The sequence below is a fragment of the Paraburkholderia lebeckiae genome, from assembly GCF_050436325.1.
Classification (GTDB): domain Bacteria; phylum Pseudomonadota; class Gammaproteobacteria; order Burkholderiales; family Burkholderiaceae; genus Paraburkholderia; species Paraburkholderia tuberum.
Genome location: NZ_JBNDLZ010000001.1, coordinates 344,342 through 401,679 on the forward strand (window position 1 = coordinate 344,342; position 57,338 = coordinate 401,679).

51 protein-coding genes, 1 tRNA gene and 10 pseudogenes (1 of these 62 cut by a window edge) are annotated in these 57,338 nt (G+C 60.3%); 24 read left to right on the forward strand and 38 right to left on the reverse strand.

The features are described from left to right. Positions 1-1,796, reverse strand: partial view of an ATP-binding sensor histidine kinase gene (locus OKW44_RS01690; RefSeq protein WP_429409345.1) — the 5' portion only. It extends 4,087 nt beyond the left edge of the window; the window shows 1,796 of its 5,883 coding nt (coding positions 1-1,796); its start codon is at positions 1,794-1,796; its stop codon lies beyond the left edge, outside the window. A gap of 650 nt (positions 1,797-2,446) precedes the next feature. On the opposite strand from OKW44_RS01690, the pseudogene OKW44_RS01695 reads away from it, so the two are divergent. Beyond that, a pseudogene (locus OKW44_RS01695) lies at positions 2,447-2,756 on the forward strand (site-specific integrase); the annotation flags it as partial. Between the two features lie 49 nt (positions 2,757-2,805). Here the strand turns inward: OKW44_RS01695 and OKW44_RS01700 are convergent. Further along, entirely contained in the window at positions 2,806-3,513 is a 708-nt protein-coding gene (locus OKW44_RS01700) for an IS6 family transposase (protein ID WP_429409432.1), read from the reverse strand. A 391-nt stretch (positions 3,514-3,904) separates the two neighbouring features. Beyond that, positions 3,905-5,041: an IS110 family RNA-guided transposase gene (locus OKW44_RS01705; RefSeq protein ID WP_018420699.1), complete on the reverse strand. Its 1,137-nt coding sequence runs from the start codon at positions 5,039-5,041 to the stop codon at positions 3,905-3,907. Positions 5,042-5,179: 138 nt separating this feature from the next. On the opposite strand from OKW44_RS01705, the pseudogene OKW44_RS01710 reads away from it, so the two are divergent. After that, a pseudogene (locus OKW44_RS01710) lies at positions 5,180-5,281 on the forward strand (IS6 family transposase); the annotation flags it as partial. 2,250 nt (positions 5,282-7,531) lie between these two features. Further along, the gene (locus OKW44_RS01715; RefSeq protein ID WP_018420696.1) at positions 7,532-7,897 is read left to right on the forward strand and encodes a response regulator; all 366 of its coding nucleotides are present in this window, start codon (positions 7,532-7,534) and stop codon (positions 7,895-7,897) included. A 132-nt stretch (positions 7,898-8,029) separates the two neighbouring features. Here OKW44_RS01715 and OKW44_RS01720 read toward each other — a convergent pair. Next, positions 8,030-8,855, reverse strand: a pseudogene (locus tag OKW44_RS01720) (IS30 family transposase); the annotation flags it as partial. A 294-nt stretch (positions 8,856-9,149) separates the two neighbouring features. Between OKW44_RS01720 and OKW44_RS01725 the strand changes: the two are divergent. Next, positions 9,150-9,494, forward strand: coding sequence for a DUF3331 domain-containing protein (locus tag OKW44_RS01725; RefSeq protein WP_084754081.1), 345 nt, complete (start codon positions 9,150-9,152; stop codon positions 9,492-9,494). A 570-nt stretch (positions 9,495-10,064) separates the two neighbouring features. Here the strand turns inward: OKW44_RS01725 and OKW44_RS01730 are convergent. Both OKW44_RS01730 and OKW44_RS01735 read right to left on the reverse strand, forming a co-directional pair. Next, entirely contained in the window at positions 10,065-11,393 is a 1,329-nt protein-coding gene (locus tag OKW44_RS01730) for a polyhydroxyalkanoate depolymerase (RefSeq protein WP_018420694.1), read from the reverse strand. Positions 11,394-11,581: 188 nt separating this feature from the next. Further along, positions 11,582-11,731, reverse strand: coding sequence for a hypothetical protein (locus OKW44_RS01735; RefSeq protein WP_162633939.1), 150 nt, complete (start codon positions 11,729-11,731; stop codon positions 11,582-11,584). 648 nt (positions 11,732-12,379) lie between these two features. On the opposite strand from OKW44_RS01735, the gene OKW44_RS01740 reads away from it, so the two are divergent. Then, a complete protein-coding gene (locus OKW44_RS01740) occupies positions 12,380-12,658 on the forward strand; it encodes a hypothetical protein (protein ID WP_429409447.1) in 279 nt (92 codons plus the stop codon). A gap of 4 nt (positions 12,659-12,662) precedes the next feature. On the opposite strand, the pseudogene OKW44_RS01745 reads toward OKW44_RS01740, so the two are convergent. Beyond that, positions 12,663-12,864 (reverse strand): annotated as a pseudogene (locus tag OKW44_RS01745) (IS256 family transposase); the annotation flags it as partial. Positions 12,865-12,947: 83 nt separating this feature from the next. On the opposite strand from OKW44_RS01745, the gene OKW44_RS01750 reads away from it, so the two are divergent. From OKW44_RS01750 to OKW44_RS01760, 3 genes are all read left to right on the forward strand, one after another. After that, the gene (locus tag OKW44_RS01750) at positions 12,948-13,271 is read left to right on the forward strand and encodes a DDE-type integrase/transposase/recombinase (RefSeq protein ID WP_429409347.1); all 324 of its coding nucleotides are present in this window, start codon (positions 12,948-12,950) and stop codon (positions 13,269-13,271) included. Between the two features lie 149 nt (positions 13,272-13,420). Further along, positions 13,421-14,434 carry an IS110 family RNA-guided transposase gene (locus OKW44_RS01755; protein WP_018420430.1) on the forward strand — a complete coding sequence of 338 codons (1,014 nt, stop codon included), beginning with the start codon at positions 13,421-13,423 and terminating at the stop codon, positions 14,432-14,434. Between the two features lie 289 nt (positions 14,435-14,723). After that, positions 14,724-15,065 (forward strand): hypothetical protein, encoded by a 342-nt coding sequence (locus OKW44_RS01760; RefSeq protein WP_162633966.1) that lies wholly within the window; start codon positions 14,724-14,726, stop codon positions 15,063-15,065. Positions 15,066-15,228: 163 nt separating this feature from the next. On the opposite strand, the gene OKW44_RS01765 is transcribed toward OKW44_RS01760, so the two are convergent. Then, the gene (locus OKW44_RS01765) at positions 15,229-15,474 is read right to left on the reverse strand and encodes a hypothetical protein (RefSeq protein WP_162633965.1); all 246 of its coding nucleotides are present in this window, start codon (positions 15,472-15,474) and stop codon (positions 15,229-15,231) included. Between the two features lie 273 nt (positions 15,475-15,747). Between OKW44_RS01765 and OKW44_RS01770 the strand changes: the two genes are divergently transcribed. The 3 genes from OKW44_RS01770 (at position 15,748) to OKW44_RS01780 (ending at position 17,545) form a co-directional block, all read left to right on the forward strand. Then, positions 15,748-16,167 carry a hypothetical protein gene (locus OKW44_RS01770; protein ID WP_239499108.1) on the forward strand — a complete coding sequence of 140 codons (420 nt, stop codon included), beginning with the start codon at positions 15,748-15,750 and terminating at the stop codon, positions 16,165-16,167. Positions 16,168-16,212: 45 nt separating this feature from the next. After that, positions 16,213-16,578, forward strand: coding sequence for an ATP-binding protein (locus OKW44_RS01775; RefSeq protein WP_343219822.1), 366 nt, complete (start codon positions 16,213-16,215; stop codon positions 16,576-16,578). A 316-nt stretch (positions 16,579-16,894) separates the two neighbouring features. Beyond that, entirely contained in the window at positions 16,895-17,545 is a 651-nt protein-coding gene (locus tag OKW44_RS01780; RefSeq protein ID WP_018420691.1) for a response regulator transcription factor, read from the forward strand. An 82-nt stretch (positions 17,546-17,627) separates the two neighbouring features. On the opposite strand, the gene OKW44_RS01785 is transcribed toward OKW44_RS01780, so the two are convergent. The 5 genes and pseudogenes from OKW44_RS01785 to OKW44_RS01805 all read right to left on the reverse strand — a co-directional run bounded on the left by OKW44_RS01785 (position 17,628) and on the right by OKW44_RS01805 (position 19,832). Further along, positions 17,628-18,038, reverse strand: coding sequence for a response regulator transcription factor (locus tag OKW44_RS01785; RefSeq protein WP_051103787.1), 411 nt, complete (start codon positions 18,036-18,038; stop codon positions 17,628-17,630). 215 nt (positions 18,039-18,253) lie between these two features. Continuing rightward, positions 18,254-18,499, reverse strand: a pseudogene (locus OKW44_RS01790) (ATP-binding protein); the annotation flags it as partial. A gap of 98 nt (positions 18,500-18,597) precedes the next feature. Continuing rightward, a pseudogene (locus OKW44_RS01795) lies at positions 18,598-19,038 on the reverse strand (SET domain-containing protein). 183 nt (positions 19,039-19,221) lie between these two features. Continuing rightward, positions 19,222-19,392 (reverse strand): hypothetical protein, encoded by a 171-nt coding sequence (locus OKW44_RS01800; protein WP_018420686.1) that lies wholly within the window; start codon positions 19,390-19,392, stop codon positions 19,222-19,224. 161 nt (positions 19,393-19,553) lie between these two features. Beyond that, positions 19,554-19,832: an HU family DNA-binding protein gene (locus OKW44_RS01805; protein ID WP_018420685.1), complete on the reverse strand. Its 279-nt coding sequence runs from the start codon at positions 19,830-19,832 to the stop codon at positions 19,554-19,556. A 295-nt stretch (positions 19,833-20,127) separates the two neighbouring features. Between OKW44_RS01805 and OKW44_RS01810 the strand changes: the two genes are divergently transcribed. Next, a complete protein-coding gene (locus OKW44_RS01810; RefSeq protein WP_018420684.1) occupies positions 20,128-20,397 on the forward strand; it encodes a DUF1488 family protein in 270 nt (89 codons plus the stop codon). A 218-nt stretch (positions 20,398-20,615) separates the two neighbouring features. Here the strand turns inward: OKW44_RS01810 and OKW44_RS01815 are convergent. The 13 genes and pseudogenes from OKW44_RS01815 to OKW44_RS01875 form a co-directional block, all read right to left on the reverse strand. After that, a pseudogene (locus tag OKW44_RS01815) lies at positions 20,616-20,714 on the reverse strand (IS6 family transposase); the annotation flags it as partial. A gap of 212 nt (positions 20,715-20,926) precedes the next feature. Next, positions 20,927-21,370, reverse strand: a complete 444-nt coding sequence (gene cynS, locus OKW44_RS01820; protein ID WP_018420682.1) for a cyanase — start codon at positions 21,368-21,370, stop codon at positions 20,927-20,929. A 187-nt stretch (positions 21,371-21,557) separates the two neighbouring features. Next, positions 21,558-21,791, reverse strand: a pseudogene (locus OKW44_RS01825) (IS110 family transposase); the annotation flags it as partial. 287 nt (positions 21,792-22,078) lie between these two features. After that, on the reverse strand, positions 22,079-24,253 hold the full coding sequence (gene scpA / locus OKW44_RS01830) for a methylmalonyl-CoA mutase (protein WP_084754079.1): 2,175 nt from the start codon (positions 24,251-24,253) through the stop codon (positions 22,079-22,081). Beyond that, complete coding sequence (locus tag OKW44_RS01835) at positions 24,250-25,050, reverse strand: Pnap_2097 family protein (protein WP_239499106.1); 801 nt, start codon at positions 25,048-25,050, stop codon at positions 24,250-24,252. The genes scpA and OKW44_RS01835 overlap by 4 nt, the downstream gene beginning before the upstream one ends. Positions 25,051-25,087: 37 nt before the next feature. Next, positions 25,088-26,392, reverse strand: a complete 1,305-nt coding sequence (locus OKW44_RS01840) for an MSMEG_0569 family flavin-dependent oxidoreductase (protein ID WP_018420678.1) — start codon at positions 26,390-26,392, stop codon at positions 25,088-25,090. A gap of 62 nt (positions 26,393-26,454) precedes the next feature. Beyond that, a complete protein-coding gene (locus OKW44_RS01845) occupies positions 26,455-26,739 on the reverse strand; it encodes an MSMEG_0570 family nitrogen starvation response protein (RefSeq protein WP_018420677.1) in 285 nt (94 codons plus the stop codon). Then, the gene (locus OKW44_RS01850) at positions 26,739-27,944 is read right to left on the reverse strand and encodes an MSMEG_0565 family glycosyltransferase (RefSeq protein WP_018420676.1); all 1,206 of its coding nucleotides are present in this window, start codon (positions 27,942-27,944) and stop codon (positions 26,739-26,741) included. Before OKW44_RS01850 ends, OKW44_RS01845 begins: the two co-directional genes overlap by 1 nt. Next, on the reverse strand, positions 27,941-28,960 hold the full coding sequence (locus tag OKW44_RS01855) for a sll0787 family AIR synthase-like protein (RefSeq protein WP_018420675.1): 1,020 nt from the start codon (positions 28,958-28,960) through the stop codon (positions 27,941-27,943). Before OKW44_RS01855 ends, OKW44_RS01850 begins: the two co-directional genes overlap by 4 nt. Next, entirely contained in the window at positions 28,957-29,517 is a 561-nt protein-coding gene (locus OKW44_RS01860; protein WP_018420674.1) for an MSMEG_0567/Sll0786 family nitrogen starvation N-acetyltransferase, read from the reverse strand. The genes OKW44_RS01855 and OKW44_RS01860 overlap by 4 nt, the downstream gene beginning before the upstream one ends. A 3-nt stretch (positions 29,518-29,520) precedes the next feature. Then, positions 29,521-30,591: an MSMEG_0568 family radical SAM protein gene (locus OKW44_RS01865; RefSeq protein ID WP_035470894.1), complete on the reverse strand. Its 1,071-nt coding sequence runs from the start codon at positions 30,589-30,591 to the stop codon at positions 29,521-29,523. Further along, positions 30,584-31,606, reverse strand: coding sequence for a Nit6803 family nitrilase (locus OKW44_RS01870; protein WP_018420672.1), 1,023 nt, complete (start codon positions 31,604-31,606; stop codon positions 30,584-30,586). The genes OKW44_RS01865 and OKW44_RS01870 overlap by 8 nt, the downstream gene beginning before the upstream one ends. Positions 31,607-31,629: 23 nt before the next feature. Next, positions 31,630-32,112: an MSMEG_0572/Sll0783 family nitrogen starvation response protein gene (locus tag OKW44_RS01875; RefSeq protein WP_018420671.1), complete on the reverse strand. Its 483-nt coding sequence runs from the start codon at positions 32,110-32,112 to the stop codon at positions 31,630-31,632. A 385-nt stretch (positions 32,113-32,497) separates the two neighbouring features. On the opposite strand from OKW44_RS01875, the gene OKW44_RS01880 reads away from it, so the two are divergent. Further along, positions 32,498-33,889 (forward strand): aminotransferase-like domain-containing protein, encoded by a 1,392-nt coding sequence (locus tag OKW44_RS01880; protein WP_018420670.1) that lies wholly within the window; start codon positions 32,498-32,500, stop codon positions 33,887-33,889. 1,416 nt (positions 33,890-35,305) lie between these two features. On the opposite strand, the gene tnpC is transcribed toward OKW44_RS01880, so the two are convergent. From tnpC to OKW44_RS01925, 9 genes and pseudogenes are all read right to left on the reverse strand, one after another. After that, positions 35,306-36,862 carry an IS66 family transposase gene (gene tnpC / locus OKW44_RS01885; protein ID WP_280783431.1) on the reverse strand — a complete coding sequence of 519 codons (1,557 nt, stop codon included), beginning with the start codon at positions 36,860-36,862 and terminating at the stop codon, positions 35,306-35,308. A 30-nt stretch (positions 36,863-36,892) separates the two neighbouring features. Continuing rightward, the gene (gene tnpB / locus OKW44_RS01890) at positions 36,893-37,237 is read right to left on the reverse strand and encodes an IS66 family insertion sequence element accessory protein TnpB (protein ID WP_026225368.1); all 345 of its coding nucleotides are present in this window, start codon (positions 37,235-37,237) and stop codon (positions 36,893-36,895) included. Further along, complete coding sequence (gene tnpA, locus OKW44_RS01895) at positions 37,234-37,626, reverse strand: IS66-like element accessory protein TnpA (RefSeq protein WP_280783427.1); 393 nt, start codon at positions 37,624-37,626, stop codon at positions 37,234-37,236. The genes tnpB and tnpA overlap by 4 nt, the downstream gene beginning before the upstream one ends. Positions 37,627-39,345: 1,719 nt before the next feature. Continuing rightward, complete coding sequence (locus OKW44_RS01900) at positions 39,346-40,275, reverse strand: cyanobactin maturation protease PatG family protein (RefSeq protein WP_162633963.1); 930 nt, start codon at positions 40,273-40,275, stop codon at positions 39,346-39,348. Between the two features lie 249 nt (positions 40,276-40,524). Further along, a complete protein-coding gene (locus OKW44_RS01905) occupies positions 40,525-41,406 on the reverse strand; it encodes a S8 family serine peptidase (protein WP_084754077.1) in 882 nt (293 codons plus the stop codon). A gap of 418 nt (positions 41,407-41,824) precedes the next feature. Next, positions 41,825-42,601 (reverse strand): hypothetical protein, encoded by a 777-nt coding sequence (locus OKW44_RS01910; protein ID WP_018420665.1) that lies wholly within the window; start codon positions 42,599-42,601, stop codon positions 41,825-41,827. Between the two features lie 1,126 nt (positions 42,602-43,727). Further along, positions 43,728-43,858, reverse strand: a pseudogene (locus OKW44_RS01915) (tyrosine-type recombinase/integrase); the annotation flags it as partial. Positions 43,859-44,226: 368 nt separating this feature from the next. Further along, positions 44,227-44,601: a hypothetical protein gene (locus OKW44_RS01920; RefSeq protein ID WP_018420664.1), complete on the reverse strand. Its 375-nt coding sequence runs from the start codon at positions 44,599-44,601 to the stop codon at positions 44,227-44,229. After that, positions 44,598-44,981, reverse strand: a complete 384-nt coding sequence (locus tag OKW44_RS01925; protein ID WP_018420663.1) for a hypothetical protein — start codon at positions 44,979-44,981, stop codon at positions 44,598-44,600. The genes OKW44_RS01920 and OKW44_RS01925 overlap by 4 nt, the downstream gene beginning before the upstream one ends. Positions 44,982-45,226: 245 nt before the next feature. Between OKW44_RS01925 and OKW44_RS01930 the strand changes: the two genes are divergently transcribed. From OKW44_RS01930 to OKW44_RS01950, 5 genes are all read left to right on the forward strand, one after another. Then, positions 45,227-45,670 (forward strand): Hsp20/alpha crystallin family protein, encoded by a 444-nt coding sequence (locus OKW44_RS01930; protein WP_018420662.1) that lies wholly within the window; start codon positions 45,227-45,229, stop codon positions 45,668-45,670. A gap of 28 nt (positions 45,671-45,698) precedes the next feature. Further along, positions 45,699-46,106 carry an Hsp20/alpha crystallin family protein gene (locus OKW44_RS01935; RefSeq protein WP_018420661.1) on the forward strand — a complete coding sequence of 136 codons (408 nt, stop codon included), beginning with the start codon at positions 45,699-45,701 and terminating at the stop codon, positions 46,104-46,106. Positions 46,107-46,115: 9 nt separating this feature from the next. Beyond that, complete coding sequence (locus OKW44_RS01940) at positions 46,116-46,550, forward strand: DUF6566 family protein (RefSeq protein ID WP_204357122.1); 435 nt, start codon at positions 46,116-46,118, stop codon at positions 46,548-46,550. Between the two features lie 11 nt (positions 46,551-46,561). Further along, positions 46,562-47,125, forward strand: a complete 564-nt coding sequence (locus tag OKW44_RS01945) for an Hsp20/alpha crystallin family protein (RefSeq protein WP_018420659.1) — start codon at positions 46,562-46,564, stop codon at positions 47,123-47,125. A 45-nt stretch (positions 47,126-47,170) separates the two neighbouring features. After that, positions 47,171-47,246 (forward strand) — tRNA-Lys (locus OKW44_RS01950). A 120-nt stretch (positions 47,247-47,366) separates the two neighbouring features. On the opposite strand, the gene OKW44_RS01955 is transcribed toward OKW44_RS01950, so the two are convergent. After that, positions 47,367-48,398, reverse strand: coding sequence for a glycosyltransferase family 4 protein (locus tag OKW44_RS01955; protein ID WP_018420658.1), 1,032 nt, complete (start codon positions 48,396-48,398; stop codon positions 47,367-47,369). A gap of 107 nt (positions 48,399-48,505) precedes the next feature. After that, positions 48,506-48,695, reverse strand: a pseudogene (locus OKW44_RS01960) (CsbD family protein). A 625-nt stretch (positions 48,696-49,320) separates the two neighbouring features. Between OKW44_RS01960 and OKW44_RS01965 the strand changes: the two are divergent. The 3 genes from OKW44_RS01965 (at position 49,321) to OKW44_RS01975 (ending at position 52,900) form a co-directional block, all read left to right on the forward strand. Continuing rightward, a complete protein-coding gene (locus tag OKW44_RS01965) occupies positions 49,321-49,614 on the forward strand; it encodes a hypothetical protein (RefSeq protein ID WP_018420656.1) in 294 nt (97 codons plus the stop codon). A gap of 642 nt (positions 49,615-50,256) precedes the next feature. Beyond that, a protein-coding gene (locus OKW44_RS01970) for an IS3 family transposase (RefSeq protein WP_085952338.1) occupies positions 50,257-51,437 on the forward strand; the annotation gives its coding sequence in 2 pieces (ribosomal slippage) (positions 50,257-50,509 and positions 50,509-51,437; 1,182 coding nt in all). A gap of 581 nt (positions 51,438-52,018) precedes the next feature. After that, positions 52,019-52,900 (forward strand): DUF2971 domain-containing protein, encoded by an 882-nt coding sequence (locus OKW44_RS01975; protein ID WP_018420652.1) that lies wholly within the window; start codon positions 52,019-52,021, stop codon positions 52,898-52,900. 457 nt (positions 52,901-53,357) lie between these two features. On the opposite strand, the gene OKW44_RS01980 is transcribed toward OKW44_RS01975, so the two are convergent. After that, positions 53,358-55,742: a filamentous hemagglutinin N-terminal domain-containing protein gene (locus OKW44_RS01980; RefSeq protein ID WP_018420651.1), complete on the reverse strand. Its 2,385-nt coding sequence runs from the start codon at positions 55,740-55,742 to the stop codon at positions 53,358-53,360. Between the two features lie 321 nt (positions 55,743-56,063). Here OKW44_RS01980 and OKW44_RS01985 point away from each other — a divergent pair, with 321 nt between their 5' ends. The 3 genes from OKW44_RS01985 to OKW44_RS01995 all read left to right on the forward strand — a co-directional run bounded on the left by OKW44_RS01985 (position 56,064) and on the right by OKW44_RS01995 (position 57,034). Beyond that, a complete protein-coding gene (locus tag OKW44_RS01985) occupies positions 56,064-56,282 on the forward strand; it encodes a hypothetical protein (protein WP_018420650.1) in 219 nt (72 codons plus the stop codon). A gap of 237 nt (positions 56,283-56,519) precedes the next feature. Continuing rightward, positions 56,520-56,792: a hypothetical protein gene (locus tag OKW44_RS01990; protein ID WP_018420649.1), complete on the forward strand. Its 273-nt coding sequence runs from the start codon at positions 56,520-56,522 to the stop codon at positions 56,790-56,792. Between the two features lie 23 nt (positions 56,793-56,815). Further along, positions 56,816-57,034: a tRNA wybutosine-synthesizing protein 4 beta-propeller domain-containing protein gene (locus tag OKW44_RS01995; protein ID WP_275426080.1), complete on the forward strand. Its 219-nt coding sequence runs from the start codon at positions 56,816-56,818 to the stop codon at positions 57,032-57,034. Positions 57,035-57,338 lie beyond the last annotated feature (304 nt).

Below are 57,338 nucleotides of genomic sequence, written 5' to 3' on the forward strand. Positions count from 1 at the left end.
TCGGTGTAGCCCTTGTCGTCAATGCGATCGAGATCCCACAACCAGCGCGCCGCCTTATGATCGAAGCGGAGCAAGCCCTCTTCGGCGAGCGCTTGCAAAAACTGAATCACGAAGAATGGATTGCCGGCGGCCTTTTCGTGCACCAGCTGCGCCAGCGGCGCCGGACCCGAGGCTTCGCAGCGGAGCGCATCGGCGATCAACTGCCCGACGTCGTCACGACCGAGCGGCGCGAGGTGAATCTCCTGCATGTGCGCTCCGGCTTGGCGGATCGCACCGAGCTTGCGCATCAGCGGATGAGCGGCATCGATCTCGTTGTCGCGATAGGCGCCGATCAACATGAGGTGTTGCAGATCCGAGCGGGTCAGCAGGTCCGCGAGTAGGTCAAGCGTCGCCGCATCAAGCCATTGCAGATCGTCGAGGAAGAGCGCCAGGGGATGGTCCTGCCGGGCAAAGACGCGGATGAAGTGGCGGAACACGAGCTGGAAACGGCTTTGCGCTTGCCGCGGCTCGAGTTCCTGGACCGGTGGCGGGTCCCCGATGATGAGCTTCAGTTCGGGGACGAGGTCGGTGATGAGCCGTGCATTGGGCTCCAGCGCCCCCAGCAACGCGTCGCGCCAGCTCGCCAGCTCGGTATCGCTCTTGCCCAGAAGCGGCCGCACCAGGCTTTGAAACGCCTGCACCAGCGTCGCATAGGGAATGTCGCGCTTATACTGGTCGAACTTGCCGGAGGCGAAGAGCCCGCGCGGCGGCACCAGCACCTTTTGCAGCTCATTGACGACCGAGGACTTGCCGATCCCGGAATAGCCGGAGACCAGCACCAGTTCGGGCGCACCGTAGGTGACGACCCGATCGAACGCGGCAACGAGGGTATCGACCTCGCGCGCTCGCCCATACAACTTCTCGGGGATCAGCAGCCGGTCGGGCGTGTCGTGTTCGCCCAGCGGGAAATCATCGATGCGGTGCCGATGCTCCCATTCGGTCAGGCAGCGCCGCAGGTCGCGCTCGACGCCGTCGGCGGTCTGGTAGCGCTCCTCGGCGGTCTTGGCGAGCAGCTTCAGGGCGATCCGAGAGAGCGGAGCAGGGAGGGTCTCCAACCGCTCGCTGGGCGGCACCGGCTTTCTGGCGATATGGCAGTGCACCCATTCCATCGGGTCAGACGCGGAAAACGGCAGCGCGCCGGTGAGCATCTGATAGAGCGTGACGCCAAACGCATAGAGATCACTGCGGGTATCGATCGAGCGGTTCATCCGGCCGGTCTGCTCGGGCGCCATGTAGGCGAGCGTGCCGGCGATGGTCTCGGGCGGCTCGGGCGCCTGTCGCTCGCGCGGCAGGCGCGATGCTATGCCGAAGCCGGTGAGCCGAGCCTGTCCGTCCGCGCAGTTCACGAGGATATGGGCGGGCTTGAGGTCCTTATGGACGAGGCCGCGCTGGTGGAGCTTGCCCAGCGCCGCGGCGATGCCGACGGCGATGCGTAAAAAACGTCCCACCTCCATGGGCGCGCCGAGCAGCCGCGCGAGCGGCTCGCCGCCCGGATCCTCGAGCACCAGCAGGGTCCGGCCGCCTTCGTGCACCAGCTCCAGTGGCCGCACCGCCCACCCGCCATCGAGTTCGTCCTTCAATCCGAATTCGTGCGCGAGGCGTTCGAGGATGCCGAGTGGGGGATGTTCGGCGGCGGGCCGCGCAATCAGGACGTTGTCGTCGCCGCCGCCATCGCCCGGGCGCCGCCCTCGACAGAAGACGCGCTCGCCATCGTTCCATAAGATTTGAAAGCTGTTACCCATCGCGCCCGAACCCATACGTACACGTTTATCTGTCGCACTCTGCCGTCAGACTGCCGCCTGTTATTGAGTTAAGAGGACGTTAACATCCGTCCGCCTAAATGGGCCGGGTGCGCGCGCGACGGCATCGCTATGGGCTGCAACGTTCTACAGCCGCAAGCGTCTCGTCAGGATACACTTCGGCGACCGCGGCGCCATCGGGATTGGGTCGAGGGCCGCGGTGAGGACCTGCACGTTACTCGGGCTGTGCCATCGAACGGGTCGGGCCTGGCGCACCACCGACGCGGCTTCGGCGCCGTGGCCAAGGCTGGCCCGAACCGTGCCGCGGAGGTTCGCTGCAGAGGCGCTCCTGGTTCGTGACCCTCCGCCCCTCCATCAGACTTCATGCGGGTGCCGTCAGCGTGGCCCATCTCTCGACAATTTTCCGGCTCGCAAACGCCACCGGACAAAGCCGTGAGGCACGATCTTTGCGATCCGCGACCGTAGGCAAAGGCAGTGAGCGTACCGGCGGCCGTGGAGGCACGGATGACCGTTGCGCCTCGCAGGACGAAACCGCTCGCGCGGTAATGGGGCTCCGATTGAGCTCGGGTGGCAGGTGAGAGGAAACCGGCTCTGTTTCCATGTTGGGTACGAGGCAATCCGCCTCGTTCCTCAACAGGAGCAGAGCCATGACTCACACCAGCCAGGATATCAGTCCGCTGCGCCAGCGCCTGATCGACGACATGCGCATGCGCAAGCTCGCACCGAAGACGCAAGCCGGTTATGTCCGCGTGGTCCGTCAGTTCGCCGCTTTTCTCGGGCGCCGGCCCGACACCGCCACGGTCGAGGACCTGCGGCGCTACCAGCTGCATCTGGTCGACCACGGCATCTCGCCCGTGTCGCTGAATGCCGCCATCACCGGACTGAAGTTCTTCTTCGAGATCACGCTCAACCAGCCCCAACTGATGGCGAGGATGCAGCCGGTGCGCGTGCCGGCTCTGGTGCAAATAGACGGTCTAGACGAGATTTCTGTAGAACGGAGACCTCATCAAGCAGACAGCACGGCCTTCCAAACTGCGGGCGCAGCGGTATCTTTGAGGTCGAGCTTCGCGAGGCTGAATTGGCCTTTGCGAATACGATGTACCAATTCGATACCTGAGAGAGTGATCGCTGCGTTCCTGAAACGTTTGAAACCGAGCATGACTTTCGTCCGGGACTTGATATTGCGGTGGTCCTGCTCGACCAGATTATTGAGATATTTCGAGGATCGGACCTTCGTGTCCTCAGGCAGCAAGCCATCGACCTGCATTTCGCGCGCAGCGCGATGCGAGGCCGCATAACCATCGAGCGTGATGGTCTTCGGTGGCAGCCCCTGATGCTTGATTGCCTTTTTGAAAAAGGCTTTTGCCGCCTTCACGTCGCGCCTGGCGCTGAGCATGAAGTCTACCGTCTGGCCTGCCCGATCCACCGCCCGATAAAGATAGACCCACTTGCCGCGCAGCTTGAGGTAAGTCTCGTCGACGCGCCACGACTGGCCAGTGGGCCTGCCAAAGCGGTTCCACCGTTTAACGAACTCCGGCGCATAGCGCCGCACCCAGCGCAGGATCGTCGTGTGCGCCAGCGAGAGACCTCGTTCCGCCATCATTTCGACCAGATCGCGCAGGCTAAGCTTGTAGCGCAAATACCAGCGAACACACAGAATGATCACTTCACGGTCAAAGTGACGGCCTGCGAACAGTTCGTCCAGGCTCTTCAGTTTGCTCATCGTCGGCTTCTATGGGGACTTGTTTGTCAAGCCGTTTTGATTAGGTGAAGGGCTTGGATCTCATGGCGGCGCCTGTAGGTTGCTGAGCGCGGGAAGCCTTGGCGTGACATGGCTATGCCATCCTGGTCCGAGGTCGGGGGTGTGATGAGCGTTCGAGCCAGTGCCCGAACGAACTTCTATCCGTGCAGGGCGCCAACACCCTGCACCTCATGCAGCATGCGCGCAAGGCGCGCTGGCGAACCCCGGTTATGGACGCGCCCCATCTCTGCGGGACGGTCACGGGGTGCCGTGACCCGCCGACGTTCCGGGCGCGTCGACCTTGGATCATGATGACGTGTTGCATGCCAAGGCGTTGCATGCGTAACCCGTGCTGCCCGGAATTTCAGGCAGCCGCAGGCTTGAGCGAGGCTCCGGCCGGGATCTCACCGTGCTCGAGGTAGCGCCACAGTGCGATGGCCAGGCGCCGTGCTAGCGCCACAATACCCACGCGCCGCATCCGCTTGCCGCCGCCGGCAAAGCGTCGGTTGAACCACTGGGTCATGAGGCTGTCGGGCTGCAGTTGCAGCCAGCGCCAGGCGAGTTCGACCAGCATCGTGCGCGCTCGCTTGTTGCCCGCCTTGCTGATGCCTTGCTCGATCTGACTGCCGCCACTGTCGTAGGGTGTCGGCGTGAGCCCCAGGCTGCCGGCCAGCTCGCGCCGGTTGGCGAAACGTCGCCAGCCAAACACTTCCTTGACCAGTACCCAGGCGCCCTTGTGTCCGATCGCGCGCAGCCGTGCCAGTTGCGCCACCAGTGGATGCTTGCCCTCAGCCAGTTCCTTGCGCCGCGCCGCTTCCAGCACCTTGAACTGCTGCCTGACCAGCGCCAGCCGGGCGCTCTCGCGCTCGATCTCGCCGCGCAACACCGGCGGCACCTGCTCGCGATGGCGCTCCCACCACGCCGCCCAGTCGCGCCCGCCGACGATGACCGGCACACGCAGGTTGTGCAGCACCAGCAGGGAGCGGATGCGATTCGTGTGGGCGGTACGCTCCTGGGTCAGCCGGGCCAGTTCACGATGCGTGCGGCGCGCGTCTTCCTGTTCGGGCGTGGGCTCGTGCACCGCCGACCAGACGCGCTCACCGGCGTGGTGGCGCCTGAGCATCACCAGCAGCTTGTCGCCGTCGAGCCGGTCGGTCTTGGCCCGCCTGGCGCGTCGGTTCACTTCGATGCTCGCCGGGTCGACCACGAGGTTGCCAATGCCTTGCCCGCTCAACCAGCGATGCAGCCACCAGCCATCGCGGCCGGCCTCATAGCACGAATGCACCGGGGCCTGCGGTTCGAGCTGGTAGCGCTCCTTGGCGCGGCGCACGCAGTCGAGTACCGCAGCCGTGTCGCCGGCGTGCACGCTGAAACGGCTCGGGCCGCGCCGGCCATCGCTGGCCGTCAACTTCCACGACTTGTCGCCGAGTTCGAAGCTCATGTAGAGCTGGCCTTGGATCGTCGTATTCTTGCCTTGTGGGACTATTTGGGTCGTCGACATTTCCGTCTCCTTTGCGCAGGGTTGGAAATTCCGTTTTAGCTAAACGGGTCTGGCTCGGGTAGTCCCACATAGCATCTCTCAATTTGTTCAGTCCGACACCTTAACCGATTCGCACGCGCGCTATTTGCACCGGAGCCCGAATTGGTACATCGTATTCGCAAAGGCCAATTCAGCCTCGCGAAGCTCGACCTCAAAGATACCGCTGCGCCCGCAGTTTGGAAGGCCGTGCTGTCTGCTTGATGAGGTCTCCGTTCTACAGAAATCTCGTCCAGACCGTCTATTTGCACCAGAGCCGTCATACCTAGGTATGGGACAGCCATTCCTAAGCAGGAGCAATGCGTGCCATTCGTAGAATGGTCTTTTTTGTCTTGCACGTTTACGTTGGTTCCATGGTCGGTGCGTTCGCGGTACACCTCCGCAACGGCAGCGTCTTCTTTGGTCATCAGTTTCTTCGGTCGGAGAACGTTATGCACGTTCGTATCGTGGCTAGGCGGGATCGTGTATCGGGGGACAGTGAATCTGAGCCGTGTCCGCATTCAATTGCCCGGAGGACGACAGGAACCGGTGACGAGCATCGCATCGATCGGGTTGTTTTTCTTGCACGCCAAGATTCGCACTGTACAGCTTGATACAGGGAGGTCGCTTGTGCTTCATTGTGTTCTGAGTCGCGCGGCCCGCCTGTGCGCGCGGACAACAATCCGGGCTGCCCAGACAGCTACGAGCCGAACGGCGCCGATGCGTGCGCGCAGGACGCGCTGGCGATCGAGTCGTTGGCTGAGGTGGCGCCGCCACGGCTGACGATGGTCATCCCGGCACCACGACTGCCTCTGGCTTCGCAGGCATGTAGTTCCGACAGCTCGGCGCGAGGAAGTTCGAGCGTGCGCTGCAATGCAATCGACCAATGACAGTTCGGGCACCGCTCCATTCATCAACCTTGGTGTCTAGGCGATGACCGAAGGTATAGGGGCAAATCCACCCACAATCACATCAGCGGGGCGTATGGTGGATGTCGCGCGCAGTTGTGAATTGATACAGCAACGCAGTTAGGAATTGATACGCCTCGTTGTAGGGTTGCTCCTTTTGGGCGGCCCGTGATCAGCTACGAGGAGTACATGGAAATCGAGATTCTGCGTCGCCAGTGCAACAGCCTCCGGGATATCGCGGTCGAGACCGGCATGGCAGTCAACACTGCTTCCTTGTAGACGCAACCCGCGCGGAGCGCTTACATGCCGCCTGGGTATTCACCTCCTGTGTCAGGGCTGCCGAGAGGCTGAATGAGAATGTTGCGCCGCCGTAGGAACAACTGGTGGCCCAGATTTGCCCACCATGGGCTGCATGAATAGAACTGGAAATCGCAGACTCATCACCCTGCCGGAAATGCATGTCGTACAGAACGGTTCGAAGGTCGCGGAAGCTTTTCCTCACGAATACCAGACCCCGAGTCGTTAACCGCGGCGATAACATCGCCTTCAGGGTCAAGGCGGGACTGGACTATGCACGGTTCGGCACCGCCCGTTAATCTCCTAAGCGAAGTTATACGCCCGTATAACCACGTAACGCTAACGCGGTATCGACATATCCGACCGCATAGTAGATTTGCCATTCGGCAAAACCTACTCTTCTCTCATCGAGACAGCGTTTCCGTTACGACAGCGCAAAGCTCACGGTTCGGCCCAACCACAACATCCCCTTTGGGGTGGCCCGACCCGTTCGCTTTTTTAACGTCTTCAAGGATTCGTCGTGTCGGCTGTTCTGCATAACTGGATATATATCGGCAGTAACGCGTATGCGGAGTACACGTTCGTGCCGTGGCGTGGCGTGGCAGGAACATCTATCGCCGTACCGTCGACCTCTCCGCAATATGCATCCAGTAGCCGCAGGTCAGGGATTATTCGACCTCTAGCCACGGGCTGCGAAGCTCTGTTGTGCAGGTCGTTGCATTTCAACGGCTCCCCGCACTGACGCATTGCACGGATGCACGCTACCGAAAGACCTTGGGGAGTCACCAATGGCCGCAAAGCGCAAGTCTGCATTGAGGAGCATTACCCCATCGGGAATTCCGACTCTACGCGAAGACCTCAAAACACAGCTCGCGCCCATTGCCACCGCACTGACGGAAGAACTCGCGGCGCTGTGGGCAGCCGCTCTCGACGACGGAAGAGAACAGACGCTCGACCGTCTGTCGCAGGCGCTAAGCGACGCGGTCCCAGAGTTTCTGCGAGGGGCGTTTGAACCGAAAATGCTCGCAGGCGGAAAGTCAGCGTCGGAATGTCGGCCATCGCTTGTCGCGGTAATACGCGCGAGTCAGGCTGCACCCACCGGGCAAACATGCGCACCGGATGAAGACGGAAGCACAGACTTTGCTGTTGGCGGCGTCAGCTGCCGCGAGAACGCTCCCGTCCAATGGACTGCTTTCAACGCGTGGGAGCAGCGGAATAGCTGTTGCCGGCAAACAGACGAAGTGAAAGACCACCGCTTCGGGGGCGGGTCATGGTGACGGTGTTACTGGTCGATGACGACATGAGCCTGCTTCAGGCGCTTGAAACGTTGATTTGCGGAGAAGGTTACGAGGTAATGACTGCGTTGAACGGAGATGAGGCACTGCAGGCAGCACGCCGAAGGCGCCCTGACATCGTGGTTTCCGATTTCATGATGCCGGTCATGGACGGACCCGCGCTCATAGGCGCGCTCGCGGCCGAGCCGGACTTCGCAACCATTCCTGTCCTTCTGAACTCAGCGGTGGCGACACCACCGGCCCACCTGCAGGTGTCGGCGTTTCTGAGAAAGCCAGTCGCACCCTCGCGCCTGCTCGAACTGCTTCGACTGCACAGTCACAGTAACGCCCAATCGCCTTGACTGGTCACTTCGATATGCCGCCAATAAAAAAGCCATTCCTGCCTCCATCAAGGAGTACCGCATTTTCGAAGAAAGGGCAGCCGCTGGAAACAGTGGGCGGTTTCAAGAGTGAAGCGCAACAGCGGGAGTCGCGCGAGGTCGGCTGTTCAGACTGTCGGCGATAGCGTCAAGTTCGTCCTGACTGTAGACCGAAAAGGTCTGTGCTTTTGGGCAGATACTGGCGCAGTAGCCCATTGGTGTTTTCGCAAGTGCCGCGTTGCCAGGGACTGTGGGGGTCGCAGAAGTACACCTTCACGCCGGTTGCGGCGGTGAGCCCTTTATGGCGCGACATTTCTTTGCCCTGGTCGTAGGTGAAGCTCTGCCGTAATGGCGCGACAATCGAATTGAGTTTGGCGGAGAAGCCCGCCAGCGCTGAAGCGGCGGTGGCGTCTTCCATCTTGGCAAGCAGCACCAGCCGGCTGGTCCGTTCGACCAGCACGCCTACCGAGGACTGGTTGCCGGCACCCTTGATGAAGTCGCCTTCCCAGTGCCCAGGCAGCAGTCGGTCTTCGATTTCGGGCGGCCGCACATGAATACTGACCATGTCAGGAATCTGTCCGCGCCGGTCTGTGCCCCGTGTACGCGGCATGCGCGTGCTGTGGCCATGGCGCAAGCACGCAATGAGCTGGGGTGACCATTTCCACTCGAGCAGGGTGAGAACGATACGCCAGCAGACGCTTTGCAGGCAAAGCTTTGTGGGATGGCGACCCGCGCTGCGGCGTGCGGCACTGAGTGCTTCAGCCGACACGGACGCGTAGCCAGCGGGAGAGCTGTTTCGCGTCAGTTCCCGGCTAACGGTGGCCGGCGAGCGCCCGAGTATCCGGGCCATGGCCCGGATACTCGAACCCTGCAGATGCAGGCTTGCAATGGTCAGACGCTCTTCAGGTTGAAGTTGCTGGTACTGAGTTCTTTCGTGCATCGCAACACCTTATACGAGATAGGTGTTGCACTTCAGATTTGAGGCCGCTGTGCTAAAGGGAGGAACACGATGTTGAACGCTGAACCGAGTACGGACTCTGACATCCTGTCAGAGAGTGGCTCCAATCGTACGTCTATTGTCCCCGCGCTGCCTTCAGCCCATTATCCGTCGCCGCACCGGCCGGGCCGGCTCGCCCAGTCAACGTCCGCTTGCGGCACTTCTTCGCCGAATGGCATGGACCCCTAGGCATCGACGCTCGCAGCCATCCATCGATTTTCTTCCCCGCCAGACCCGATGCGAACTACTCCGGCCCTGTCCGTCCGTCCCCGCTCCACGGGCGAGCCGTTCCGTCCCCGGCAGACGGGCGGCGACGTGCGACCCTTCACTGTGACCGTCGTTGAGGAACTGTCCAATTCTCTCTTCGTGCTGCGCTGGCGTGACGCGACGCTTTGCAACTACGAAGAGCAGGTCTGGTCGGCCTGTCTCGCTCGCGCGTCAGGGTGTTGCGCCCTATCCGGCAAGCATATCAATCTGGGCGACTCGGTCTACCGTCCACGAGTCCGCGGACGAGTCATACCACTTAACAGAGACGCAATGATTCTCGCCAGCGAGCTGGTCCAAGCCCGCACAGGCGCCTGACACGCGCTGGAGTTGATGTATGTTGGACTCGGGCTCACTCAGCTAAAGCATCCCCAGAACACAGGCGGTCTCAGGGTGCTCTCCACCGCCTGGCCACAGGAGGTTCAATATGAAACTTGAGGCCGCCACGTTCGTGCGACTACGCCGTCTCGCCCCGGTTCTCGACGACATACTCAGCGCAGGCGAGGTCGACCACGCAGACCAGGCCGTAGACCTTGATTCGCTCGCCCAGCTATGCTCACAGCTCTTCGATGCATACCGCGGCCAACATCCGGGCGAGATTGCGCAAGTGCGACACGACGCCCTTGAGTCGCGGTAACGCACCGCTTATGGACTGGCTGGCTGGTTCAGGTGGCGGCCATTCAATTCACGATGTTGAACGTTGCTTCACGGCCATACCGGCCGGTCGCGTCATGCTTCGGATCCCCACTGAATGACTGTTTCGCGGAACCATGGACCAACTGGCGCTTTCGGGCAGGTTCTGCTCTTCAACATTGGACAATAAAGGGCAGCCCCTTTCCGGACGGCCACCGACCACAGCCGAACGCCGCCTGGCAACTGGCGCGACCGTCAGACGGTCGCGCAGGAATAGCTCGTATTACTTTCGTTACCGTCGATTTCTTCGCGCCGATCTTCTTTGCAGACACTTCTTGGCGCCGGATCGTGTTCTACGATGAACTCGCGCAGTTGCGGATAGATGATGGTGCGCCAGCGGCGGCCGGAGAAGATCCCGTAGTGGCCGCACTTTTCGGCGGTGAAATGCCGCCGGTTTTTCTCGGGGATGCCGGTGCACAGCTCATGAGCGGCGCGTGTCTGGCCGCTGCCGGAAACGTCGTCGAGTTCGCCTTCGATCGTGAAGAGCGCCGTCTTCTCGATATCCTGTGGCCGCACGCGCTCGCCGGCGACGTCCCACGTGCCTTCTGCAAGACGAAACTCCTGGAACACCACGCGGATCGTGTCGAGGTAATAGTTCGCGTCCATGTCGAGCACCGCGTTGTACTCGTCGTAGAAACGGCGATGCGCTTGCGCGTCGTCTTCGTCGCCGCGCAGCAGGCTCTGGTAGAAGTCCCAGTGCGAAGCCGCGTGACGTTCCGGATTCATCGCGACAAAACCGGTGTGCTGCAGGAAGCCCGGATAGACCTTCCGGCCCACGCCCGGATAGTTCGGGGGCACCGTGAAGATCACGTTGTTATCGAACCACTCGTACGAGTGCTGGGTGGCGAGCGAGTTCACCGAAGTAGGGCTCTTGCGCGCGTCGATCGGACCGCCCATCATCGTCATCGTGCGCGGCGTGTCTTCGCCGCGGCTCGCCATCAGCGAAATCGCGGCGAGCACCGGCACCGTCGGCTGGCAGACCGAGATCACGTGCAGGTTCTGCGAGCCGATGTGGCGGATGAACTCCTGGATGTACGCGACGTAGTCGTCGAGATGGAACGGACCGTCTTCGAGCGGCACCATGCGCGCGTCGAGCCAGTCGGTGATGTAGACCTTGTGGTCTTGCAGCAACGTGCGCACGGTATCGCGCAGCAGCGTGGCGTGGTGTCCCGACAACGGTGCGCATACCAGCACGACCGGTTCATCTTTCAATTGAGTAACGGCGTCGCTGTCGTCGGCGAAACGCTTGAAGCGCATCAGACGGCAAAACGGTTTTTCGATGATCGTCTGTTCGACGATCGGGATATTGTGCCCGTCCTTGACGATCTGATGCAGGTTGAACTCCGGTTTTTCGTAGTCCTTGCCGAGCCGGTACAGCAGCTCGTAACCGGCCGACAGACGCGTGGCGCCCGGCACGTAAGCCAATGGACTGGCGGGATTCGCGAACGATTTCGATGCCGCCTGGGCCCAGGCGGTGAGTGGGCTCAGAAGTGCCCGCTGGAATTCGTGCAATTGATAGAGCATGTTTCCCTAAGGATAAGCTGGGTAAGACGCGAGGAATTCCTTGTTGTGTGTATTGGAACGGATGAGGTAGCCGCATGCGACGCCGAGCCCGGGGGCTCGCGAGCAGCCATTCGCTGCGTACGCGACGCGATGGGCTAAACTTGCTGCTCCGGTCCAATTTGGCCGTTCGGGCTACCAGGCTACGTTGTTCAAGGAACCAATCGCGCATGGCTGACGGAATGGAACGCGCCATAACGGCAGGTTGCAATCGCTTCAGCGTCGGACTGTGAAGCAGCCTGTGCGAAGGCAACCGACCACCGGCCGCAGACATCGCGATAACGGATCGAATAGATGAACATGACAATCTCCTGTGGCATCCCCGATCAACGGGGCCTTGGCGCCCTTCGTCCAGTCGGCCAGACGATAGGCGGTCGAGCGTTTTGATCAGCGTTCGTTTTATGTACCGCCTAGAAGACGCTGGCCGCTACCGTCGACATCGGATCGTCTCGACGCCAGCTGGACCAGATCTCTTGCGTTCCTGCTCATCGTGACCCTCACTGGATACAGATGCGGCCAAGCTAAGGTCAACAGTCCGGCGATACAGTTCTTATCCAGACAGGGGACGAACGTGTACTCGTCGTACGCGCTGCTACGGATATAAGCCCAGCCACGCGGAACGTCTAACATGGCTGCCACTCAAATGAAAATCGCGAATTCCATGGAATCAAGGTAGACGGACAACCAAAAGAAAACCATTGTACGAACGGTCGCCGCAGCCCTCCATGGGCATAACGCGCTCATACCTTTGGATGCAGCGAGGCGTCCAGGTAGCGAGGGTTCGAGTCTTGCCGGCAATGTAGCGGGAGCCGTCACAGTAAGCCAGTCATACGCAGGTATGAGACAGCCATTCGTAAGGTCGATGAATGGAGCGGCGGCGAAGTACTTCAGCGCTATGAGCGCCAAGGGTATTGTCAAGTTGAGGCCGGGGTCGACAAATATAATGGGGCATGAAGAAAGCTTCCGTCTCCGTTTTGCCGTCGGCCGAGGCGCCGATTTCGTTCAAGGGCTATCGATTTCCGCCGGAAATCATCAGTTACGCGGTGTGGCTGTACTACCGGTTCCCGCTCAGCCTGCGCATGGTCGAGGAGCTGCTGGCGGCACGGGGAATCGAGCTTACGTACGAAGCGGTGCGGTGCTGGCCGACGAAGTTCGGTCTTGCGATCGCGATGCGTATCCGTTCGACAGCGCCGGGTCGCGGCGACAAGTGGCACCTAGCACTTGGATGAGGTGACCCGGCGGGTAGCCCAGATGCATGTTCATCTCCGCGCCCATGGCGCGCTCGATGACGGCCTTGTTGAAAGCCAGCATCAGGTCCTGAACCTCGGTGGGTGTCATCGGTCCCTTGACCAGCTCGTCAAGCAAACCTTCCGGCAGGGCAGGCAGCGGCCCTCGGGCCGCTGCCTGAGAAAGCCACGGTGCGTTTCTTCTTCATCGGCATATCCATGATCTTTTACCTCATGATATGCCTCGCCCACGAAATGACGGATAGGTCCCAGGCGCCACGGCTGCCCACGCGTGATCGTCACGGACAAGCTGCGCAGCTACGCGGCGGCGAACAACGAACTGGGCCTGAACGTGGGGCATCGGCAGCACAAAGGACTGAACAACCGGGCGGAGAATTCGCACCAGCCCACACGCGTGCGCGAGAAGGTGATGCGCCGCTTCAAGTCGGCGCGCCATCTACAACGATTCACGTCGGTCCATGCTCAGGTGAGCAACCTGTTCATGCACTGCCGCTACAACGCGAACGCGCAACAGAAACGGCAGGCCCGCAAGCAGGCGTTCAAGGCGTGGGAAACCGTAACGGAAAATCTGATGCTGGATCGCATTGCCGCATAAATTAGTGATCCGTATGTTAAGCGCTGTCACAAGCGCGCCCTTCAACAAGTTGATAATCATTGAAAGGCCTCCTGGCCGCCCAAGAAAAGGGGGCGGCCAGGGTCTAGAGTTGAGATGCAGCCCTCAACCGACCCTTTCAGGAGGCTGAAATGAAGTATAGCGGCATCGATCTGCACTCGAACAACGCCGTAGTCGCCGTGATTGACGACCGGGACCGGGTGCTGTACTGCAAGCGGCTTGCCAATGATCTACAACTCATAGTGGCCGCGCTGGAGCCCTATCGGGATGAACTGCAGGGAGTGATCGTGGAATCAACGTTCAACTGGTACTGGCTTGTCGACGGACTGATGGCCGACGGTTTTGCCGTACATCTGGCCAATACTGCAGCGATCAAGCAGTACGAGGGCCTGAAGTACTCAGGTGACGAACACGACGCCGTATTCCTTGCCCACATTTTTCGGCTTGGATTGCTGCCCGAAGGCTACATTTATCCGTCTCACGAACGCGCGTTACGCGACCTGGCGCGCAAGCGCATGCAGCTTGTCCAGCAACGCACCCTGAACATCCTGAGTATCGAAAGCCTGCTCGCCAGGCAGCTCAATCTACGCATCAATGGAGAACACGTGCAACGTCTCGACGACGCAGCGGTGCGAGCACTCGCGTTGCCGCCGCACGTCGAGCGCGCGCTGATGGCTAACCTTGCCGTGCTCCATACGCTGTGCACAGAGATTCAGGCGCTTGAGACCATTCTCCACAAGGAAGTCAAGCTGCGCCCACAGTTCGACATCCTCAAGAGTGCACCGGGAATCGGCAACATCCTTGCGGCCACCATCATGCTCGAAACCGGCACCATCGCACGCTTCGCCAGCGTTGGCCATTTCAGCTCCTATTGCCGCTGCGTGGACAGCAAGCGCATCTCCAACGGCAAGAAAAAGGGCGAAGGCAATGCACGCAATGGCAACCGTTACCTTGCCTGGGCATTCGTCGAGGCCGCCGCTGGAGCGTTGCGCTGCTGTCCACAGGCCAGACGTTTCTATGACCGCAAAAAGTCAAAGCGCCTGCCCGTCGTGGCTATGAAGGCACTCGCACACAAGCTCGCGCGTGCCGCTTATTACATGATGAGGGAGGGCAAACCCTTTGACCTCAACCGATGTTTCGGCTGACCTTGGCGGGGGGTGACGAGCCCGGCGGCATTGTTGGCATCAAACCAGCAAGTTGATTGGGACACACCCCCGGCCATTCCCGATGCAGCGTAACGACTGAGACGCCCAGACCATGAGCCCGAGCAAGCCTGGTACCCACACGGGTAACCACATTGTTGTCTCACCCCTTGGACATTGGCCTGGTACCGACGGTTTTCTGGGGCTCCACGTGAGCCAGGGGCGAAGGCCAGAACACCGGCACTCGCCTTGAACCCGATGGGTGACTGGTGCGGATCAGTTCCGCAACCAGATGAACGAAATACCGGGTGCGCCGCGACGTTTCGCTTCGCACGGGGCCAGCGACCGCTTTGCAACAACGCAAGGCCGCGCCTTGCGGGTAGTGCTGTACCGCTTTCCAACGGCCTTTCAATGGGTGACTATACCACCGCACTATCCCAGATCCCGCGTCACTGCTCTGAAGGAAGCGCTGCTCCATTCGCGAATCGCTATCGACGATAGTCGCACCGTATCGCTGCTTACCCCTCTGCAAACTTTGCATGACGTGTTTGGCGTATGGGATTGGGAGCGTCGCCTTAAATCAATCGCAATTGAATTTGATTTGTCCGATCGGGTCTTGACGATTGCCGCATGACATCGCTCGTAGTTAGCTATCCTGAGAGGCTCGCTGTGGTGAACCACTGCATGCCCGGCCACACCGAGTCTCTTTCGGCAGCCCCAAAAAATAGCCCCTAAATAGCGTTCCGCCGTGCGGCAGGCGCTCGCGTAGACGGTTGTTCAACTTGCGCCCAAGTGGTTCAGCCCCACCGCAGAGTTGGACCAGCGCGTGGCCGAGCGCACAGCGCAACTTCATCGGGGCTGAGCATGACGGGCAGCGTGCGGGCAGGCGCACCGGGTGCATCCTTACTGACCATCCGTTCGGGGCGGTCGAGCGCGACTTCGAAAAGGAATTTCGGTCGCGCGATTGCGGCATTCAGTGATAGAGGCGAGGTGCCGTGATCGACCAGATGCTGGTAGCGACGCAGGTCCTCGGCGGTGGACAAACATGCGCTGGAGCTTCGGGGGGACGTTTGCGTGTGAGGAGGTCATGATTGGCTCCTCTGGGAAAACGAGGCGGATTACCTCATGCGCCGACATACGGAATTGCGTTGCCGGCCTTTCACTGATCTGCAACGCCTGACCGTAGTTTCTACCGGGCGAGCGGTTCCAGTTCTGGACACGCATCGCCCGTTCGGTTGGCGCGATGGGTTCTTCCGGCTTCAGACGTTATTCAGCGCTGGCGAATAGAAGAAGCGTTCAAGCGCCTCAAGCACCGCTTGAACCTCGAGCATGTTTCGGGGCTGTCGCAACACGCGGTGGTACAAGATCTCGCCGCCAAGGTGCTGTGCGACAACTTGCAGGCCTTGACCACCCTGACGGCCCACGCCTGCCATGAATTGCCGCCCGACCGATGCATTAACCGCGCTTACGTGCATTCCGTGCTCAAGCCTCTACTGCCATACCTGTTGCTCGGCATCGCCGCGGCGACCTCGCTGGCGGACGCCCTGGCCCTCATCGCACGCCATACCTTCCGTCATCGACCAGGGAATCTCAAAGCAACGGAAACCCCGCTCGAAACCCCACAAATCCATGACGCAAAAGCCTTGCTGAAAGATCTCCATTTCTTAACTTGGACGGATTGGGGCTCAGGTGGACGGTGGAGTTTTGCGACTGTTGTCTGTCTGGAAACGGCGTAGGAAGGTCATGACATATCCGACCATGTTCCCTGCCAATATACGGGCGTGGGGCTGCGCGACGGAGAGCTGGAACACCTTTTTGAATCGTTTTATACGACGAAAGCGGGAGGCATAGGCACGAGCCCTGCCATCTGCAGGTCCATTGCCGAGACTCATGGCGGGCGCATCGACACAGGCGCCGAAAGCCTGCCAGTGCGGTGTTTCGCTTCGTCATCCCTGTCGAACGGCATGATTGTCCGCGTGCAGCAGCTCAGCGCGCCTAAGACCGCAGGTTTAAAGCCCGCGGCAGCAGGGGCGATTTGCGGCGGCGTTTGTGCTGCCGGCATGCAGCGGCCAACAGCAGTTGTTTTCCGGTATCTCCTGCTTTGTGCTGCCCCCCGCGGCGAGCGGGGCCGGGGTGACTGCGTTTGAAGGCGCGTAGAGGTAAATCTGCAGCACGCCTCTGGCATCGACGGCATAGTAAGCGCCGAAAAGAGGGTGTATCGCTCGCCCCATGCCGCGGTTCATGTTCTAGCCGCTTTGTGCGACGCATTGCAGACGTAGATGCAAAGGGTAGCGGGCCGCTTGGGCGGCGGCAAACCTACATTCGGAGATCTACCCTACTCTCGTCTTACCGTGTCATACTCGGAACGCGTCTTATCGGCGCAAAACGGCGGGGACGCGTCTCTGTCAAGCGGCGAAAATGTCTCATCAGTCCGCCGCATTGTGGCGTGTTGAGGACTCGTTTATGGCTACCGATCGGCATGTACCGTCGTCCACGGGTGGAATCCGCGGCTCGACAGTCTTTGTCGTCGACGACGAAGAGTCCATCCGCCTCGCGCTGTGCGACCTACTGGAGTCGGTCGGGTATTCCGTCGAGACGTTCTGTTCGGTGCAGGAATTCGTGACGTTTCGCAAACCCGCCGGCCCAAGCTGTCTCATCCTCGATGTCAGGCTCAAAGGCGAAAGCGGGCTGGCGTTCCAGCAGGCGATGGCACGCGAGGGACTGCAAATGCCGGTTCTCTTCATGACGGGGCACGGCGACATGGAAATGTCGGTGCGAGCGATGAGAGCTGGTGCATTCCATTTTTTCCCGAAGCCGTTTCGTGACCAGGATATGCTCGACGCGATTTCCGAGGCAATTTCGAAAGACTCGCAACGCATCGAAAAGGAACACAGCCTCGCGGCTGTACGCGCCGCGTACGCCTCGCTGACGCCGCGCGAACGCGAGATCCTGGCGCTGGTGGTCAGCGGAATGCTCAACAAGCAGATCGCCGCGCAACTCAACCTGAGCGAAGTCACGGTGAAAATCCATCGCGGCCAGTTGATGAAGAAAATGGACGCGCGCTCACTCCCGGATCTCGTTTTCAAGGCCGCCGCACTCGAAATTGGGCGGTAACAAAGAAAGCCGCGCCCTTAGGCACGCGCCAGCCGCCATTGACGGAAAGAGGTCCGCAAAACGCTGTTTTGAGCGCCCCTGCCTAAATCCCGACGTTGCCGAGTGCTCGCTTCAGGAGCGCCGCATCCACGGGCTTGTCGAGCAGAGTGATGGCTGTGCTGGACTGCACCTGCACTCGCAGCGCGTCGCTGGGAAACGCGCTCACGAAGATCGTCGGCGGCGCGGCGCCCAGTGCGACAAGACGGTCAAGCAATTCCAGTCCTGACATGCCGGGCATGCGGACGTCGGAAAGCAGGACTCCGTTTTCGGTGCGAAGGTGCGACGCCCGCGCCGCCAGATAGTCCGAAGGCAGCGAATAAGTTTCGGTCGAATAGCCGAGCGATTGCACCAGGCTTTCGAGCGCCAGGCGGGATGATTCGTCGTCGTCGACAATCCAGACGATCCCGGAAACGGAAGCCCGCGGCTGTCGTTGCGAGGGGCTTCGGGAGGACATAAGGTCGCTTGCCAATGATTGCTTATTCAATCTAGACCCTGGAGCGTCGACTTGTCCATCATACCGACGTATGTCTGACTATCCCTCCGGAACGATGAGACGCAGTGCGTCGTGCCCGCATCGAGACCTGCCGGGCGCGCCATCGCCCAAGATTTCATCGAACGAACGCCGTCCAAGGAACCTTGAGTACGCCTCTCGTGGCAAATCTGCCGCCATGCAAGGAAGCGCACGCGCTGTGCGAGGTTACCTTCGCGCTCGGCCTTCATCATCGACGCGACGATCTCGGCAAGCGTACCGAAGTAGACACTCTTACCGGCACGAACGGCCTCAACGCCAAGCGCTATGCACAGGTGTGATTTGCCGGTTCCGGGCGGACCGAGGAAATGCACGGCCTGACGTCGTTCGATGAAGTCGAGTTCTGCCAGCGCCATGATGCGATCCCGATCGAGACCCGGCTGGAATCGCAATTTCGGGTTGACAGAATTATTGCGTTCTACGGCTTCGTTGCGTGGCCGCTTTCCAGAACCTCGCTGTTTACTGACTACCTTCGACACCCTGTTCACCCCGCGTCCGCCAGCATCGACTGACGACAATCCAATGCGGCGCACCGGCACGCGTACTGTGCGCGAACCTCTTCATCGAGCGGATCGTCAGTCGCCAGCAGATATTAAATAAACAGTACTTCGCCGACGTCGATCGGCCGCAGCGTCTGGATGAAGATGCGACTGCCGTCTTCGATGGTCTCGCAGTTGGGGGCACACGCATGGTTCAGCCATCGCGCGCTAGTGCCGCCACGGCTGCCGTCAATCACGCGTCCATCGGACAGCCCAAAGAGGAACGTATGTCCAGAGACGCCTTCCCGCCGGTGACGACGCACGGCCTCGCGCCAGCGTGTAATTTCGCCCTTGTACTCGAGCACGCGCTCGCCTGCCGCGAGGGCGCGCATCGCGAAAACACCCCTGCCATGAACTGAAGACTGCCGGACAATCACGCGCCGCATACCGTTTCCCTATTGATATCCGCGCAAGTATAAAGCGGTAAATTTCCGCATCCACTGCGATGTGATGTGTGAATCATCGTCAGGCCCGCGACCTTGGTCTTCGCGTAGAAACTGGAGCGTTCAGGTTCAACCGAGCAGGAAGTTGAAAGACGAGGTCAGACTTTGCAGCAGAGACGTCTGAAATCAGAATAGCTGCACGCCAAGCTCGCGCAGGCTGTCCCATTTGACGGTGCTGACGAAGGTCCAGCCTGTGGTGTCGAGCGATTCGATCATGGCGCGCTGAATCCGCGCTTCGGCGACAACCCGCACGATGCGCGCCTGGTAGCGCAGCAGCGCCCCGGTGCGCCACGGCATTTTCGCCGCTCATGCTACCAGGTCGACGGCGACCGATCCAGGCGGCTGGCCGCGCGTTGCGCGTCTCAACGATAGTCGCCGGTAGCAACAACAGCCTTTGTGCAGACGGCAAGCCCTCTGGCATTGCCGCCTCCGGCGACACAGGCAACGTGATCCTGCTGTCAGGCGCCGTTCACCGCATCCTTGAACGCCTTGCCGGCCGTGAACTTCACGGTTTTCGCGGCGGCGATCTGGATTTCGGCGCCGGTTGCCGGATTGCGGCCCACGCGCGCGGCGCGCGCGCCTGTCGAAAACGAACCGAAACCGATCAATTGCACGGTCTCACCTTCCGTGATCGCCGCCGTCACGGTGCCGATGAAGGCGTCGATCATTTCCGCCGTTGCCGTCTTGCTGTCACCCGTCGCTGCAGCGACGGCGTCGACCAGTTCCTGCTTGTTCATGAGTCATTCCTCGTTGTGGTTGTTGATCGCGCCACCCTACCGCATCGGCGCGCGTTTGCGCAATCGCCGCTGGTAACTGGATCCGGTCCGCCGCGCCACGCCCATCGCCGCGTGACGTCGAAGCGCGATGCTTCCCGCGCCGGCGGCAGGCGCCGCAGCCGCGCCTGAAAGTTCTTGCTTATTATCAGGGCCGCATCATTCCAATGGCGATAACTGACAGCCGTCCCATATTCAGATTGCATCGCCTGTGCAAAAATGCTCTTAACGCTCCCTGAAGCGTCACCCCTGACCGCCTATGGAACTCCTCGACCTTGAACCGCAAGTGCTCGCGAATCGCCGCGGAGTGGCCTTCGGCCTCCCCCATCAGAACAGCACGGTTGGATGCGTCATCACCATCCGGGCGCTGGAAGCCTGCTTCTGGCTTGAACCGCAGGCCAGCGACGCGCGGATCCTGAAGACATTTCGTGACGGTTACAGCCGCATCCGGGCCATCGCCGAACGGAAGCTGCTCGCCCATCCGACCACAACGCTTGAACTGACACCGACCGACTTCGTGCGTCGCTGATCACCAGACGGCAGGCGAATGCGCACGCGACGCGGTGCTCAGGTGGCGCCCAGATTCGCGCTTCGTGCGCGGGCGGGAGAAGAAGGAGCGGCGCAGCCTCGCTGCGGCGCCCGACGCCCCGCCATGTTGCTGGCTGAACAGCGAAGTCGCGCAAATCGGCGAGACCGCATCGCTGCGCACTTCCTCTCTAATGGTGCACGGTGCACGGTGCACGGGGCCCTGGCCGGTAACTGAAAGCGGAAATACCAACGCACGGCGCAACTGATAACGCCAGCGGGAAAACGATGACCGTGATAAAGCGATTTTGATTTCTTCATCGCACCATCTTACGAACGTGACAATGCCCAACAATGAGCAGTTCCTGAAACGCGCATACGCCAGTCGCCCGGTCGAACAGGAGGGACGGTTATCCGCGCCAGTGCGGCAGGTTCTGCCGGCGCCGCAGCGTTGGGCGGCGCGGATCGACGAGCTGCTTCGCGATCGCAAGCGGCGCGCCGGGCGTGTCGCTTGCCCTGGCCGGATGACGCTATCAGTACGACTTGTAGGGCAGGAATTTGCCGCTGAGCACCACCTGGACCCGGTCGCCATTCGCATTCGGCTCGCGCTGGATATCCATCGAAAAGTCGATCGCGCTCATGATGCCGTCGCCGAACTCCTCGTGGATCAACTCCTTGATCGTGGTGCCGTACACATTGACGATCTCGTACCAGCGATAGATCAGCGGGTCGGTCGGCACCGCGTTCGGCAGCGAACCTTTGTACGGGACGATTTGCAGCCACGCGGTTTCTTCGTCGGTGAGGTCGAACAGTTCGCGGGCGACCCCCGCCTGTTTCGCATCGAGCGTCATCTGACCGAGCAGCGCGGCGGTCGTCCACTCCTTGCTCTTGCCGATCTTCGCGGCGATCTCGGCCCACGTCAGCTTGCCGGCAACCTTCGCGGCGACGATTTTCTTCGTGACTTCATTTCGATCCATGATTGAGTTCCTTTTGAAGAGCCCGGCAATACCGGTTGAGAGAGGTGCAGTGATAGTAATAGTAATCTTGGTTGAGATAACATCCACCCGGAGCCCCGAGCCACGAAGTCGCCAGCAAGCTGCTGTATCTGGCCTTGCGCAACATTGAAAAGGATTGGAAGATGCCGCCTATCACCTGGCGGCAAGTTTCCGGTGCCATCAGCTTTACCGTGTGGCCGTACTGCTGGAACATTTGCGCCCAGTGATGTGCACCCGAGCAGGCTTCCATGCCAATGAGACAAGCCGGTAACTGGGCAATCAGCGTGACCAGTTGATCGCGTGAGACACGTGGCCTGATCAATACCGCCTTGCCAGCTTCATCCACTCCGTGAACCGCAAAGACGTTCTTGGCAAGATCGATTCGGATGGTGACAATGGACATGGACTTCCCCTCCTGTCGTGTTGATGAAGGTCGACACTTCATCATGGCACGTTGATGCCGATTCGCGGCTTGCGCCGCAGCCTCGGGACGGGGAAGTCCCTTTCATTCGACACAACCTTTCCGCAGCGTGCTAGACCGTCCATGCCGCAGCCGAGAAATTGTTCCGTGAAGAAAACTGCTACTGGGCGACAGGTTATCTAGGTCCCTCAACCTGACAGAGGCCGATGAGTTCCCTCGCGGTGGACTGCAGCCGGGGCATCCGCCGACGCGATCGTAAGTCGCGCATTTCATTCACGGCCCATCCGCTCGGCCGCGTCAGCGCATAAAGAGAAAGCACACTCGCCGTCATGGCACACATCGGCCTCCATCGCGCTTGCCTCTCGGACCGTTCTCTCAGCAACGCAACGCTTTGCGCTCAAGTCACACAAGAAGCGAACGATCGTATCGATAGGTGTTCCTGGACCAAAAATCGCCGCTACCCCGTGGTCGAATAGCTGCTGATGATGGGCGTGCGCCACGATGCCACCGACTACGACGGGAATGCTGAGTCCCCTTGAGGCAAGTTCGGTGAGTAGTTGCGGCACGACCGTCAGGTGCGCCCCCGCCATCGTCGATATGCCCAGAACTTCGCATTCGCATTGCACCGTCCGCTCGACGATCTCCGAGACTGATTCAAACAATTGCCCTTCCCTCACGTCGAAACCGGCATCCGACAACGCGCCCGCTACGATCTTCATGCCGCGATCATGACCGTCCTGCCCGATTTTCGCGATCAGAATGCGTGGGCGTCTACCCAACTCCCCGCTCAGCGCCTGCACATCGTTACACGCGCGAACCCACTCAGGATCGTTGCCTCTCTCGTTGCCATAGTGTCCTGTGCTATTCGTGCGCGGTGGCATGTAACGCGGCCATACCGCTTCGAGCGCGCGTGTGCATTCGCCGACGGTCGCCCGCAAGCGAATACATTCGACCGTCGCCGCCAGTAGATTCCCTTGCCCGTCGCGTGCCGTCTGGGCGAACCTCGCAAGACTTGCAGCCACGTCCCGATCATTCCTCTGGGCGCGCACCGCCTGGATCCGAAGTGCTTGCAGCTGACGCACGTGCCGGTTATCGACCTCGAAACACTCGGGGGCGACGTCCGACGATTCATCGCGAAAGCAATTTTCTCCGACAATCCGCGTGCCGCCCGAATCGATCCGCGCCTGCGTTTTCGCCGCACATGCGCGGATCCGCTGCTGTACCCAGCCGGAATGAATCGCCGCGAGCACACCGCCGTGCGCGTCCATTTCGGCCATCGCGGCCTCGGTTTTCGCAACGATATCCGCAGTCAGCGACTCCATCATGTATGAGCCGGCCCACGGATCCACGACATCGCACAAGCCCATCTCGTGTTGCAGGATCAATTGGGTGTCGCGCGCCAGCCGCGACGACGCCGCCGACGGCAGTGCGAGCGACTCGTCATACGCGTTGGTGTGCAAGGATTGCGTACCGCCGAATACCGCCGCCATCGCCTCGACCGCTGTACGGACGATGTTGTTTTGCGGGCGATGCGCGCTGAGCGACCATCCCGAAGTCTGACAATGCATCCGCAGCGCTAGCGCTTTTGTCGAGCGCGCGCCCAACCCGGCTGCAATGCGTGACCAGACGATGCGCGCCGCCCGCAGCTTCGCAACCTCTACGAAGAAGTCCGTGCCTACACCGAAAAAGAAACTGAGTTGAGCACACACGTCGTCGGGTGTGCGACCGCGCCGGGATAGCGTCGACACATATTCGCGCGCATTGGCGAATGTCAGCGCCAATTCGAGAACGGCATCTGCACCGGCCTCCTGGAAGTGATAGCCGGACACCGATAACGCATTGAAACGCGGCATCCGTGCAGCGAGATAATCGGCGACATCGGCAACGATCCGCATCGAAAGTTCGGGCGCATAAATCCACGTGTTGCGGACCATGTACTCCTTCAGGATGTCGTTCTGGATCGTACCGCTAAGTGCGTCGGCACTGACGCCGCTCTCCTGCGCCGCGACGATGAACGCGGCAAGCACCGGAAGCACGGCGCCATTCATGGTCATCGACACCGACACGCGATCGAGCGGAATGCCTGCGAACAGCCGCGCCATGTCTTCGACGGTGTCGATTGCAACGCCCGCCATACCGACATCGGCAAGCGCCTCTGCATCGGTCGAATCGTAGCCGCGTTGAGTCGGCAGATCGAACGCAACCGACAGGCCTTGCGCGCCGTCCTGCAACGCTGCACGAAACGCCCGATTCGAATCCGCGGCGTCCGCGTAGCCCGTGTATTGACGAATCGTCCACGGCTTGTGCGTGTACATCGACGGGTAAGGTCCGCGCACAAACGGCACATTGCCGGGCAAGCTGTCGAGGTGGTCTATACCTGAGAGATCAGCGGAGGTGTAAAGCTGCCGGAGCGGCACGGTACGTGGCTTCTCCCGTGGGCTCATCCTCTCCTCCAGCGCTTCTTCGTCAAGACATCCGCAATCTTCTGACCGTCGCTCAGACGCTTCACTTCGCACCAGTGAGCCAAGTCATCGGAATCGACCGAACGTGCAACGAAAGTCACTTCAAGCGCATCGCCGACATTGATATTGCCGTGATAGAACACATCGCGACTGACCGTAACGGGCGGTTTGGGAAAGCGATACGTTTGCCACTCGGCGCGGTCGACAAACGAAGCGAAACTAGCGAAATAGAGAAAGTCGGCACCATTGAAATCGTTATTGGGGCAAGGCAAAAACTCGACCGCCTCGGGAAGCTCCAAAGTACTCATCCTCGCACTCGTCTCATAACGGCCTCCGCCTTTACGAAAGCGCTTGCCCGCCTCGGTCATCTCAACCGCTTCGTCTGGCACAGACTTGATGTCACCTGCCAGTTCCTTGAATGCCGCGCGTACCACGGAGCGGTTGTTGCCCGCTTCGGTGCGATTGACGAAGGTCGACATCATCGACAGCGTCGCCACGGTTTGCTGAGCATCAACGATCCGGTGCCGGCTGAAGTGACGCACCGGACCGACGCGACATAGTTCTGTGTCAATGCTGAAGTCATCGTTTTCGTCGATACCGTCAAGCGATTGCGCACGCAAGCTGAGCGCGGTAAACGCGGCATAGGATCGCACTCCATCGTCGGCGATGAACTCAGGCACCGCGCGGCCCGTGTCCACTGCTAACGCTTCCCAATGACGGTGTCCGCACTCCTTTAGCAGCCAGCTTTCGGACAAGCCGGGCAGGCTCAATTGCGGCATACCGGCGCGGTATCGTGCTGAAGACCGCTGCATCGGCTTATGCAGCGAGCGCTGCCGCGCTCGCTGAGCCGACTGCCACCCCGCGCGCAGCACAAATCGCATCAACAATATGTTGCGCATCGCGAGCGATGCCCGAAAAGCGCCCGGAACCCCACGTATGCAGCCACGGCAGGCCAACGAAATAAAGCCCAGGCAGGGCAGTGATGCCACGCGAATGCGCCGGATAGCCGCGTCCGTTGAACACGGGCGCGTCGAGCCACGCAAAGTCCGGCGTAAAGCCAATACACCAGATCACCGACGTGATGCCGCTCGCCGCGAGATCGAGCGTCGTGCGCTCGCTGTGCGGTCGCCATACAGGTTCGTAACGCGTGCCGGCGGGCGCGTCGATGCCATTCCTTTCGATGTAGCCGTCGATGCTCGCGTTGATGCGGTTATACGTATCGTCCGCGTCGTCGAGATTCGCGCCAAGGTTCGGTGTAAAGCGCAACTGCCCGTCGCGCAGATCTTCGAGACGGCCGTACAGTTCCATGCCCTCGGCGGCGAACTTCCGCAGATCGATATCACGCCCGCCGTCACGACCGGTTACGTAGTGATTGGTGTTGTCACGAACGCCTTCGCGTAATGGATGCTGCTCGACCGGCATATCGTAGTAGCGCATGTCGGCCAGCCAGTCCACCACATCGCGTCCGCGATAGAATCGCGCGCAACGGGGCGCCTCACCCACCGCGAGCACCACTTTCTTTCCGGCGAGATGCAGGTCTTCCGCGATCTGCGCACCCGACTGTCCCGAGCCGACGACCAGCACCGCTCCATCCGGCAACGCCTGCGGATTGCGGTATTCGGACGACTGAAGCTGCACGATGCCAGCGGGCAGACGCTCTGCCATGCGCGGCACGATCGGTGTGTGATAGCCGCCCGACGCGACCACCACATGATCCGCCGTAAACGCGCCCGCCGACGCATTCACTGCATAGCGGCCATCGATTCCACGCGTCACGCGTTGCACGGCCGTGTGTTGGAGCACGGGGGCATCGAGCTTCGCAACGAACCTGTCAAGGTACGCGATGATCTCGTCCTTCTTCATGAAGCCGTGCGGATCGTCGCCTTCATACGGATGCCCCGGCAACGCGCATTGCCAGTTCGGCGTGACGAGACAGAATGCATCCCAGCGCTGGTTGCGCCAGGTATGCGTGACGGTGTTCTTTTCGAACACCAGATGATCGATACCGGCTTGCTTCAGGTAATAGCTGATCGACAATCCTGCCTGACCGCCGCCGATGACCAGCACGCTGTAATGGCCGCTTTCGGAGATTAGTTGCTGCGGGATTGCTGTGCTTGACATGACGTGCTCCTCCAGGAAAATGTCGATGATTGATTGAGCGGTTGAGCGAACGGGACGCAACGTCAGCCGAGCGCGAGCACGGTCACCGTGGCATCCGGCTGCGCAGCGAAGCGCGCGGCGTGCGCTTCGATTTGCGCGAGCTGATCCATTGCGGAAGAACAGGCGAAGCCGAATTTCTCGCGTACCCGTTCTGAGCCGATATGGAGCGCTTCGCGCGAGCGCCGCACAAAATCGTCGACGGGATAGCGCGTGCCCGGCGTGAAAAAGTCGCTGACGACGGTCGACGGCGAATAGCAGTTCGCTTCGGTGCCGTCGGGCCATTGAATGCGGAAGTGCATGACTGGCATCACAGGTCCTCGGTGGTGTTGCACGGCTGCTTCGCAAGCCAGTGCTGGTAGATGTCGAGATGACGGCGCGCGCTCGTCAGCCAGCTGAACCGGCCGAGCAATGCCGGCACCGCATAAACGAAGTCGGTTGCGTCGGGTCGATCCAGCACATCGCACAATGCGCATGCAATCGATGCGGCGTCGTACGGATCGGCCCAATGGCACAGAGAGTCGTTGAGGTATTCGGTGAACGGCGCGATGCGTGAGACGACTACCGGCTTGCCCGATGCCAACGCTTCCAGCACGACGAGGCCAAAGCCTTCGCGCAGCGACACCATCGCGACCGCATCAGAGCAACGGAATAGCGCGGGAATGAGCGCATCGTCGATCGGCCCTGTCACGAGAACCGGTTCCCCCTCACCGACCGCGAGACCCAGCTTCGCCGCACGCGCGAAAAATTCACGCGTGTACGCGTGGTGATCGAGCAGACTCGCGCCGCCTGCGATCACGAGCTGCGCATTGGGGTGCGTCGCCCGCAGTTGTGCAAACGCGTCGAGCAGCATCATCGTATTCTTGCGCGCCTCGATACCGCCGACCGCCAGCACGACCGGCGCACCGACGATGCCGAGCTTCCCGCGCAACGCCGCTGATTCACCAGGCGTCGCGGCGCTCGCGCTAAAGCGCTGTACATCCACGCCGTTTGGCACCGTTAGAGCGTCGACGTGATAGACGTCGCGCATCTGACGGGTCCACGTGTCGCTCACGCAAAGCACGGTGTCCGCATCGCGCCACGCTCGCGTTTGCCACTGCGCGAGCTTTGGGTCCGTGAAGTGGTCGAGATGATGGACCGTGCGCACGAAGCCGTGAATCGCGCCCCCTTCCTTCAGTTCGGCCAGTGCGTTGCCGCTGATGCTGTCCTGCGCGTGCAGCACTTCAAATGCGTCTGCTTGGTGCTCGCGATGCGTTCGCATGAAGGCGCGTTTCAACGCTTGAATCCGCGCACCGACCATGTCGACGGTATTCGTTGCCGGTTCAGTCACCGGCGCGAGCACGACATTGCATGGAGATTCACGAAACATCACGTCACCGTCGGCGGCCGGCGCGAAAATCGTCACGTGATGGCCGTGCAGATGGAGTGCCTGTGCCAGTTCAAGTGTATGCACGACGCCGCCGCGCGGATTGACCGAATGCGTGAACAGCGCTATGCGCAACGACGCGCCGTTCATGATGCGGGGTCTCTGGCCGGGGCTGCGGTGCCGGCGCCGATGAATGCGCCATCGCAGAAGTCCCACAATAACGCAGACTCATCGCCCTGTTGAAGCACGACTTCGTGCGAAACATCGACGATGCCGATTTCCGCGCACGCGAGAGAACGGGCGGCAAAGCGCGCGACCACCTGCTCGACGTGCGCCTCGCGTACCGACAGCAAGAATCCGTAGCTCGGAAACGCGCTGAGCCAGCGCTCGAAATCGACGCCATCCGGACGCGGAATCGCATCGAGGTCGATGCGCGCGCCGACCTTCGAGCATTCGAGCAACATCAGCGCGGTGCCGAGCGTACCCGCCATGCTGATGTCCTTAGCTGCATCGCACAGACCGTCTTCCGCGAGTGAAGGCAACAGTTCCAGGTCAGCGCGCAAGCGTTCGGCGGGCGAGCCGACCGACGCATTCCAGAAAGGATGCGGATCTTCAAAACGCCCTCGCAGATCGACCGCCATCAGCAGACGATCGCCAGGACGGGCATGAAAGCTCGACAATAAAGCCTGCGCACGGCCAACGATCGACACCGCAAGTTGCGACGTCGCGCTGCGCGTATTCGTATGTCCACCAACCACCGGCACGCGATACGCGACCGATGCCGCCGCCATGCCCGCCAGTACCTGATCGGCCGAATCGATGCCGTCGCTCCACAACGCGTCGACGACTGCGAGCGGACGGCCGCCCATCGCGTAGATATCGCTGACGTTGACCATCACGCTGCTGTAGCCCGCAAACCATGGCATTGCCGCGACAAAGTCCGCGACCATGCCTTCGATTGCAAAGAGCAGGTAGCCGTCGTCATCGCGAATCGCCGCGCAATCGTCGCCGACGCCCACCGCCTGCGCGAGGTCGTCGGTGCCGCGCGGCAAGCGGCTCGCCAGTGACGCGACCACGCCCGTGATATCCGTCTTGTGCTGAAAGCCACGGCTTGCGCGCAATCGTTCGACGAGGCGCTGCACGTCAATCGCGTTCGCACCGCTCATGACGCTCTCCGATACGGCACCACGAAACCGCTCTCGGGCGTCGCGCACGGCGGATACGCGTCGAGTTGCGCCTGCATCAGGTGATGCGAACGCCCGAACAACGTCTCTTGCTGGATCGTGTCCCAGCGCAACCGCTTGAATAGCGGCACGTTCTGGCTCTGCACGTGCGCAAAAAAACTCTCACATCCGAGTGCATGCGCACTGCTCACTGCCAGCCGGATCAGTGAGGAGCCGATCTTGCCGTACGAGCGGAACGCCGCATGGACGGCCAACCGCGAACCGACCCACACGCCAGGCTCGCTCTCGTGAATGCGCACGGTGCCCACCACCTGTTCCGGCATGCCGGCGACACAACTCAACGCGACGAGCAGATGCGCATGCGTGTCGATCTCGTCGCGATCGTCGCCGATGAAAATGCCCTGCTCGACGCAGAACACCGCACGGCGCAGCTTGTACGCTTCGTCCGCTTCCCAGGGCAGCGTTGTCCACTTGATGCGAAACTCGCTCGGCGTATAGGCGGCATCGACCGTCAACGTATCGGTTGCGTCGCAGAACATAAATCACTCCTCGTACGAAGACAGCGACGAACACGCACCGCACTTGCCGCAACCGGCTTTGATATCCGCCGATCGCATCGCAGCCTCGCTGAGCATCGCGCCGATCGGCGCGAGCACCGACCGCATGAACTCGGGCGTCGGCGCCGGATGATCTTCTAGCGGCGTGCCGCTGATCGGCACGAACGGCACGACGAACGGATACACGCCAAGGTCGATCAGTTCGCGCGCCATCGCGACGATCGCGTCGGCCGTATCGCCGAGACCCGCGAGTATGTACGTGCTGACCTGGCCGCGTCCGAACACAGCCACCGCCGCCTCGAACGCTTCCATGTAGCGCGACAGCGGCACGCTCGCCTTGCCGGGCATCACACGCTCGCGCACTTCGGGCGTAACCACTTCGAGATGCATGCCAAGCGTATCGATGCCGCTCGCTTTCATGCGTTCGAACCAGCGGTCGTCATCGGGCGGCTCGCATTGCGCCTGAATCGGCAGATCGACGGCCGCCTTGATCGCAAATGCGCTGTCGCACAGAATTTGCGCGCCGCGATCGGAAGTCGGCGGCGTGCCAGTCGTCAGCACCATATGTTTGACGCCATCGAGCAGGACCGCGGCACGCGCGACTTCCGCGAGTTGCTCTGGAGTCTTGCGGGCAATCGTGCGGCCGGCCGCGAGCGACTGCCCGATTGCGCAGAACTTGCATGTCTTGCGACGGCTTTCGTAACGGATGCAGGTTTGAAGGACCGTGGTGGCGAGCACGTCCTTGCTATGCAGCGTGGCGATATGCGAATACGGCACACCGTCGAATGTCTGCAACGCATAGAAGCGCGGCGGTTTCGGGAAGCTGATATTCGCAATCGGGATCGTGCCGCGCATCAGCGCGCTGGTGCCGCTGACATCCGGTTGCGCCGCAACGAACGGCGAATTCCACGCGGTGCTGGTATGGACCGGCACCATGATCGTCACCCCATCGACAGTGACCGCCTTGTGGTCCGACGGACCGGCGCCGCCGCGCCGGCTCGCAGCGCCCGCATGCGGATCGACGAGACGCAGTCCCGTCGACTGCAATTCAGTCATCAATTGCCGGCTCGCTGCCGACACATTCTCGCGTGCGCTCATGGAAGGCTCCTGTAGTGCCGTGGAAGGCGTCGTCGGCCGGGGCCATCGACGTGACGGGCAATGCGAGCGAATCATTGATCGCAAGACGCAGCAGTTCGGGCCGCGCATAGTGACCGACCGAATCCATCATGCGTTTGCGTTTTGTGATCAGCGACATGTCGAGATCGGCGATCACCATGCCCTCGCCTTCGCGCAACGGCTCGCAGAGATGCTGGCCTTCCGGCGACACGATGGCGGTCATGCAGCCGCCGCGCAGCGCTTTTTGCAGCTTTGGATCGCTCGTCACGGAGTCGATCTGTGCATCGGTCAGCCAGCCCGTCGAGTTGACGACGAAGCAGCCCGATTCGAGCGCGTGATGGCGGATCGTTACTTCGATCTGCTCGGCGAAAATCGGCCCGACCAGCGAGCCGGGGAATTGGGCACAATGAATCTCTTCGTGCTGCGTCATCAGTGCATAACGCGCAAGCGGGTTGTAGTGTTCCCAGCACGCAAGTGCGCCGACCCGTGCAATGGCCGTTTGCGCGACCTTGAGGCCGGCCGCGTCGCCCTGCCCCCAGATCATGCGTTCATGAAACGTGGGCGTGATCTTTCGGCGCTTCAGCACGAGCCGCCCATCCGCGTCGAAGATCAATTGCGTGTTGTACAGGCTGCCGTGATCGCGCTCGTTGACGCCGAGCACCACCACCGTCCCGTGCATTCGCGCACGCTCCGCGACCGCATGCGTGACCGGCCCCGGCACGACGACCGCTTCGTCGTAGAGCCGCATATGATCCGCACCCGACGCAACCGGTGGCCGCACGAAAGAAAAGTACGGGTAGTACGGCACGAACGTCTCCGGAAAGACGATCAGCTGCACGCCTTTGCCGGCAGCTTCGTCGATCGCCGCGCAGACCTTGTCGAGCGTGCCGGCAGCACGTTCGAGGTCCGGCGCGATCTGGACGGCAGCGGCGCGAATGACGCGTTTATCGGACATGATGATGGGCTTCCGTGACCCGGTCAGACGGTCCAGGTGTGGATGACCAGCGCGTTCTCCTTGCGATGGAGTAGCTGGATGTCGAGCACGTCGAGCGGACTGATTGGACGGATGCCTTCGATCAGCGACGCTTCGCCGTGGCCGTACAGCGCCTGCAGCGCGAAGCGGCATGCATAGACCTTGCCGCCTTCCTCCATGAACTTGATCAACTGCTTGTTGAAGTTCAGGTGACCCGGAAACGCCTCGTCGCCGAGCGTCGGGAAACCGCGTTGCAGACCCAGCGTGACGCCCGGGCCATACAGCAGCACCGACGTATCGAAGCCTTTGCGCTTGAGGCGCGTGGCCTGAAGCAGATTCACAAAGCCGATCGAACCTTCGAACGCGACCGTATGGAAGGTCACGAGCGCTTTCTCGCCGGGCTCGGCCTTGACGTCCTCGAAAACTTTCTCCTCGTAGTCGACCAGATAATCGCCGCTCTTATGAAGGGGTTGATTGACTGCTGGCATGGCACTCTCCGGTTTATCGCGTCAGTTGAAAATGAATTCCGATCAATGGATGTATCGGCGATGGCATTAACGCAACGCCTATGCCAATCAGCGGCCCGAAAAATGCAACCATCCTCCGATCAATCAAACGGAAATTATCAGAGACGCCCGAAAAAATTTTTCGGGCGGCGGTCTGGCAGGCGCTTCAGCGAACAGCGAGAGTTCGGTAACGCGTTGATCCGGCACGCTATCCGAGCATTTTTCGCATCTTGATAGTGCATGCATTGCCAAAAGAGTGCACTGCCCCGATCAATGCGATCAAAGGATTATTCGGATGCGATCCTGATCACCTTTTGCAGATACAGCGTGGTACTGTGAATTAAGGAATTTGAACGGGCACGCCATCATGAATACGTTGATGCATCACTGGCTCAAACGGCTCGAAGAAAGCCGCAAACCGGCCTATCTGGTAATACCGGATCTGATCGAAGAAGACGTCGCGAGTGGCCGGCTGCGCCCGCGCGACCGTTTGCCCGGTTTGCGCGATCTCGCGGGCGCGCTGCAACTGAACTACACGACCGTCGCGCGTGCGTATGCGGAGGCGCGCAAGCGCGGCCTGCTCGACGCTCGCGCGGGCAGCGGTACATTCGTGCGAGGTCGCACGCCGAGCTTGCCGCTCACGGCGGGCAGCAGCGTCGAGATGTCCATGAACATGCCGCCCGAACCGCCCGAGCTTGCCGCGCGGCTGCGCGAGTCTACCGCGAAGTTGATGCTGAGCGCGGACCCGTATCGTCTGTTGCGCTATCAGGACTTCGGCGGCACGGCGGCGGATCGCGCAGCGGGCCGAAACTGGCTTCGGCAACGCGTGCCCGATTGTGAGGATGACCGAACGTTGGTGTGCCCCGGCATTCATAGCGTGCTGGTCGCGCTGGTGTCGCAACTGGCGCGCCCCGGTGAGACCATCTGTCTCGACTCGCTCGCGTATCCCGGCATCAAGGCGATTGCATCGCAACTCGGCGTGCGTTTGCAGGCTTTGCCGCGGGACGACGAAGGGCCGTTGCCGCATGCGCTCGAAGCGCTCTGCAAAGCGGAAACGCCCCGCGCGTTCTACTGCAATCCGACACTGCAAAACCCAAGCACGCTGACGCTTTCCGTGCAGCGTCGCGAAGCGCTTGCGGACGTCGCGTTGCGCTATAGCGTGCCGATCATCGAAGACGACGCATACGCGATGCTCCCACAAGACGCGCCGATGTCGCTCGCTTCGCTTGCGCCCGAGCTGACGTACTACGTGACGGGGATGTCCAAGAGTTTTGGTGCGGGTTTGCGGGTGGCGTATCTGTGCGCGCCGACCGTGCGGCAGACGCAGCGGATTGCAGGTGCGTTACGGGCGACGACCGTGATGCCGAACCCCTACACGATGCTGCTCGCGACACAATGGATCAACGACGGCACCGCAACCGACATGCTGCGCGCGATCCGCGCCGAAGCCCACGCGCGGCAAGAGATTGCAGCGCAAGTGCTCGCGGACTGGCAGTACGAAGCGCACCCGGACGGCTTCCATCTGTGGCTACCGATTCCGACGCAATGCAGCTGGAGCGCGTCCGAACTCGCATTGCAGCTGCGCAATCAGGGCATCGGGGCAGTCGCGGGCGCGGCGTTTTCGACCGACGGCAATCCGCCGAATGCGATCCGCCTCTGCATTGGTGGGCCGCAGAACCGCGACGATTGCCGCGACGGGCTGCAACGGGTCGCCGATACGCTAGAAGACCCGCATCATCTGCATATGCCGATGATGTGATCCGAAGGCTGGCGGCGTTCGTCGCACAAGTTGCGCTGAATGCGCCCGTCTGTCGCACAGTTTTTAAAGTCTGAAAAGCGCATTCTGTCGAAGACACCTGGTATCCGACCCTGATCTCACCGAAGCGCAAGGCTTCATCGCGCAAAATGGGTCGGACGGCAAGTGACAGTTTTTCCAGCAAGGATAGCAACAAGAGCGGTTGAAAGGTAGCAAGATCTTGTCGTGTAAGCGGTTCTCGTCGCCCTCTTTCCCATGTTTCCTTCAAACGCGAGGGGGCGGATAGCTCCGACTATCCAACCTTCGTTTCCTCGAATTTTCAATAAAACTGAGCACGCGCTTCAAAGCAAGTTCCAACTACCTCAAGGTGGAGCGCGCTATAAAGATAAGTTTTCTTATCTAAAGGGGCCTGTTTTTACGCTAAACTCCGGGGTATGAAAACGCGCCTCACCCTGCCCTGCGCGCCTGCTGCTGACGCTGAATCCTCTGCGTAAAACGACACGGAAAGTGAGATCGGCGCCACAATTGATGACACTTTCGACTCAATACATGAGATTGGATGTGGAGAAGCGGTCTTTGGCTACCCTCAATAAATATGTTCACTTACGCCGACCAATCGTGCGTGTGGTCCCCTTCTGTGCCTCGGTTAAGTCAGCGTCTTGCGACTTTTACTCTGCGGTAGGCGCATTCTTCGCCAAGCCGCGATAACCCGCGCTTATCGCGGCCAGCCCGTCCCCGCCCTCGCCGGCCTGCCGGGGCGCACAGACGCTCCCCGTCTCCGGCGCGGCGCGCCCTCCCGGCCGTGGCGTGGGGGCCGGGTCCGTGACACGGTCTTTCACCCCGAGGCGTGCAGAAGATCGAGCCAGGGTTCAGACTGATGCCGTCTCCTCCATGTCTTCCCATGGACTCCGGCCCGCCGCGCGCGGGCCGCTCTGTTTGCCGGGCGCCGGAACGCGGGGGCGACGCAGGTATTGGCGTCATCTCCGGACTGATCAGGCGGGCGCCGGACCCACCGCCGCCGGTCGCGGCGCGAGAGGTCAGACGCCGGGCATCAGGGTCCGGCAGTCACCCGGTACTCCCGCCCAATGACAAAAATTCGGCCTGAGCCGTCATTCGAGCATCGGTGCCGGTCAGGCGGGTATGGGGCGCTTTCCTGTCATTCACAGGTCGATGGTCGCGAATGACTCGTCCCGCGGAAAGCGAATGAGTACTTGCGACCCTCAGCAGCCGCTCGTCGATGTGCGTCTGCGATGGCCGCTTGCGAGGTACAACCGCCGCTCCTTTCCCGGATCGTCAGACAGGTCATCGGCCATAGCTGACGCTGGCCGGTGATCCGGTGAGCGGCGGCAATGGGGCGTAAGCACCTCGCGACGGCCGTCCGCAACGCGGCGCCCGCGTGAGGCATGATCGGGAACCGGGTTACGTGTCAGCAGACGCCGATGGGCCAGACTGCCGAGGCAGCTTCGTGGCCACGTTCCAGGGCAACAGTTCGTCGATGCGGTTAATGGGATGGTCAGCGATATGGGTCAGGACGTATTCGAGGTAGGCGCGCGGGTTGATCCCGTTGAGCTTGCATGTGCCGATCAGACCGTACATCGCGGCTGCCCGCTCGCCTCCGCTGTCGGAGCCGGCGAACAGGAAGTTCTTGCGGCCCAGACTCACACAGCTCAGCGCGTTTTCGGCCAGGGCGTTGCTGATCTCAGCACGACCCTCTTCGCAGTACAGCGCGAGCGCGTCCCACTGGTTGAGCGAGTAACGGATCGCTTTGGCCAGGTCGGATTTCTTCGACAGCGTGGCGAGCTTGTCCGTCATCCACGTCCTGATGGTCGCGAGCAGCGGCACGCTTTTTTCCTGCCGCAGGCACAGCCGTTCAGCAGCGGGTTTGCCACGGATGTCCGCCTCGATGCCGTAAAGTCCACCGATCAGTTCGAGCACCTCTCGGGTCGCCTCGGTAGGCGTTCGGGCATGCACGTCGTAGAGGTACCGTCTCGCGTGGTCCCAGCATGCAGCTTCACGGATCTTGCCGCCCTCGTACAGTTCGTTGAAGCCACTGTAGGCGTCGGCCTGCAGGATGCCCTCGAATCCGGCCAGATGGGTCTGGGGGTGGATGCCTTTGCGGTCGGGCGAGTAAGCAAACCACACCGCGGCCGGTTCGGTCGAGCCCGAACGGGTGTCATCGCGCACATACACCCACAGTCGCCCGGTCCTTGTCTTCTTCTTGCCCGGCTCGAGCACCGGGATCGGCGTGTCATCCGCGTGCAGCTTCGACGGTGCCACCGTGTAGAGGCGCAGTGCCTCGGTCAGCGGCACGCAAAGGGCCTCGCACTGGCCGACCCAGCGGCCCATGCTGGCCGGGTCGAGCTTCACGCCGTCGCGCGCGGCGATCTGCGACTGCCGGTACAACGGCGCGTGGTCAGCGTACTTCGAGACGAGGATGTCGGCCAGCAGGCTCGGATGGGCAATGCTGCGCGTAATCGGCAGGCCGGGCATCGGCGGCTGCGAGAAGTGGTGGCCGCACGGACAGACCGTCTTGCGCCGGATCGTGCGAATCACCTTGAACATTGCCGCGACGCGGGCGAGCTGCTCGGACACGTCTTCTCCGAGAGGCTGCATCGCGCTGCCGCATTTCGGACACGTTGCGTCAGCCTCCAGTACACGTTCTTCGCGTGGCAGATGCGGCGGCAGCGCTTCTTTTGGCGATGCGTTGCCCACAGGCGTGCTCGCGCCTGATTGGCGGGCGCGTCGCACATCAGCGACACCACGCTCACCGGTCAAGTCCTCGAGCGCGGTTTCGAGCCGCGCGACCTCCCGGTCCAACTGCTCGGACTTGCGTCCGAACTGCATGCGCTTGAACTTGTCGATCTGCGCCTTGAGCTGCCCGATCTCCAGATCGCGCTCGGCAAGCTGGGCACGCGCCTCGACCAGCAAGGCCCGCAGGGTTGCAACATCGTCAGGAAATTCGGCGCCGTTCGACATGCGGCGCAGTTTACGAGTCTTCTGCTCGGTTTACAACATCGACAGTGCAGCGGTGCGACGCGGCTGCCGCCAATCGATGCCTTCGAGCAACATCGACAGTTGCGCCGCCGTCAGATGGACCTTGCCGCCATCGGCGTGTGGCCAGACGAAGCGACCACGCTCAAGCCGCTTCGCAAGAAGCCAGAGCCCGTCTTCGGTCGCCCACATGACCTTCACCAGATCGCCGCGCCGGCCCCGGAAGATGAACACGTTGCCACCCAGCGGATTGTCCTCGAGCGCCGTCTGCACCTTTGCCGCCAGCCCCTGGAACCCGCAGCGCATGTCGGTGACGCCTGCCACCAGCCAGACGCGTGTACCCGTGGGTAGAGAGATCACGATCGCACGCTCCCCAGGACGACGCGTAGCGTGTCGGCGTCGACAACGCCGTCGACCTTGACTACCACGTCACCGAACCGGATCTCGATCGTCCCGGCTCGTGCAGTCCGGTTGCAGACGTCTCTTGCATCTGGGGGCATCGCCACGCGCTGCGGCGGCGTCTCATGAACCACTGCCACTGGAATCAGGCACGTCGTTTCCGCCTGCAATTGCTCGCGATAGCGACGCCGCCAGGTGAACAGCATGTTTGCATTGATGCCATTGTCCCGCGCCAGCTTCGCGACCGACACACCAGGCTCGCATGCCGCGGCCGCAAGCCGGCGTCGAAACTCGCGATCATAATTCGGGCGGCCCTTGCGGCTACCCGGCTTGGCTTCCGACTCTGTCACAGTGATGTCCATCAAATCGAAAATGATGGGCACCACTTTGATGTCGGTTCTCGCCGCCGTCTACGACGGTCGTCGTGAGGTGCTTACAATGGGGCCGATTGCACCGCCTGAGTTGTGACGCGACAAAGCTGCCGCCCGCGAAGGGCGATTGTTTCGAGCGGCAGCTGACAGCGATGCAGGCCGAACGGGTACTGCCGACACCAAATTGGGCGTCTCCTTGGTTTCCATGCAAGTCGCCCAACGAAAAACTGAACGAACCCGTAACTTACAACGCTAGCATTGAGTCGAAATACCTGCCAGTCCACCAATAATTGCGAACGGATTTCCCAATACAAGTCCTCCTAGAACCCCAGCAAGAGCCAAGCCACACGCGAATTCGCTCTTTTGTGATATGACACTTTGCCGATCCGACAATCTCTTACTGACACGCGTATAGCGGGCCGGTCGCCCCGCCGGTTCGAACACGATTACCGCAGTGAAGCCTGGTATCGTAATCTCCGCATTCGTAGACATCTTTTCTCCCATTTAATAAATAACTAACTTCAACACCAAGACGCTATGCCCGCAACTCCGCCAACCAGAAAGGCAGGATTACCAAACGCACCAATTATTGCCAGTCCTATTGCGAAGCCGCAGCCCCTATTTCCTTGCGCCACTATATGATCATCGAAGGACTCGCGGTAAATTGCGTTAAAATCTATGTCACGCTGTGAACGTTCCAAGACGATCGCCGCAGTAAAACCTGGTATTTCCACGTTGCTATGCATTGCATGCTCCACGTAGGTAGGAAAGGCGGTCAAACGGCCAAGACGCAAACGATGGTGGAACGACTGCGGTAAAGGGTCATCTTCCTCGTTTTAGCGCACACGCCATTGAGCGGCCGGTCGGGTTACGCTGTGGCACCCCCACATCGTCGCGCAAAGTCCCACCAGCACCAACCCGCCGCCACTGGATCCTCCGTCGCCGCTAGACACAGCACTGCATACGCTGCACATGCCAAAAACTGGGCCTCCACGCGTTTCTCACGAGACAACACTCGACCAGCGCACGCATATTGTTTGGAGGCCAGATAAAGCGCGTCAGCCGCATTAAATCCCGGCAAGCTCATATTGGTATGCTCCCGCCCTGAGGCTTACTGTGAACTACTTAAAATCAAAAATTGAAGTACAACACGGACAACCGATCGGTGACACACATATGCAACCGAGAATGCAATCGCGGCCTCGAAATATGAAAGCGGCTGGACTGCATAGTCGCTGTCCTGTGTTTGAATCAATGGAACGTAACGCGAATTGGCTCCATTTATCGAACAACCGTTCGGCAAAAAATCCTGGCATGTTCATTTAACCTCTCCATCGGTTTCCGCCTGAGTCAGAAAATGGTCAGTATCCACCGGGGTAAGATCGGAACGGGCCTCTCTCGGGCGCCAAGCAGTCAAACAAGCACTCGAAATCGTCAGGTGCGCAACGTGCCATACAGGAACCTATTGGGAACGTCTGCCGTATAGTTCGTCCGGCATCGCCCCCACCATTTAAAATATCATTGGAACTGATACCATGGTCGCGGAGGGCGATCTGCGCGGAAAATCGTGGAATGGTCATCAAAACCTCCTTTGTTACTGACGATGTAGTTATAACGTATGCTTCAAGCGCACTCCGGCGTCGGTACACTGTTAGTAATTTCGATGATGTCTGGTTCACCGTTTCAGATCTCATCCGCTCACCGATCGTAGTATGGCGACATTTTTTTATTTAGAAATGGAAACTCATCCGTAACATCTACCGGCACGTAAAACTTCTCTTCCACGCCAGTATCTCGATAAGTGAACGTATAAATCACGTCAAGAATCTTGCGCGTTCCACTAACGACGGACGGACGAACTTCTACACGCGTTAATGAGGCATTGCGCTCATAGGCTCTGGCTACAGTCTCATAAACCGCTGGGTAACGGACGACGAGGTAATTCAGGGCGCGATGCTCGTCAGTAGCTCCAGCATTGTCGGTCATTTGCATCGTCCGATCGAAGAGCTCACTCGCCGCTGTCTCGAATTGCTCGGGAGGATTCTCTGGGCGAGGAATCGCTTCCACCAAAGACTTCGCGCTAAATGAGTAAATTTGATCGACAGCAACAATTGGTACCATCAGGCCATTGCACATTTCTGATGAGGCGATCGGACCACGCACGCCAATCACAAGACTGACCCAACGTTCTTGAGCGGGGCCCCCAATCGCTTCGATCAGTAATTCGAAATCTTGCGGGTCCCGAGGCAGCAAGAGATACGTGTCTACGCCTTGGATAGTAAATTTCCAACACAGTTTCCTCGCCAAGTATCGATTCTCGTGCTTCTTTAACACCTCATAAAACACTTGCCGATCTGTTTTCCCGCTCTCAGGATTTCGGCCGGTCGCTTGAGCAAATTCCTTTTCCACCCCTAGGCGCGGGAACACAGCCTCGACTACGCCCAAAGCATAGACGTAAGGTAGATCGGATACCGAATTAGACTCCAACACTCCGCCACAAGCTGGGCAAGGAGGCGGACCGGATTGAGGTGATGTTATTCGCGACTGACTCAGCTCGGCTCCCAACACCCGCGCAGAAATATCGCCAGACGAATTCGGTGAGCCCTCCGGGCTTGCGGTCGACTCCATTCTGTTTTCCTCTATGATATCTGGAAAGCTGCACGCGTTACTTTCGTCCCCGTGTGAATACAAGCCATCGGTTAAGAGCGGCGGCCCGATGCTCGCAGCCACCGCAAGATTTTAATCCGACATAAGAGCTAGCTTTCTTAATGACGTCCCCAAGACCAATTTCGACGTCGGACGTAAACCCCGGAAGGCGCACGCGATGAAGTGACGATTCGGTTTTATTGGTGTCTTCGTTGGTGGCTTTGTCGTGTTTCATTTTGCGACCTTTTGCAAGATTGAGGTCATCGCTAAATAGGTAGCCCAAGCATTAAGCAGTGGTGGAACGATGCTTCTTCGCGGATGAGTATGCGCTTGTGCAATGGCAACCCTGATTTGCTGTGCGTGCGCGCTGGGAAACTGTGACCAAATCAATGCAACAGCGCCCGTAACAAACGGTGCGGCAACACTGGTTCCACTCGAGGTCACGACGTTGCCTTGCGGCGCAAGACTTGTAACAGCATCTCCAGGCGCAATCAAACCGTATCGTCCAATGGAGTGTCCAAGGTTGGAATACCCCAAGGGTCGACCTCCCATTTCGCAGGCAGCCACGGGGATGACTGCCGGATGTCGAGTAATCGCCGAACTTCCGACACTTCTCTGATTGCCTGCCGCAGCGACGATAATCACTCCCCGTCGCATGGCGTAGTCGAGAGCGTCCTCAAGCTTTCGTTCCTCCCGAATTGACAGCTGCGTCAATGCGCTGCTTAGATTAAGTAGTCGCACCCCGGCCTGCACGCAGTCGAAAATAGCGGCGGCCACTTCATCCGGTGTCGCGCTCGGCATAGACGCATCGTGGGAAACGTCCTCGTCGAAAATCGGTCGAACGACAAGTGTGCAGTCAGGACAGATGGCCGGCGCTCGTGTACCGCGTCGAGCGGACAAAATACCTGCGACAAAAGTCCCGTGACTACAAGCGCTGCTGCCATGGTCGACGCACGTACTGCCCGAGGTCAATGAAAGCTCCTTGATCCGCACACGTTCGAGGTCGTCGTGCATCGTGGCAACAGGTCCGTCGATCAGTCCGATGGCAATGTCCGGGCGACCGGCAGTAATTTCCATTAAGGGTGGGAGCTGAACAACGTCTAACGATTGCATGGCTCGATCCCGAATTTGCAAGTTGGTCTTTAACATCGGTACAACAGGTACTTCATCCGCAACTGCGAAGAAACGAAAACGAGTCACTATTCCCCAATACTAAAGTACAGGCTAGGTCAATCCTTTTGAAAGTCAACAACGCGCATTTGACGACGGCAAGCATCTTAGTAAGTGATCGACAGCAGCCGGCCAGTTGCTGCCGTTCGCTGCCGCTTTCATATGGCTATACAAGCGGCGGCTCCAACTCAAACACCGGACTGTGACGGACGATGGTCTCAAGTGTGTCATCGGCCTTTATATAACGAGAATCGACCGGCTACAGTTACGCTAACTTAGCTTGCCCCCAGATTGCAAAGTCCATCATTTGCGCGTTCGTTCTGTCGAAAGGACATGAGGGCCACTTCGCCCGAAGGAGACATTACGCGTGGCACGGAACCACCGCGCCACTAGTTTTATCACCTTTGCCTGGACCAACCCTGAGGCAAAGCGTGACATCCTTGGGGATGTTCATCGGGTCGGGGCCCAGCACGCCAGCAGGGATATGGAAGGTTCCGCCATAGTGAATGGTGTGTTCTCCCGGGGATAAAGATTGCAGTATCAGGAAGTACCCGTCCCCGACCGCCGTGCCCTTGCCGCCGACCTGATTAAAAACCCAAGGCGTGGGTGCAAAGAACGAGAATTGCCGAGTCAGAGTGCGATAAGCCGGAATATTCATTACGGACCTGCCGTCGATGGTGCAGAATAAATCCGAGATGTAGTTAGCAAAGGACGTGGCAATTTGTCGTTGCTCATCGGCCGTGGAAGCGAAGAAAGGCTGAGTGTCCAGCGACGACGCCTCCACGTCGAGCATGGTGAGAAATATTGCCGTCCCCGGAGGAATGGTCGTCGCTCGCTGGTCGCAGACCAGCCCGGACACATCGGGCGCGGACCAATACCAGACGCCGCCCGTTTGCGCCGCTGATATTGGGCGAGTGCAGTCGTAAAACGGATGTGGAAGTGAGCCATTCACCGGCAATGCCAGAGCCCACTGCCAGAATGACGCTTCCCAGTCGGCATAGGTCCTGCCGCGAAACTTCGCGTCGTGCGGAGCAACAATGTCGTCCGACGCACAGTATCCGCTCAATACTGGAGCCATCGATATGGCCATTACCGATGCTTGCAATGCTCTCTTGAAGAATGGGACGAAGGGATTCATCGCGAACTCCAGCAATCAAACCGTTGCTTGGTGAGAGGCAGAAAAGCGTTGCCGGTGTTCGAAGAAGCGGCGAACGATGGCCAACGCCATGTCTGGTGGCAGTGGCGCAATAAGGTGGCCGGAAATGTTGCGAGATGCAATTCGGGCGAATCGACAGCCTTCGCTCCGTGTTGGCTTCGGATTCGAGCCAACTGCAGGTCTGCTATGCAATTTCGAGGCACGGGTGTCTCGACGCTTTAGCACGGAAATACCTACAGTCTGCGGTCGAATGTTCGTCCCGTATGACGTTCTGAGCATCCGGTCGCGTCCACCGAACTGTCGCACGTTCAATGGTAGTGAGATTAAAGAAAACGCAAGGCAGAATTTGCCACCGATGGACCGGGGTTTTGTGCCGGCGGCGCGGGCGCTGTATCTCGCGCGTTTCAGTTGAAACAGGTCAAATTCCCGGGGGATCAATCGCGTGTGCCGGTGACTCGTATTCTAGCGTAGCCGTTGCCGGGAAGAGAGCCACTTGATATGTAAGAAATCCGACTTTTTGGCGGAATATTCGGCCGTGCGTGCAGGAACAGGGCCAGGCAAATCAGGGCGACCCGAAGGGCGCGGCCGCTCCCGCAAGGCACGACGAGCCACAAAACCGGAAGCCCGCGCCATTTTCCAGTGCTCTCAGTCAGATGTATTAGCCGGCACTCGACCGGCCAGACAATGTCAGAAGGACTATCGTCCAGTCCCGACCGTCGGAATGGTTTTCCGGGGAGAGTCGAACCTCAAGCCTGCGCCGTTGGCGCACCGCTTCGCGGCCTCGGGCTTGACCTTCTCCTCACCCCGGAAAGGCAGCTATCAAGTCGGGAATGACGAAATAAACTGACGATGTCTGTCCAGTCAAATCCTGCTGTCTACAAGTCAGACAACCATACGTCTGTCTCACCCCCTGAAGCAGTCACTGATCTTCCGCGAGCCTAAGCGGCTCTTGAGCGTCGGTTGGAGACAACCGATTTCCTATGGGCTGCGAAGCGTGTCGGGAAAAGATCTGCCGCGTCTTACACGCGGATCCGCTCCACCTCGTCCAGGCTGATGTCGTCGCGACGCCGGTCACAAAGCTGCGTGGTACACCCACGCGGCCGGATTGTGGCTGCACCGCGGTGATCGATGGCACGCCGGCGCCGACGCACCACGGAGAAAGTCCCCCGCCGCACGCGCATACGCGCGGCGTGTGTGCGGGTTACGGATCGCCGACGCGAAGAACTCCAGAAAGCGCACACCGGCTCGCTCGCCAGCGGCCGTGACGGTATGTTCGAAGACACCGCGCGCGAACGAGGTGAAGCCGAGCGCACCGGCTTGACGGCGCTACTCGCCGCAGGTCCGGCAATTTCAAGTGCAGCTCACTACAACTCACGTTCGTCCGGTCAGTCGGTCGGCGTGGCAACGCTCACTGCGAGCGGGTCGGTAATGTGCTGTATCTCCCGTGCGATGGAGCGCACCAGCTGCGCACCTGGACTGAGACTGGTCATCGTTTTTGTGGTGTGGGAAGAATGGGACGGACCAGTCGAGTATGCACGCGCGGGCACCGGAAGCCTATCTGCTGACCAGCGTTCTCGCACATAAGGTCGCGCCCGCGGGCACCAGCCTTAGTAGAGCGGAAATACGAAATCAGGCGTGGGCGTAAACTGAATGCCGGTATCCGGACACAACACGCGCCCTTTCACGGCGACCCGCTGATTCAGGTACGGCAACAGGATTGTAGGATCGGGCGCGCCACCTTTCCCGAGGAGGATGTCAGTCACGACCTGGTCGTTGCAGGGTGAGGCCGCAGGACGGTCAAGCAGGATGGTCGTATAGTCTCCCGCCGCGTACTTTCCGTTGCCCTTCTGGACGGTATCACCGATCCAGATGTCCTGTTGTAAAGGCAATAACGGCCGCGGCCGCGCTGCGGCCCACACCTGCACCGGAAATATAACCGCCGCCAGCGGCCGGTTGACGATGCCGTCTCCCCGTGCGATCACTGCAGCGGCGGCACGACGCCGAGCTTTTCGGCCAGCATCCTTTCGTAGACACCGAAGTGGAGGTCGACCTCTTCCTGCGTGACCACGGTCACGAAAATATTGATCTGCGCGGGCTGCAGGCCCAGGACCGTCGCGATCGCCGCTTCCAGCTGCGGCGCACATAGCCGGTCGTCGGCGAACGTGGTGCCGACAGCAATCTCGTAAGCGGACTCCCGCTGGAATACCACTTCAACCAGCCGCGCACGGGCGCTCATGTTGCTGTCGATCGCCAGCCGGATGACTTCGACCACCGTGCGCATCGTCCCGGTCGGGAAACCCTTTGTTGAACGCAACCGGATTCGGTGCCGGCCAAGGGTCAGCCAATCGTATTCGAATTCCATGATGTCCTCGCATGGTCCGTCAGGGACCTCGTGAAGATAGGGATGTGATCCCCCGGCTTCAAGAACAGAAAGCCGCAAAATCCCCTTGAACTTTCCGCCTGGGGTTCTATGCTGAATTCCGCTCAGGCAGTCGCGCCAGCATTGCGGCGCGCTGCGTGTTTCGATTTGTTTGCCCGCAGCACGGCAGACGGACTGGAGCGCGTAGGCCGGTTCGTTTCCCTGCTGCATCGAAGGAGGAAACGACCATGAGTGATCTCTACTTCGGGACCGACCTTTTCAGCGAGTTCGATCGTCTGCAACGGCAGATGGCGAGCCTCTTCGGCGGTTTCCCGTCCAGCATCCGCTCCGGGCGCTTCGGCGCCTTCCCGCAGGTCAACATCGGCTCGACCGACGACTCGATCGAGATCGTCGCGTTCGCTCCGGGTGTCGAGCCGGCGAACCTCGATGTATCGATTGACAAGGGGCTGCTGACCATCAGCGGCGAGCGCGGGACCGCACAGCCGGAAGCGACCGGCGACGACACGCGTACCTATGCGCAGGAGCGGTTCGTCGGCGCTTTCCGGCGCGTCATTGAACTGCCGCAGCACGCGGACCCGGACAAGGTCACGGCGCAGTACACCAATGGCTGCCTGACCGTGAGCATCGGCAAGCGGGAGACATCAAAGCCGCGGGCCATCACCGTTCAATGAAATCCGTCACAGAACTGAGGAGGCAATCATGAACGACACGACGGAACTCGCCAGGAATGACGAAACGGCGGTGGCGCGCCGCGAAGACGACCAGTCGCAACGCCGGCCCACGCTAACGCCGCCCGTGGACATCTTCGAGGACAGCCAGGGCGTCACCCTGTGGGCGGATCTGCCCGGCGTCACCAGGGACCGGCTCGACGTGAAGGTGCATGACGGCAACCTGTACATCGAGGCCGAGGCGGTGGTGCCGACGCCGGCGGGGCTGCGTCTGCAGCATGCGGAAATCCGCGAACCCCGCTTTGCGCGGGCATTTTCGCTGGGTGCCGACTTCGATACGTCGAAAATCGACGCGAACCTGCAGGACGGCGTGCTGAAGCTGACGATAGCGCGCCGCGACGAAGCCCGGCCGCGTCGGATCGAAGTGCGTACGAACTGAAGTCGGCAGGTGGGCAGCAACGACAGGGAGAAACCGGTGGCGGTCGTCTGGCCGCCACCTTTCGACTGCCGAGGCCCGGATGCGGGACGTCATCCAGGAATGCTGGCGCGGATCCACAGCCAGCATACGGGCGATGCCGGTGCGGAACTCAGGACGCGCCGGTCCGTTGCTGATGACTATGTCGCGCTGGTGAGGATTGAGCGCGGTGGCCGGATGCTAGCCGACTGGTATCTTCCACGCCATGCGCAGCAGTGGCTGACCGCTGCGGAAGCGCAGCGCGATGCGCTGTCGTACGCGGTCAGGCTGACCGGAAGCGGAATATTCGCGGCCCCGGATCGCGAGGCGGCCGTGATGACCGCTCCGGAGACGCAGTCCGGAAATGTCGGCGGCAGAGTCGCGGCTTCAGCGCAACGACCGGAATCCGGTTCTCCGGCCAGACCGTAGAGGAGGATACGATGAACACCGACCTGAAAAAGTGGAATCCCTTCAAGTTCCTTCGCGGGGCGGCCCGCAAGTCCGATGCGGACAGCCCGGAAAGCCCCCCGGCGAACGAGCAGTGGCGTGCCTCGTGGCCTGACATTCCGCGACTGTTCTCACGCGAACCGTGGCGTGCTGTGGAAGAGTTCTTTCATGACCCGTTTGCAGGCCGCGGCGCGCTCGAACGATGGTTTGGCGACTTCAGTTCATCGCGCTTCCAGCCGCGCATCGACGTGGTCGACGAAGGAAAGGTCCTGCGTGTAACCGTCGAGTTGCCTGGAATGGAGCGGGAGGACCTGAACGTCACGGTCGAGGATGGATCGCTCGTGTTGCGCGGCGAGAAAAAGCAGGATGTGCGCAGCGAGGAAGACGGCTGCTACCGGCTCGAGCGCGCCTATGGCAGCTTCATGCGTACGATCCCGATGCCGGAAAACGCCGATCCCGATCACGCCCTGGCAAAGTTCGACAACGGCGTGCTCACGTTGACCGTGCCGAAATCGGAGCCATCGCGATCCGCGAGCCGCACGATCGATATCGGCTAGAGGCAGGCAGGTCGCGCCGAGTAGCAGGTCGATGTCGGGCGCACCGGGCCGTTAGCTCAGCTGGTAGAGCAGCGGACTTTTAATCCGTTGGTCACTGGTTCGAATCCAGTACGGCCTACCAGACGGCTGGCGCTCCGTCTGCGTCTCGTCCGGCGCAAAGACCGTCGATTTCCGCCGCCCCAGCCAGAGAAGAAGGCCTGCGGTCCGCGGCTGATGCAGAAGCCATGGAACCGTCTGCCAGTCAGGGGATCCGGGCAAGCGTTTTATAGATATTCACGTATTCCGACGCCATGCGCCGCGACGTGAAACGGGCGACGAACTGCGCCCGGATCTCCTTGCGGGAAAGAGAATCGAGTCGCGTCAGCGCTTCGACCGCGCTGTGGACACCGTCGACGACGTAGCCCGTCACACCATCTGTTATCACCTCCGGCACGGATCCCCGTTTGAACGCGACCACCGGCGTCCCGCATGCCATCGCCTCAATCATCGCCAGGCCAAACGGCTCGGCCCAGTCGATCGGAAACAGCAGGGCGCGGGCGCCCGCCAGAAAAGCCGCCTTCTGCGTTTCGTCGATTTCGCCGACGAATTCAACGTGCGGCTGCGACAGCAGGGGCGCGATCGCGTTTCTGAAATACGTTTCGTCCGCCCGGTCCACCTTCGCGGCAATCCTCAGGCGTTGCTTCGCCTTTGCCGCGATCTCGATGGCCAGATCGACACGTTTTTCCGGGCAGATCCGGCCCAGAAATGCCAGATAGTCCGGCCCGGTCTGCGGCTGCGGCTCCAGCAGGTATTCCGGCAGACCGTGATAGATCGTGCCGAGCCAGTTGGCCCGCGGTAGCTGGCGGCATTGCGAAGTCGAAATCGACACGACGGGGGCGTAGGGGAACGCGTCGAACACCGGCTGTAACTCCGGCAGGTCCAGACGACCATGGAGGGTGGATAAAAACGGTACGGCAAGTTGCGAAAACGTCGGGAACGGGAGATAGCTGAGGTGGAAATGCAGCACGTCAAAGCGGGAAGCCACGCGCCGGACCTTTTCGAGCAGCAGCAGGTGCGGGGCAAGGGTATCGACGATGGACGGATCGAGGCGCATTGCGCGCGGCCACGCCGCTTCGAGATGCGCCCGCGTGCGCGAGTCGCCGCTGGCGAACAGGGTCACGTCGTGTCCCTGTTCGACCAGCGCCTCGGTCAGATACGACACCACGCGCTCGGTGCCACCATACAGTTGCGGCGGAACGGCTTCATGTAGTGGCGCAATCTGCGCGATCCGCATTCGTTGTCTCCATGGCTGCCGCGCAAAGCTACCATTCACCCGCTGCGAGTCGCAGCCCGCAGCCGGCACGTCGCGTTGTTCTTCTGCGCGCGTCCGTCACGCGATCGTTAAACCGGTTTTTTCGTCGAGTCCTTGACCGCTTCCCTGACATCCCCGCCCGTCTTGCGCGCTTCGCCGGCTGCCTGCTGCACGTCGCCCTTGACCTGCTGCTTTGTGTTGCCGGTCACCTTGCCAACCGTCTCGTTGACCTTCCCCTTGACCCTTCTCCGTCGTACCTTTGACCTGATCCTTGTTCATATAAGCCTCCAATGACCAATGTCCGACGCTGGATGTCCCTTCCGGGGCCGACTGCCTGCGGGGGCAGCTCCAGCTGCTAGTGAGCAAGGCACGTGCCGGAGTTTCGTAATTCTGAGGAACGCGATGAGCAAGTCTTCTGCGTTCCAGCTTGCCAGCCGGTTGGCGTGCGGCCGCTGCCTGGCTGTGGCCTACTTAAGGATCGCCGCAGACTGCGGCGATCCAGTCTTTCGTCACGTGAGACGGGCGTCCGGTGATGCGACATGGCGTCACCTCAAGCGTTAAGGCCGGCTACGAGAGGTGCGAATGTCCTCGAACGACCCGAAGCGGTCAATCGACGGGCCGCACAGCGGTCGTTTGACCTGTCGCGCGCGACTGCTCACGTCGACAGTTCCCGGAAGCGCGTCTCGATGCTTGGTTGCAAGCACATGAGAACAGTAAGAGATGGTGCTAATGAAGGCACGGTCTGTCGTCTGTGCCTGCGCATTAAGAAACTGCCGAATAAACGCTTTGTAGTTTGTGCGGTGACCAACAGACTTCGGCTGCAGACGAGTGGCAAACTCCAATGCCGAGGTAAATCATTGCGTCTTCTGAAATCGTCGAAGCAGTTGCTCCAAGGAGAAAACAGATGAGCGATCCGATTGATGATTTGGAAAATCGTTTATGGCGTGTTGTGATCTCGCAAGGTGTCAACCTCAGTGGCGACGCCGAACTAAGGCTGCGGGAACTCGTACGTAATGCTGCCGCCGTCATGATTTCTGCCGAACAGGTTGGCCGAATACATGAAGCGCAGGAAAATCTACGTCAGATCCTTGCCTTCATGAAAGCGGACGCATCGAGGCGCAATCTGACGATCCTCGATTTTGACAGTCTGCGAGAAGCCTTGGCAAAGCTTTGCCCCATCTGGCCGTTTTGCACGTAATCATGGACGAGCAAGCGAAGGCAGCCGCCGCGACTGCGTCGGACAGCGTGAAGCAACTAATCACGTTGGCGACAGCGCTCCTTGGCTTCCAGGTAACATTCGCCAAGGATTTTATTACACACCTTCCCCCGGATGCTCGTTCAGCAGCGGGCTGGTCATGGCTTTGTCTGTTGCTCTCAGTCGCATGCGGTATATGGACTTTGCTCGCCTTGACTGGCAGCCTGGCTCGTTCAGAGACATTTACAAGCGGTCATCTAAATAAGCTGAATGTGCGTTTTCCAACGAGTATTCAGATTGCTCTCTTTCTCTCTGGTTTGGTGTTGACCTGTGTAGCTGGCTACCCTGCGATTTCAAATCCTGGCGCGTTTTCGGCCCCAGATAAAACGTCTCCCTGCGCGTGCCAGGCAACTCTCGATACCGCCGCGAAAGCAACTCAGCCTCCCAACCAGCATTTTCCCGCTACAGCCTCCACGTCAGTGGTCCCCACATCGCCTGCATCGGTTTCCGCTGCGAGCACAACGCAAAATAAAGACCGCTAGCAAGACCTGTCGGCACTAAAGCGCACGACACTCTGAGCTTCCCCTGAAATTTCGCCTTCCAACCGGTCGTGTATAAACTCGACGGAAAGGAAGGGAATCAGGGATGTTCAAGGTACCGAAGCAATCGTACACGGCGGAGTTCAAGATGGCCGCCGTCCAGCGGGTCAAGGAAGGCCAGGGCTTTGCCATGGTGGCCCGGGAGCTGGGCATGTCGGAGCAGACGCTTCGCAACTGGGTGAAGGCCGAGGCGTCGGGCAAGCTGAATGGAGCCGGAGCGAAGCCGGTCACGCCGGAGCAGATGGAGCTTTCACGCCTGAGAGCGGAGAACAAGCGCCTGCAGATGGAGCTTGAGATCGCAAAAAAAGCGGCAGCATACTTCGCGAAGGACCTGCTGTGAGGTATGCCTGGATCGACCAGCAGGTCGGGCAGTATCCGCTGTCGTCGCTGTGCTGGGTGTTGTCGGTCAGCGTGAATGGCTACCGCGCGTGGAAGCGCGGCGGCACGCCAGGACGAAGGCGACTGACGGACACGCAATTGCTGACGCTGATCCGGACGGTACATGCCGAGATCAAAGGGGCATACGGCTCGCCGCGCATGACCGAGGAAATCCGTGATCGAGGCTTTCCGGCCAGCAAGGACCGCGTGGAACGGCTGATGCGTGAGCACGGCATCCGAGCCCGGCACAAGCGCCGCTACCGGGTGACGACCGATTCGAAGCACAAGTTGCCGGTTGCGCCCAACCTGCTGAATCGCGAGTTCACGCCTGCCGAGCCGAATCAGGTGTTCAGCTCGGACATCACGTACATCTGGACCGACGAGGGCTGGCTGTACCTGGCCGTGGTGCTCGACCTGTTCAACCGGGAAGTGGTGGGCTGGTCGATCAAGCCGCGCATGACGGCGGATCTCGTGACAGACGCGCTGACGATGGCCTGGTTTCGCCGCCGCCCCGCGCCGGGTGCGCTGTGCCATTCGGATAGGGGCAGCCAGTACGCGAGTCACGAGTTCCAGCGCAAGCTGAGCGCCTACGGCATGCGCTGCTCGATGAGCCGAAAGGGAAATTGTTGGGACAACGCCCCGACGGAAAGCTTCTTCAACAGTTTGAAAAACGAACGGGTTCACGCCACGCGCTACCGCACGCATCAGGACGCGAAGGCCGATCTGTTCGAATATGTCGAAGTGTTTTACAACCGCAGCCGTCGTCATTCGTCGCTCGGCTTTGTTTCTCCGGAAAGGTTTCTTCAGGACTGGATCAAGGCTCAGCAGACCAAGGATGCGGCTGCATGACTCGGGACCGTTGGAAGGCGAAAAATCGAGGGAAGCTCACTCTGCGATTTTGGACTACGTCGCATGGGCACGACAGTTGACTTTAGCCGATGCCTACATCCAGATTGCATCGTACGCGAAGGAATATTGGATCATCCAGCTCTGGGACGCGAACTATCGCGCACATCGCACCATTTGACAGCAGCACAATTTTCCACAATACAGCCATTGTCCTCGACTGACTGTCTATGGCCGCACTGAGTCCCATGACCGTGCGATGGCAATCGGCATGCGCGGTGCAATCTATGCAAAAGGAATGAGACGACCCGAAACGGTCGACCCTATTTCTTGTAAGCGGCCATACGCGCAGTATCCCACGCCGCTGCTCTCGCCAACTCGGACTGGACACGGGGTCCGCGTGTAAGCTGTGACCGAACCAACGAGGAGGTTCCGATAGACTTCTCGTTACGCTCAGGCGAAGATTTAGCATCGACCGAGCGACCGTGCGTCAATAAACTTCTCAGCAACCCCGAACCAGCAATCGGCTAACGATAGCCAAAACATGCGGATCACCACTTGATAACGACCGATTAGGAGACGCAATGCTACCTGACCATCTATACAAGTACATGGCGATACGCTCACAATCGGAAAGAAGACAGCAACAGATAGACCGTATTTTTACCGAGAACGTGTTGTGGTTCGCCGCCCCCGCGTCCTTCAACGATCCGATGGACTGCAACCCAAGCTTCACCTTCTTGGGCGGAACAGAGAGTGAACGGTTTTGCTTCCGGCGGGACATGCTGGCGCAACTTTGCAACGAAGAGAATTCTAATGTGCATCCCTTAGATCAACTCGACTTGCACGCCGAATACCATAAAAAATATCCTGAGTTTAACGAAGCATTTTTGGAAGTGGCGCGAAAACTAATTATAGATGACTTTCAGAAAAGAACTGGTGTGCTATGTCTCTCAGAGTGCGAACGTGACCCTGTCATGTTCTACCACTACGGAGACGGCCATCGAGGTATGTGCCTACAGTTTAGAACCGACGGCCATTTTTTTGACAAAGCCAGGCAAGTTGAGTACAGCGGCGAATATCCCGTGATCGACTATTTGTCCGTTCCAAAAGGCGACAGTTCGACGTGGGAGCGGCTGTACTTAACGAAATACTCGGGATGGTCATATGAGCATGAGTGGCGGATTATCACGCCAAGACATCAAAGGGGCCTGATGCCATACCCCGAAAGTTTGTTCGAAGGCGTGATTTTTGGATACCTGACGTCAGATGCCGACAAGGAGTATGTTATTCGGCTGCTGGAAAAGCGCCGCCGCCCGACACCATCGAGCGTGAAGGTCTACCAAGCCCAGCTGAGCCGTTCTCATTACCTCTTAGACATAATTCCGTGCGGGCAAGTCAACTATTTTAAAAATTTCGCGTGGTACGAACCCTTCAGCGGAGCTGCTTTGAGCGGCGCCGCTTGAATGCACTGTGTGGACCGGTTAAGCAATAGTAACGGCAGAGCGAAGGGTGAAGGGAATGCGGCATGAGGTTTGCCTTTTCCTTTCATGGTCATAGGATTTTCCTGGATTCCAGCGTTAGTGCGGTCTAGGTCACCCAGCGTCTGATCCACCACCGATTGGAAACCGTAGTTTAGCCAGCAATTGCTGGCGCCGGATACCGATTGTCAACAATTCAACGGCGTATGTCCACCGGCCGCTCGTGGCCGAACCGTGCCATATGCGATTCGCGTACCGAGCCGACGCCCGCAGGCGAACGCGGTCGTCTCCGCGACCCGGAACGGTGTCTGACGCTTGCGTCGGCACAACTGCGTGTGCAGGATACAGCGGTCGTTGACAAAGCTGTGGATGACCGAAATCCTCCAACTAAGGTAGCTGGGCTGACACGCTCATCAACGGCTAGTTCAAAAGTTACACGACGTCACGGTTGCGTGAGCCAGTGCAGCGACGGCCCGAAGTAGCCTGCCACCCAAGTGCCGTTTGCACCGAAGTCCCATGTCGGTCCGAAGCTCGCAGGATCGCGCAACTCCAGATCGGTGAGGCCGCTCGAACTGGCCACCGCCGTGCCCGAACCGACGCCGGTTTGCGCGCCCGACGACTCACTGTTCCAGAAGACGTCCTTGGCGATGCTGCCGCTGTTCGTACCCGCGATGCCGCCCGCCGTCGCGTTGCCGTCCAGCGTGAGCTTCGCCCACGCGTACGACTGCTCTATGCGGCCAGTATTTTTGCCAACCAGTCCTCCAACCGTCGTGCCGCCGCTCATCTGGAACGCGAAGGCGTAAGAACGCACGATGTCGCCATTGTTCGTGCCGACCAGGCCGCCAAAAGTGCTCGGCGCGCCGGCTGTCATCGAGTTGAGCGAATACGAACGATCGATGTGCCCGTCGTTGCGCCCGACCAGCCCGCCCAGTTCACCCGTGCCGGTGATGTTCACACCCGCCCACGACCGCTCGATGTTGCCGAAATTCTCGCCGACCAGCCCGCCGATTATGGTGCTTGAGTTGCCCGTGGACGTGATGGTGCCTGTCGCGCCGACATTGATCAGCGTCCCGTAATTGACTGCTGCGAGCAAGCCGACAGGACCAGAAGAAGACGTCCCCGTGCCGTCTGCCAGCGTGAAGTTGCGCACCACCGCATCTTTACCGATCACGTTGAACATTCCAGCATTAGTGGCGAGATGAAGATCGGCCGGCAGATGGCCCATGCCGTCGAACTGACCGGTGAACGGATGGTCGGCTGTGCCGACGCCGGCGAACTCGCCCGCATCCGCGAATTCAATCCCGCGCGGAGCCAGCGCATAGTTGCCCGCGAGGTTGTTGTTCACCGCGCGCAGGTCGTCCAGCGACGCAATCAACTGATAAGCCGTGAACTGCGTGAGCAGCCCGCTGAACGGCGCGGCCTGCCATGACGGATTCGTGACTACCGTGCCGCGTGTGAAAGTGCCGTTGATGTCGTAGAGTGCCGTTACGATGCCGGTGCTTCGCGACCAGTCGAGCGTGCCCTGATTGATCATGCTCCCGCCGTTGTCAAATCCATAGCTGTCGGCGGAAAGCGTAAGCGGGCCCGCGCCGATGTTGGCGATGGTCACGCGCGGCGCGATGGTCAGCGAGTGCGCGGCATTGAGGTTAAGCGACGCGTCTCCGCGCCAGCGCAGACTTGCCTGCACGTCGATGTTGCCTTTGCCGTTCGCGCCCAGCTTGCCGTCGGCGCCATTCGCCAGCACGTTGACCGACGCGCCACGGCTCAGGCTGGTGCCGAGCGTGTCGGCGGTGCACGCATCGACGGTGAAATCCCCGGCCGTGATGTTCCACTGTCTGGCCTGGACGTCTGCACCGCCCACTTTGACGCTGCCGCCGGACATATCGACTACGCCGCGGCTGCCGTCCGCGTTGCGAGCGCTAATTTGAGCGCCGCGGGCATCGATGTTGCCGGTGTTTATGCGGTAGTTTGTCGTGGTGTCCGCGACGAGCCACACGTGTCCATCGCGCGTCGCCGTGCCGGTAGCGCGCAGCGCGCCCGAGTGGCCGGCAAGCGCAAAGATGTTGCCGTCTGCCGCCTGAAGGTTGATGGTCGCCGCCGCGACGATGCCGGCATTCCTGATGGTGCCGCCGCTTCCCACATCGACGGAAAGCTGCTGATACGCGCTGTCGAACAAGCGCACTTGACGCCCCACCGCGGATTCCGCGTTGCCGTTGGGCGCATCGATCGTCCCTGCATTCACAACCTTGCTGGCCGATATAAGCAGAACGTCGCCGCCGGACGACGCGATCTTGCCGAGGTTGACGACATTTGCCGTCGAATTCCCGGTGTAGGCCGTTCCGCCGATCGTGCGCGGATTAAGGAAGTTGTCGTCGGAAACGTCGAGGGTCGATGCCAGGAAACGCCCACCCGTCGAAATCACGCCAGTTCGACCGATCAGCACGCCGTGCGGATTGACGAGATACACACTGCCCGTCGCGTTAAGCGCGCCGTAGATCGCGGAAACATCGCTGCCGGTCACGCGGTTGAGCGTCGCGCCCGTGCCGTTGTTGATCGACACGGTGTTCCCTACACCGATCGAAAAGCTGTCCCAATTGATAATGCCGCGCCCGCCTGCCTGCGTGATGTTCAGGTTCCGGCCGTTCTGCGCGATGCTGCCCGAGCTGCCGACAAAACTGCCACCCTGCGGCAGAGGTCCTGCCGCGACACTCGCGTGACCCGAAAGAAGCGCCGCCGCGGCAAGCCCTAACCCGAACCACCGGTTGGCTAAGGGCCGCCGACGGTCATGGAGTGCGCGTGTGCCACGCGCTAGCGCTGCAACGGTCATAGGACCCCCTTTCCGGCATCAAGGCTTCGCCATCCTGAGCGTGCGCACTTGACTTCAGGGCCGGCGCGCACGTTCATTGATCTGAAGGTTAGCAGGCGACACAGCAGTAGTCCGTCAAAAGTTCGCGGTTTGCGCTCTGGTCTCGCAGAAGCCTGGCCGGACCTTCGAACCGCACATTCATCGGTTACTCCGAGACTGCGGCTATCACCGCAAAATCCAGTTGCTGCAGAGCGCCGGACTCATCCTCGGGACTGCACAGTAGCAAGCCAAAGGGAACGGCCCCGTGATCACGCAACTGGGGTCCACACGCGGCGTGGTCGAATGGAACAGCTTTTCGTCGGCAGAAACAACAGCGTGACGTTCGACAACGGGGCAGAGCGTCATCAGTTGCCGATAAGTGCCGACCGGTATCTCCTTGCCAAGCCGACGCAGCCGACGAAGGCGGTTGGCTGCGCTCGACCCGGAATTCACATTCGGCGATACGCGAAGCGGCCGTTCAAGGTATCGAGTTCGGCTGCTCCTGTCGATAATCCGCTGTAGAGCTGTCGATCCGTGTCCCTGTCAATTTAACTGCTGTTTTCCCCTTCGCGAGAAAGTTGCGGCGAACTTGTCCCGGCAGCCGTGCGCAAAGAATTTGGAAAAAACTCCCGGCGCGGGCACGCGACCAGTCATCGGACCAAGGTCCTATACGACATTTATTTCGGCATGTATAGGGTGGAGGCTCGCTAGCTTTCCACCGGCAGACCAACGACGCAGGCACAACATCTGGAGTTCGTCATGAAAAACACGATTGCGGCTGTGATGACCGCTTCCCTCGCATTGGTATCTCTTCCCGACGCCTGGGCGCAAGGCAATTCAGGAGCGAGCCCATCGACAGCCGCTGAACATCCGGATGAGATCGTGAGAATGCACCAGCAGGTTGCTGCGGCGAATCGCGAATACAACAGGGAAGTTGCGGCGGCGAAAAAGGTCTATGACCACAAGAAAGCGGAAGCCAAAAAGAAGCGCGACGCTGCGGTTGAAGTCGCCCACCACGGCGTGGGCCAGTAAGACGCATTCCGCAAACTGCAACGCTGCTCGCCGATGGGCGAGTCCTGGTGACTGGCGGATTGGGCAGCGCCGGGCTTTTATCGTCGGCCGAGCTATACGATCCGTCAACGGGAACCTGGGCCCAGACCGGCGAGCTCCGTCCGTCCCGTCTGGCCAGTTTGCAGCAATCGGAAACAGCGTTTCGACTAAGCCCCAGTACAGGACGGTTCCGAGCACCGCAAGGACAGCCGATATACCGATGATCGCATCACAATCTTTTGTAATCGTAGCTTTCGTTTCCTTCTTGATCGGCGGACCCTTGTGTTTCATGTCAATGCCCTCGCGCGCTTAAGGGACAGCAAATCGAGTGCCTCGCTTCGCCAGCGTAGGCACATTGTCGGCAATCCCGGAGGCAATGTCGAATGGCCGAAAATGGCCGATCCCGGAAATCGAGCGGCCTCCGGTGATCGTCGGCCGCACCGCCGCGTCGAACTTCCGTAGCCGACCCACTCCGGTCAGACAACTTTCTCCAAACCGGTCAGTCAGCCAAATCCAGATTTTGCAAAC

Coding starts and splice junctions, on each gene's coding strand:
- OKW44_RS01905 (WP_084754077.1), bottom strand. CDS start 41,406: ATGCAATCGTTAGACGTTGTTCAGCTCCCACCCTTAATGGAAATTACT.
- OKW44_RS01855 (WP_018420675.1), bottom strand. CDS start 28,960: ATGAGCGGTGCGAACGCGATTGACGTGCAGCGCCTCGTCGAACGATTG.
- OKW44_RS01845 (WP_018420677.1), bottom strand. CDS start 26,739: ATGCCAGTCATGCACTTCCGCATTCAATGGCCCGACGGCACCGAAGCG.
- OKW44_RS01870 (WP_018420672.1), bottom strand. CDS start 31,606: ATGTCCGATAAACGCGTCATTCGCGCCGCTGCCGTCCAGATCGCGCCG.
- OKW44_RS01740 (WP_429409447.1), top strand. CDS start 12,380: ATGAAGAAAGCTTCCGTCTCCGTTTTGCCGTCGGCCGAGGCGCCGATT.
- OKW44_RS01975 (WP_018420652.1), top strand. CDS start 52,019: ATGCTACCTGACCATCTATACAAGTACATGGCGATACGCTCACAATCG.
- OKW44_RS01760 (WP_162633966.1), top strand. CDS start 14,724: ATGAACGAAATACCGGGTGCGCCGCGACGTTTCGCTTCGCACGGGGCC.
- cynS (WP_018420682.1), bottom strand. CDS start 21,370: ATGGATCGAAATGAAGTCACGAAGAAAATCGTCGCCGCGAAGGTTGCC.
- OKW44_RS01930 (WP_018420662.1), top strand. CDS start 45,227: ATGAGTGATCTCTACTTCGGGACCGACCTTTTCAGCGAGTTCGATCGT.
- OKW44_RS01965 (WP_018420656.1), top strand. CDS start 49,321: ATGAGCGATCCGATTGATGATTTGGAAAATCGTTTATGGCGTGTTGTG.
- OKW44_RS01840 (WP_018420678.1), bottom strand. CDS start 26,392: ATGTCAAGCACAGCAATCCCGCAGCAACTAATCTCCGAAAGCGGCCAT.
- OKW44_RS01755 (WP_018420430.1), top strand. CDS start 13,421: ATGAAGTATAGCGGCATCGATCTGCACTCGAACAACGCCGTAGTCGCC.
- OKW44_RS01785 (WP_051103787.1), bottom strand. CDS start 18,038: ATGTCCTCCCGAAGCCCCTCGCAACGACAGCCGCGGGCTTCCGTTTCC.
- OKW44_RS01800 (WP_018420686.1), bottom strand. CDS start 19,392: ATGCCGTGGCGCACCGGGGCGCTGCTGCGCTACCAGGCGCGCATCGTG.
- OKW44_RS01715 (WP_018420696.1), top strand. CDS start 7,532: ATGGTGACGGTGTTACTGGTCGATGACGACATGAGCCTGCTTCAGGCG.
- tnpC (WP_280783431.1), bottom strand. CDS start 36,862: ATGTCGAACGGCGCCGAATTTCCTGACGATGTTGCAACCCTGCGGGCC.
- OKW44_RS01925 (WP_018420663.1), bottom strand. CDS start 44,981: ATGGAATTCGAATACGATTGGCTGACCCTTGGCCGGCACCGAATCCGG.
- OKW44_RS01935 (WP_018420661.1), top strand. CDS start 45,699: ATGAACGACACGACGGAACTCGCCAGGAATGACGAAACGGCGGTGGCG.
- OKW44_RS01990 (WP_018420649.1), top strand. CDS start 56,520: ATGAAAAACACGATTGCGGCTGTGATGACCGCTTCCCTCGCATTGGTA.
- OKW44_RS01945 (WP_018420659.1), top strand. CDS start 46,562: ATGAACACCGACCTGAAAAAGTGGAATCCCTTCAAGTTCCTTCGCGGG.
- OKW44_RS01705 (WP_018420699.1), bottom strand. CDS start 5,041: ATGTCGACGACCCAAATAGTCCCACAAGGCAAGAATACGACGATCCAA.
- OKW44_RS01780 (WP_018420691.1), top strand. CDS start 16,895: ATGGCTACCGATCGGCATGTACCGTCGTCCACGGGTGGAATCCGCGGC.
- OKW44_RS01910 (WP_018420665.1), bottom strand. CDS start 42,601: ATGAATCCCTTCGTCCCATTCTTCAAGAGAGCATTGCAAGCATCGGTA.
- OKW44_RS01735 (WP_162633939.1), bottom strand. CDS start 11,731: ATGTTCATCTATTCGATCCGTTATCGCGATGTCTGCGGCCGGTGGTCG.
- OKW44_RS01865 (WP_035470894.1), bottom strand. CDS start 30,591: ATGACTGAATTGCAGTCGACGGGACTGCGTCTCGTCGATCCGCATGCG.
- OKW44_RS01850 (WP_018420676.1), bottom strand. CDS start 27,944: ATGAACGGCGCGTCGTTGCGCATAGCGCTGTTCACGCATTCGGTCAAT.
- scpA (WP_084754079.1), bottom strand. CDS start 24,253: ATGAGCCCACGGGAGAAGCCACGTACCGTGCCGCTCCGGCAGCTTTAC.
- OKW44_RS01900 (WP_162633963.1), bottom strand. CDS start 40,275: ATGGAGTCGACCGCAAGCCCGGAGGGCTCACCGAATTCGTCTGGCGAT.
- OKW44_RS01805 (WP_018420685.1), bottom strand. CDS start 19,832: ATGAACAAGCAGGAACTGGTCGACGCCGTCGCTGCAGCGACGGGTGAC.
- OKW44_RS01860 (WP_018420674.1), bottom strand. CDS start 29,517: ATGTTCTGCGACGCAACCGATACGTTGACGGTCGATGCCGCCTATACG.
- OKW44_RS01730 (WP_018420694.1), bottom strand. CDS start 11,393: ATGCTCTATCAATTGCACGAATTCCAGCGGGCACTTCTGAGCCCACTC.
- OKW44_RS01875 (WP_018420671.1), bottom strand. CDS start 32,112: ATGCCAGCAGTCAATCAACCCCTTCATAAGAGCGGCGATTATCTGGTC.
- OKW44_RS01810 (WP_018420684.1), top strand. CDS start 20,128: ATGGAACTCCTCGACCTTGAACCGCAAGTGCTCGCGAATCGCCGCGGA.
- OKW44_RS01725 (WP_084754081.1), top strand. CDS start 9,150: ATGCGAACTACTCCGGCCCTGTCCGTCCGTCCCCGCTCCACGGGCGAG.
- OKW44_RS01980 (WP_018420651.1), bottom strand. CDS start 55,742: ATGACCGTTGCAGCGCTAGCGCGTGGCACACGCGCACTCCATGACCGT.
- OKW44_RS01955 (WP_018420658.1), bottom strand. CDS start 48,398: ATGCGGATCGCGCAGATTGCGCCACTACATGAAGCCGTTCCGCCGCAA.
- OKW44_RS01835 (WP_239499106.1), bottom strand. CDS start 25,050: ATGCCGCAATTGAGCCTGCCCGGCTTGTCCGAAAGCTGGCTGCTAAAG.
- OKW44_RS01880 (WP_018420670.1), top strand. CDS start 32,498: ATGAATACGTTGATGCATCACTGGCTCAAACGGCTCGAAGAAAGCCGC.
- OKW44_RS01985 (WP_018420650.1), top strand. CDS start 56,064: ATGGAACAGCTTTTCGTCGGCAGAAACAACAGCGTGACGTTCGACAAC.